This is a genomic window from Sphingobacterium sp. JB170, assembly GCF_900163865.1.
Classification (GTDB): Bacteria; Bacteroidota; Bacteroidia; order Sphingobacteriales; family Sphingobacteriaceae; genus Sphingobacterium.
Genome location: NZ_FUKU01000003.1, coordinates 1 through 57,671, shown reverse-complemented (window position 1 = coordinate 57,671; position 57,671 = coordinate 1). Strand labels below are relative to the sequence as shown.

Here is a 57,671-nt window from a genome sequence, read left to right as displayed (position 1 = left end):
GGTAAAGTGTGGCGTACCGGCGCAAATGAAGCCACGACGTTTCAAGTTGATCAGGATGTTACAATCGAAGGCAAAGCATTGCCTGCAGGAAAGTATAGTCTGTACAGTATACCTGGCGAGCAGCAAACGACGATAATATTCAATAAAACATGGGATCAATGGGGAACGAAATACGATGACGGCAGTGATGCCCTACGCGTGGAGGTAAATAATGGTTCACAAAGCGAATTCGAGGAACAGTTCAAGATCTCCGCGATGCCTAGCGGGCTTATCACTTTAAACTGGGGGGAGCATAGTATTCCTTTCACGGTGAAAAAGAAGTAAAACCCTCATAAGAATATAAAGGGTACCGCCTTGGATTGAAAAACCGAGAGCGGTACTTTTTAAAGTCTAGAATCACGATCAACGAAAACCGGACGTTACTAATCGACTCAGTCGGAGAACAACTGGCTTCGTTATTCTGTTTTATTCTTCAAATACTTTTCAAGAAACTGATCCTGCTCCCACAGCGTATGAAAAATATTCTCTTGCGATGCATAACCGTGAGATTCCAGGGGTAGTATCACCATGCGTACGGGGGCGCCCAGGTTTTTCAACGCTTGGAAATATCGCTCCGTTTGCAGTGTAAAGGTCCCCGGGTTATTATCTGCTCCACCATGGATTAGTAACAAAGGTGTTTTCATCTTATCGGCATTCATAAACGGAGACATACGGTTGTATAAATCGGGAGTATCCCAGTAATTTCGTTGCTCGCGCTGGAAGCCGAATGGTGTTAGGGTGCGATTATATGCGCCGGAGCGAGCTATACCAACTGCGAATAGATCTGAATAAGTTAATAAATTTGCGGTCATAAAAGCGCCGTAAGAGTGACCACCAACGCCCACACGTTTCCGATCGACGTATCCGAGTTTATCCACGGCATCAATCGCTGCTGCGCCATTTGCAACTAATTGTTCCACAAAAGTGTCATTGGGTTCAGATTCCCCCTCGCCAATAATTGGAAATGAAGCATCATCTAGTACTGCATAACCTTTTGTCACCCAATAAACGAAGGATCCATAATATGGAAATGTGAACTCATAAGGACTTGACATGTTCTGTCCTGCAGTAGCCTTATCTTTAAATTCAGTCGGATAGGCCCATATCAACATCGGCAATTTTTCGCCACTGTTCTTGTCATAGTTCGCAGGTAAATATAAAGTTCCGCTGAGATCAACACCGTCATTACGCTTATAATGTATTACCTCTTTACTTACCCCTTGCAGGGATTGGAACGGATTTGTTAAATGCGTAAGAGCGGTGGTTTCTCCCGAGGTCATATTTTTTGTGTAATAATTAGGGTAATCAGTTGGTGATTGCTGCAAAATTAACAACTCCCTCTTGTCGATATCGAGGATACGAATTATATCTTCCTTTTTATTTTGAATATTTGAGGTATAAAGCCGTTTCGTTTTTAATGTTTTTAAATCAAGCTCATCAACGAATGGGAACTGCCCATCCTTGGTAAACCCATCTGAAGTCCAATAGGTTTTACCATTCTTAACCACCATAACATAGGTTCCATACTTATTTTTATCCGTAAACACATCACCCGGATCGCTATAAACATCTTGCGAATTTCTATCCGAAATAACCTTGGCAGACTTTGATTTAGTATCTAACAAAAAGATCTTTTGATTGCGTGTATCATACCACGAGGAATAAACCAATGCGTGGCGGTCATCACCCCAAACAATTCCCGCGTAACGATCCTTCAGCTTCAGGAGTGATTCGGGCGCAGTATCAAAAGGAGCATTCCAAGAAAACACTTCATCTCGAAATGCTACTTCATTTGATGCATCCCCATCATCCAAAGCCTCTACATAGCTCAGAGAAGATCCTAAATCACTACGCCAGTTCATATAACGTTTGCCTTTGCGCGTGGAGGAAAAGCCTTTTGCTTGAACCTCGATCAATGGCGTCTGATTAACAACCTTCACTAATTCTCCGGACAAATCATATACGGCGGTTTCTTGCGGAAAATTTCTGTAGGGCACAATGTAGGAAAATGGCCGTTTTAACGTGGTTACCAGCAAATATTTACCATCTGGAGAAAACGATTTTTGCGTATAAATAGCCGGTTCTAGGAACTTAGACAGGTTCCCTTTTAAATCAATCGTCAACAGCTCGGCCTGGGTCAATGTTTCAAAATTGGTTTCATCTTGCGGGTTTTTAAGGAGGTCTTGATAAGTTCGCAGCTGAGACACTTTTCCTCCGCTGGTGGAAATTGTGGGCCCTAAAGGTATATCTTTACTGCTATCAATTAATGGTTTTCGATTTGAAGGAAGTTTTGAAATTAATAGCTTATCACTACCACGATACCACTTATATGGGCTTCCCATATTCGCGTTCAAGTTATCTTCTGAAAGCTTTTTAGCAGTGCGCTGTTCAAGCGTCAAAAGCCATAATTCGACACCTTTTTCCGTAGTGTTCGTAAAGGCTAAGTATTTCGAATCCGGAGAAAATGCAAGGTTCGCAAGCTTTGCATTCGTTGGTAATCCATCCACCTGTTGCTCTTGTTGAGCGCCCAAACTTCGAATCTTAATATTATCGATATAGGTAGCATTACTCTGCATATTCACTATAGGATTCATCCGCAATCCCCCTAAACGGATCTCCGGATTATTTAAATCTTCCAGGCTCTTATAGGTCGGTCTGTACAGTGTAATTACCCATTTTTCATCCGGAGAGATCAGAACACGCGGTGGTCGTTGGTAATCGGCTAGCTCTAAAATTTCAGATGACGGCTTTTGAAATGTCAACTGTTCTTGCGCACTTAATGCCGCAGACATGAGCAAGAATAAATAGCAATAAATAAATTTCATAATTCAGTAACTTTTCACTAAATTAAACATAATTTTGTAAAGATAAGTATCGCGCTTTCGCGCGATTTTACATAAATATTTAGCTTACAGCCAAAAGGAACAATAGTCAAAATTCAGTCAGTTTTTACCATTAAAAATATACAAATTTTTTTCTAAATCCGATACATAAATTTTGATATTTTTGGGCTTTTAAAGTTTTCAACATTCTACTTCTCAGCTATCATTCAGTGTTTTACAACTAAAAACTAGCTAGGGACGCTGTTTATTCAAATGGTTTCTTCAGCATGTGGAAAAGTATCGCTAACATGTCGAAACTAAATATTGGATATTTGTTATTCTGGAGACTCACATCGGGGACCAGTAATCGTGTATTAACTTCTAAGGGAATTGGGTTTCTCTGAACATATTAAAATTACAAACAACATGGCAAGAATCATTAAATTCGAAAAAAATGACTGTGCACCATGCGCACAGGTATCGGCTTATCTGGATCAAAAGGGATTAAGTTACGAAACAATCAACCCTTTCGACCAGCCTGATTTGGCGGCCAAATTTAAAATTCGTACTGTCCCAACCGTGTTGGTTCTGGAAAACGAAGAAATACAGCAACGCATCATCGGCTTTAAACCCGAAGAGCTTGCAACTATCGCACTCTAATAACGTATAATCTTAAATTAGGCGATCTATGGTTCATTTATATTACGATTCAAAAACTGGTAACGTACAACGCTTCATCAACAAAGTGGTGCAAATCACAGGATGGGAAGCGCATAAAATCGGACCAGGAATAGAGTTCTTGGAAGAAGGCCATTTAATTACTTACACGACAAAAATGGGAAGTGTGCCGGATATCACATCCACATTTATGGATATGCACGCCGATAAAATATTTTCGGTAACCTCTAGCGGCAATAGAAACTGGGGGAAAAACTTTGGCCTAGCTGCCAATGCGGTATCCGAGAACTACGACGTTCCATTGGCGATGAAATTCGAACTTTCGGGCACAATGGAGGATATCAATCAATTTATAGAAATTATTAAACACCAATACAATGATAGCAAACGAGGTAGTAAAAAATTGGATATTGCTTAACAATGAGATAATGATTAAGCAAGATGACGAGTACAGCTTGCACAAAGATAAAGATGCCGTACGCGCCTATTTCTTAGAATATGTCAACAAAAACACCGTATTTTTCTATACCCTTAAAGAGAAAGTCGATTATTTAGTAGAGAATAATTATTATATAAATTTCTACGAATGGTTCACATTTGAAGAAATGGAAGAAGTCTATAATTTCGTATACGAGAAGAAATTCCGTTTCCAATCATTTATGGCTGCTTTTAAATTTTTCCAAAGCTATGCGTTACGTGATGACTCTGGTGAAAAATTTTTAGAGCGTTATGAAGACCGTGTCGTTGCCGTATCATTGTTTCTTGCTCGTCAAGAGGGCGTAAAAAAAGCTATCCAATACGCTGAAATCATGATCAATCAAGAATATCAGCCTGCTACCCCGACTTTCTTGAACGCCGGAAAAAAACGTTCTGGTGAATTAGTTTCCTGTTTCTTAGATGAAATAGGAGATAATTTGAATGGTATTGGTTATGCAGTGGATTCCGCAATGAAGCTTTCTTCCATAGGGGGCGGCGTATCATTCAACATCTCAAAAATCCGCGGACGTGGGGAAGCAATCAAAGGTGTCGAAGGCCGCGCAGGAGGTGTTCTGCCGATAATGAAGATTCTTGAAGATACGTTCTCCTATGCCAACCAACTCGGGCAACGCCCCGGCGCAGGTGCTGTTTATCTAAATATTTTCCACTCCGATATTGAAGAGTTTTTAGATTGTAAGAAAATAAATTCGGATGAGAAAGTTCGAATTAAATCCCTTTCAATCGGTATTATCGTACCGGACAAATTTATGGAACTCGCGGAAAAAGATGAAGCGTGTTATCTTATCTATCCACATACCGTTATGCAAGAGTACGGCAAATATTTGGATGAATTGGATATGGATTTAATGTACGATGAGTTAATCACAAATCCGAACGTCAAAAAGAAAAAAATCAACGCCCGTCATCTATTGGTGCGTATCGCGCAAACGCAAAAAGAGTCTGGTTATCCATACATCTTTTTCAAAGAAAACACCAACAGAGTACATGCATTGAATCAGATCGGACAGGTCAAATTCTCGAATCTATGTACCGAAATTATGCAGGTATCTCAGGTTTCAGATATTGAGATCTACGGAAAAGAAGATAGTATCCGGTATGGTATTTCATGCAACCTTGGTTCGTTGAATATCGCAACGGTAATGGACAACAAGCGCATTAAAGAAACGATCAATACTGCAATGCGCGCCTTGACGGTTGTCACCGACGTAACAAACATCGAAATGGTTCCAACCATCGCAAAAGCAAATAGAGAACTGCATTCTGTTGGACTTGGTGCTATGAACCTGCACGGTTACCTAGCAAAAAGTTTCATCATGTACGAATCGGCAGAAGCTTTAGATTTCGCAAACACATTTTTCATGATGATGAACTACTATTCATTAGAAGCATCAATGGAAATTGCGAAAGAACGTGCCGCGACATTCACCGGTTTTGAAAAATCAGCATATGCCGATGGATCATATTTCGATCGTTACACCGAGCGCGAATATACGCCAACGACCGACAAAGTAAAAGAGTTATTTGCTGGAGTACACATTCCATCTAGCGCGGACTGGGAAAACCTAAAAGCACAGGTAAAAGAGCATGGTATTTATCACGCGTACCGTTTAGCGATCGCACCAAACCAATCGACGTCGTATATCATGAATGCGACAGCTTCGGTAATGCCGGTTGTGGATATAATCGAGGTTCGCGAGTATGGTGATAGTACAACGTATTACCCGATGCCATACCTTTCTAACGACAATTACTTTTACTTCAAGTCCGCATATGACATGGACCAATATAAAGTCTTGAAATTAATTTCCGTTATTCAAAGGCATATTGATCAAGGCGTTTCTACAATTTTGCACACGAATTCCAAAGACTCTACGAGAGATCTTGCAAAGTATTATATCTACGCACATAAACTAGGTTTAAAATCCTTATATTATACAAGGACACGTAAATCAACTGTAGAAGAGTGTATCTCTTGTTCAGCATAATATTAAAGCATTCAAGCAATCTGTAATAGCAGTTGCCAGCGCATCGATCTCTGCACCGCCTCAAAACGACGGGCAGAGATTTTTTCTTCAAACGTCAATTTTGACTTTTAATTTTTTTGTCATGAAACAATTTACAGCCGTAAACTGGAACACAGCAGACAACGATTACGTTCTGATGTTCTGGGAGCAGAATATTAGACAATTTTGGATTGATACCGAATATATACCATCTAAAGATATTGATAGTTGGAAAGGTCTTAGCTGGGATATGAAAGAGTGTTATAAGAAAGCCTTGGGTGGCCTTACCTTGCTAGATACGCTCCAAAGCCACACAGGCATGCCTAAAATTATCGACCATATAGAATCACTACAAAATAAAGCGGTGCTATCTTATATGTGTATGATGGAGGCGATTCACGCGAAATCATACTCCACAATCTTCACTACGGTCTCAACAACGAACGAGATCAATGATGTTTTTGGCTGGGTAAAAGAGAATAAATTCTTACAATATAAAGCTTCAACTATTGATAAGTATTACCGAGCGATCGATAAGGAAAATGTCACCGACGAAGAGCTTTTCATGGCATTAGCCGCGTCGGTATTGTTAGAATCGTTCCTCTTTTATTCTGGTTTCTTCTTACCACTTTGGTTATGTGGGCAGGGACAGATGGTTGCTTCGGCGGATATAATCAAAAAAATTATTGCCGATGAGTCTCTTCACGGTGTTTTCGTTGGTTTAATCGCCCAAGAAGTTTATGAACGAATTTCTAACAAAGCGGAGGTTAAAGCTCGTTTTATGAACCTATTAAACGATTTGTATGAGAATGAAATTAAATATACAGAGGAGCTTTACACCGTCGTGGGGCTAACCGCAGAGGTAAAAGAATATGTACGGTACAACGGAAACAAAGCCTTAATGAACTTAGGCTTCGACCCAATATTCGAAGTCAAACAAGTGAACCCAATCGTTTTAAATGGCTTAAATACGGAGACCACCCAGCACGACTTCTTCTCAAAAAAATCAACTAATTACGAAAAGGCTACTGAGATCGTTCACCTTATGGATGACGATTTTAAAATGAACACCTTAGTGGAAGTATAATATTCAATCAGAAGATTGTTTGCTATCAACGGAAGAAAATGCGCCTAGATATAAATTATACTTAGGCGCATTTTTTTGCGTCAACAACTTAACTGGTTTACAACAATCCTCGTGATTATACAATCGAGTAGGAAAGTAGAGATTATTTTCCCACTTGTCCTCCCACAGCAACCTTTACGTCTTGTTTCCGAAAAAAAAATCCACAAGTCTATAAGATCTCCCCAGATAAAGACGAGAACTCTCATCTCATGTGTCTGCTACATTTACCTTGATCCTTTTGTACAGTATAGGATTTCGATTTGTTTGGCAGCCTCATCCAGCAACTGAAGCCTTATATGTCGTTTCTGTCCGTTCGACCAAGAATTTCCCTAGCACTTCCGTGAGGTTCCACCTGTAATGGCGTGTCCGGGACTTACATCCCAGAATTATCGCCCATGCTGGGCGCACAAAAATAGGATATGCGGTACCAGCCCGCATATCCTATCAATCAAACTATTCAATTACTTAATGCTTAATAGCCTGGGTTCTGTACTAAACTCGGATTAATGGCTATTTGAGTTCGAGGAATTGGGAAAAGCTCCAAATTTGGATCGTTGGTAGCTTTATGATCCCACCACGAACCACTTGTAAATTTTCCAAACCGAATTAAATCCTCGCGACGTTTGCCCTCAAAGATAAACTCTCTTCCACGCTCCGCTAACAACTCGTCAAGTGTTAAGCTTGCAGTAGTATATTTAGCAGCTGGCCAGTCAGCTTCTGAGAACGCCCGTTGACGAGATTTATTTATTAACTCTACCGCCTCAGCGTTTGCTGTACCGCTATTTTTACGCATTATCGCTTCCGCTTTATTAAAATAAATTTCAGTCAATCGGTAGATGATATAATCATTCTCTTGATAATTGTCCTCGGATAATGTGCCAGTCTTATATTTATTAAATCTTGCCCCTGAGTTCTCTTCTCCTTCGGTCATTGACCCCTCAGAAGTGAGGTCACCTTCACTTTCACGTCGAATAGTATTCACATAAGCGAACGGTTTATTATTCCATTCCTCCGTTCCTAAGACCTGCTTGGTGGTTCCGTATTCATATTGCGGACCAAAAAGAAACCAATCTTCTTTACGAAGATCATTCTCTGTATAAGCATCAAAGGCAGACGGCACAACAACAAAGGCATTATTTCCTCCATACCCCACATTCAACACTTCTTTAATATTATCGTATCCCATAAAAAATCCACCCCAGTCGAATGTAAATCCAGCTTTTCTGCTAAATTGAAACTGAAATAAAGATTCTGGATTCGCGGAATTTGAATTAGAGAATAATTCATTAATATCTTTCGCCAGCTTTGGTGCACCTCCGATACCGCCAGCTTCACCCGAGATAATCTTATCACACGCGGCAATACATTCATCCCAGCGGGCGGTCCCGCTCCATTTTTCGGCATTTAAATACAATTCAGCTAACATTGCGTAGCCCGCTGCGCGCGAAACTTGGCCAATAGTATTGGCACTCGTTAATGGAAGTAGATCGACATTTTCGGTTAATTCCTGCTCAATAAATGCAAAAACTTCGGCTCGAGACTGTGTTTCTGGATTTAATGGTTCTGCTACCTTCGTTGCAATAGGAACATTTCCCCATTGATCTATGATCTTGATATAATGAAAAGCATGCAACACCTTGAGTTGGGCAACGATTACAGTTTTTTCGTCTTCTGTCAAATCCATCTCGGATACATCCAAAGATTCAATATCGGCAACCGCAGCGTTGACAAAGCCTAAACCTCCCCAAAGCAAATCCCAGTTCGATTTCATACGACTTTCATTATCTGTCCAAGTGTGATAATGCAATCGAATATGGTCCCCGCCGTCATACCCATGCTTGCCTTTTTGTGGCCAGGCTATCTGATCGGCGCTAGCTTCGCCATGATAGAAATAGCCGCTCTGACCTGTTGGCGCAAGCCAAGCCTGCATATGCGTAAAAGGCCTTAACGCAGCTTGCTGCACCTCCCGTTTGTTTTTATAAAAATTATCCTTATTCAATTCACTATACAAGTTTTCATCAAGATCTGTACAACCTGTCATCATCGTCGCCGCAACCGCCATACTAGATGCTACAGCAAATATATTTTTTGTTCTAAATTTCATTATTTCTATGCTTAAAATCCCACATTCAAACCGATAGACCAAGATTTGGTTCTTGGATAAAAACCTCTCCAATCGATCCCCGCATCAAAACCAGTATCTTTAATCTCAGGATCTAATCCCGAATAACCTGTTATTGTCGCAATATTTCGTCCTGTAACATATACGTATAAATTACGCACATAATCGTTGTTCATTTTAAAATTATACCCTAAGGTAACGTTGTCTAATTTCACAAAGTTTCCATTCTCGAGGTAATAATCAGAATATTGAGGATCATCGTCGAGCTGACCATGCGTAGTGAAAGCATCTTCCAATACGTTATTTGGTAACCATTTCTGATTAGCAAAATACATTTGCGGCGTATTTAAAATATCGAACTTGAATTTTCCCCTAAAAAATATAGACAAATCAAAACCTTTATATGTAAACCGGTTCCCTAGTGACAATTGATACTTCGGCACCCCATTTCCGATGTAGCTTAAATCGTCACTATTCATCTCATCTGCTAAGCCGGTGGTACCGTCAGCTTTATAGAAAAGCCACTTCCCTTCGTCCGTGAAACCCGCAAATCTCTTACCGTAGAACGCACCGAGTTCGCCGCCCTCTTCCAAACGGATCGCAGCACCGAGGTTTCCCGGTGAAGGGAGGCCTCCATACTCCTGATAATCAGACTTGAAGGTTTCATTTGAAAGTTTAGTCAGTTCATATTGTTGATAGCTTCCTGTAAAATCCACCGTCCATGAAAATTCTTCGCGCTGCATTGCAACGGCTGACAATTGCAGCTCTATCCCCTTGTTACTAATAGAACCTACGTTTGTGAGGATCCCGCCGCCTATGTACGATGGCATTTGGGCTGAATATTGAAAAAGTAAATCTTTAGTTTTTCTGTTATAAAGATCTAACGCACCTGTAATCTTATTGTTAAATAAGCCGAAGTCAACACCTAAGTTCCACTCCTCTTTTTGTTCCCAGCGTAAATCTGGATTCGGATTTTTGACAGGACCATACGTTTGATAATAAATGTTGTCCTGCGGGTACACTCCCCCCGTACCTAAAGTAATCAACGATTGATAATTTCCAATATCTTGGTTTCCTGTTACGCCAAAACCCAGACGAACTTTTAAGTCATTTACGACTTCTTTATTGGTGAAAAAATCCTCGTTTGTAATTGTCCATCCTGCGGAAATAGCCGGGAAATTACCCCATTTATTATTCTTACCAAAACGAGACGATCCTTCCCGACGTAATATCCCAGTCACGAAATATTTGTCGTCAAAATTATAGTTCACACGTCCGAAAAAGGCAACTAACGTATTATCCTCCTTAAACGACCCCAACTCTGGTCTTGGTAATTTATCATTCGTTAACGCTGTACCAGCTCCTAAATTCCAATCTAAAAAACCGTCAGTCGTGAACCCATTGTTACTCACATCGAAGGTTTCTCGCGTATGATACTGGTAACTATAGCCTAATAATCCCGTTATATGATGCTTTTCGTTAAACGTTTTATTATAATCAAGCATGGTTTCAAAGGTTTTTGTCCAATCCAAAAAGTTCCCTTTATACGCATATCCCATTCCTTGGTATTCTGAATTTTCACGTTGATCCCAATCTTGAGTCGAGCGATATCTTCTATCATTATAATTATCGCGGACATAGGAACCAAAACCTGTCCAACTTAACTCATCAAGGATCTTCACCTTCACGCGCGCATCAGCCGAAAATGTCTGTTGATCGCGTTCATCCTTCCGATGGGCAAAACGACTTAGCGGGTTATAATTGTTATACGATTGCGTTTGATAAAACGAACCGTCCTCATTGTATAAGGGAGCCGTGGGGTTACGCTGTACCGCTTGCTCGAAATCCGGCACATTACCATTACTATTTACATCATCATTATTAATATTGTCAGCCTTACCACCAAGCATGTTCGCTTTGTTAAAGTTTCCCGCCATATTCATATCGAATGTTAAGCGGTCCTGAAGGCCCGTCTGCGAGAAACTCATTCTCCCACCGACCTGCTTTCTCCCATTTTCAATAGCAATCCCCTGGGCATCTTCATAATTTAAAGACACGCGGTAATGTGAGTTTTCTCCTGAACCTGTTGCAGCAAAATTATGGAAATGTGAAAAATTGTTTTTGTCAATTAACTCGTCAAATAGATCTGTGGATGCGCCAAGATCCTCCGTTTCCGGAATATCCCCATTCGCAATATGATCGCGAAACTGTGAGGCAGATAGCATATTTGGCTTTTTCGCAACAAATTCACGCTGACCGTAAGTGAAATATTCAAACTGCGGTTTACTTCCTGCCTTACCTTTCTTTGTGGTAATCAAGATCACCCCGTTGTTACCACGCGTACCGTAAATTGCCGCTGCCGAGCCGTCTTTCAATACGTCCATTGATTCGATATCACCCTGTTTCACTAAATCTAAATTCCCGCCAGGTATCCCATCAATAACGATTAATGGGCTCAAAGAGCCCATTACCGAACTCATCCCGCGCAATTGAATCCCCGTTCCAGAGTTTGGATTACTACCATGTTGCCGCGTAATATTTAAGCCTGCTACCTTACCCTGAATAAGTTCCATAGGACTACGCATGCCCCCTTTATTGAAATCTTTCTCTTTCACAGAAACAACAGCTGAGGTAATTTCCTTTTTCTTTTGCGTACCATATCCCATGACAACAACTTCATCTAACGCTTCTCCAGATGAGATAAGCGAAAAATTGAGCGTTGACGAAGAAACCGGCAATTCGACACTTTCATAGCCTATAAAAGAAGCAACAAGAATTTGACCTGGGCTAGCGGGTATCGAATATTCACCATTCCGGCCCGTCTGTACAGCTTCTGTCGTTCCTTTAACGGTGATGGTTGCACCGGCAACGGCAGCTCCTGTTGCGCTGTCAGTTACTTTCCCTTTTACAACATCTTGTTGAGGCATAATAAGGTTAGAATCTGGCCTAGGCGGTACAATGCCCGTACTGGCGTGCCCATAGCTTACAGCTAATAAAGCGAACGAAAAAGCCCATAACCTGCTCGTGCCGCATTTAAATTTGTGTGAGTTCCACATAATAGTTGTCGTTTATTAATTTTTGTAGTTTAGCTAAAACGTTTTATGAAAAGGTTTATAAAATACGACGGAACCGCTCAAAAAACGGTGCATATCGTCTCCTCAATAAATATAGTTTAACACTAATTAACACAAAATATTTACAACGTCAAACTTTTTTAAAAAAATAAGAAGTCAATAAAACAATTTAGCATGGGTTAAATTGAAGGTTTTAGGTTATTGCTCGCAAGCAATGTGTATACTATTATACTATAAATAAAGAAAAAACAACGATGAATAAGCACCCAAAAAACCAAATAATAGATCTATTAATATCGGTACCTGCATCAATTTATATTGAATTAACAAGTTCAAAAAGACAACATTAGATACACAAACAACTAATTTACAGACCCCAATATTCACCTTAAAAAAACATTTATTGTCACTCAACACGAGTGAAGAATTTATACCAAACTAGCCGATATTCGTATCTGATTTTCGACGATAACATCTACTCTGCATTTCTAAAAAACAAAGTTCGGTCAATCAAAACAAGTATAGTCTTTTTACGGTTTCTTGGTTCTCTTCTGCCCCATACTTTTTGATTGGCGAGCAACATTCACTTCAACACTTTACATCTTTTATTACGTCGAGACAACGTAACCAAAAATAACGACCTAAATACTTATTAATTTAATATAAACTTAGCTTCTCATGTTTTTAAAATTCGGCGTTCGAACCGAACTAACTATTATCGTTTCTTCATCAGAAGCGGCTGGAGGTATAATATTACAGAAGCGCTACGCCTACTTATCTTGGGATTCCCTGCAATAATCACTAAGTTTGTTAAACAACATATATAACATGAAAATAATTGCAGTAGGCAGAAATTATATTAACCATGCCAAAGAATTGAATAACCCAGTTCCGACAGAACCTGTTATCTTCATGAAGCCCGATACCGCGATTTTGAAGGATAACAAGGATTTCTATTATCCGGAGTTTTCAGATGATGTCCATTATGAGGTAGAATTGGTCGTTCGTATATGCAACGAAGGGAAACACGTCGCCTCAAAATTCGCACACAAATATTACGACGCGATCGGCCTCGGAATAGACTTCACGGCACGCGACGTACAAACGAAACTTAAAGAGCGCGGACTTCCATGGGAACTTGCGAAATCATTCGACCATTCTGCGGTAATGAGCCCGCTCCTTGCTAAGACAGAATTCCCTAATCTAAACGAGTTGGAATTCTCATTGAAAAAAAATGGGGAGACCGTACAGGTAGGAAATACAAAAAACATGATCTTCGATATTCAAATGCTTATCGTATACATATCGAAATATATCACCCTACGCAAAGGAGACTTGATTTATACGGGAACACCCGAAGGAGTCGGCCCGGTTTCTATTGGCGATAAACTTGAAGGTTTCATTGCAGAAAAAGCAATGTTTAGCTGCCAAGTAAAATAACAATATTAATTAAAATAGGAAAACCAAGTATCACCCTATTTAAAACCCCATTCATGAAAAAACGTAGTGCTTTATTTCTATTCTTAAGTTTAACACTTGGATCGCTCTATGCGCAGAAAAACGATATAATTACCTCCAGAAATTATCCACAGGGCTATTTCAGGAATCCGCTCAATGTAGCGATGGACGCATCAGGGTCTTTTGGCGAATTACGTTCGACGCACTTTCATGCGGGCGACGACTACAGAACGCAGCAGCGAATAGGCCTCCCTTTACACGCTGCCGCTGAAGGATATGTATCCCGTGTGCGCGTGCAAATTGGTGGAGGCGGCAACTCGGTTTACATTAATCACCCTAATGGATATACAACCGTTTATCTACACATGGATAGTTTCAACGATGCCTTAACAAACATCATCCGCGCCGAACAATATAAACAACGACGGTTTGATGTAGACGTGACAGTGAAATCCGATCAAGTAAAGCTAACAAAAGGACAGCTAATTGGGAAAGCTGGAAATACAGGTGGTTCCGCCGGCCCTCACCTTCACTTTGAAATTCGAGACACAAAAACGCAGCATCCTTTAAACCCGCAGTTATTTGGTTTACGGTTCAAAGATAGCTATGCTCCAACAATTAACGGGTTAATGGTGTATGATTTGAACGACCCCATCTTTAACGAACATACCCCCCGAAAAGTTGTTCCCTTGAAAGCGCTTCCGGGCAACCGCTACTCAACTACGTCCTCGTCCCCAATTCCGGTAAAAGGAAAATTTGGTTTTGGTATTTCAAGCATCGATCGACACCGCGCCGGCGGGTTTAAAAATGGCGTATATTCAATCGAACTTTTCGTCGATGGAGAGCCTAAATCAACCATACTGTTCGAAGAGCTTGATTTTAACACTTCACGCGGCATACATTCCTATATTGACTATCCCTACTGGAAAAAAACGAAAGTAAAATATCAAAAAAGCTTTAAAGACCCGGGAAATGCCGTTGAGATCTTCAAACATCTAGGCGACCAATTGGGAGTAATCGATCTAGCCGAAAACAAAGTTTATCAAGTGAAATATGTCGTAAAAGACGTTCAAGGTAACTGTAGCGAACTGAACTTTACGATTAAAAACACCGTCACAAATGCGGCGCCGCAAACGCACCCTGCGGCGAAGGTATTCTCATTCAACACAGACAATAATTTTATCAAAGAAGATGTCGAGGTAAAGATTCCAAAAGGGTCTTTGTACGGTGACGTAGATTTCCAATACGCCAATGCAGCACAGCGTGCGAATGCTTACTCCCTGACTCATGCAATACATAACAATCTTACGCCAATATTTTCAGCCTATAACCTCCGTATAAAGCCGACGAATCTTCCAACACGCTTACAAGATAAAGCATTGATTGCTTCACTAGAAAATGGTTCCGAGGGGGGGCGTTTTGAAAACGGATGGGTAACGGTAAATACTCGAAATTTCGGACACTTTTATGTTGTTGTAGACACAATCGCACCGACAATTTCCCCACGTAACTTAAGCAACGGTAAGAATGTACGGGCCCAATCCAAGATAGATTTCACCATACGAGACAACTTCTCTGGCATTCAATCGTTCGATGGTTACATTGATGGCGAATGGGTACTCATGGAGTATGACTCAAAAAAACGCCACTTGTGGCATAAGTTTGAATCCACACTTAAAAAGGGCACACACAAATTTAAACTGGTCGTAAAAGACTGGAAAGATAATGAGAAAGTATACGAAGCATCCTTCATCCGCTAACTCGCAATACAACGATCATAAATAAACAGCACCAAATATGGTAGTACTAAATATTGGCGATAAAGCGCCAGAAATTGAGGCAAAAAATCAATCGGGAGAAACAATAAAACTTTCTGACTTTCAAGGTCATAAAGTGATCCTCTACTTTTACCCAAAAGATAATACCCCGGGATGTACCACAGAAGCATGTAATTTTAGAGACAACTACCAGTCACTTGGAAAAGAAGGTTTCAAAGTCCTTGGCGTCAGCGTGGATAGCGAACAGTCTCATCAAAAATTCATTAGTAAATTCGAACTTCCTTTCGACCTACTTGCCGATGACGATCACAAAATCGTTAATGATTATGGCGTATGGGTAGAGAAAAACATGTATGGTCGTAAATATATGGGCACCGCGCGCACTACTTTTGTTATCAACGAACAAGGCGTCATTGATCATATTATAAAAAAGGTTGACAACAAAAATGCATCGCAACAAATTAAAAATTTGTACCTAAAATAACTCGACTGCATTTTTCTATTATCTAAAGTCTAATATATATATTTGCCCTTATGAGCAAGCAAACAGACGATTTTTTCAAAAATATCATATCACACGCTAAAGAATACGGATTTGTATTCCCATCTAGTGAAATTTATGACGGGCTGAGCGCCGTCTACGACTATGGACAATTAGGTTCTGAATTAAAAAATAATTTGAAAACCTACTGGTGGAAGTCGATGGTTCAAATGAATGAAAACATAGTGGGTATCGATGCCGCTATTTTCATGCATCCAACGACATGGAAAGCTTCGGGCCACGTGGATGGTTTCAGCGATCCTATGATCGATAACAAGGATTCTAATAAGCGTTATCGTGCGGACCAATTGATTGAAGATAAAATTGAACGCTACCAAAAAGACGGCAAAACCGACAAGGCTGATCAACTACAAAAAGATCTCGACGCTGCCCTTAACGCGGACGATCTCGCTCGCCTGAAAACCATCATAGAGGAGCATAATATTGTTTGTCCTTTTTCAGGAACAAAAAACTGGACCGATGTTCGTCAGTTTAACCTCATGTTCGCGACGCAAATGGGAGCAATGGCAGACGGCGCGGAACAGGTGTATCTTCGCCCAGAAACGGCTCAGGGTATATTTGTAAATTTCTTAAACGTGCAAAAAACGGGTCGCATGAAAATTCCTTTTGGAATTGCGCAGATCGGTAAAGCATTCCGTAATGAAGTGATTGCTCGTCAATTTATTATGCGGATGCGCGAATTTGAACAAATGGAGATGCAATTTTTTGTACGCCCGGGCACCGAACTGGAATGGTTTAAAAAATGGAAGGAGACGCGATTGAAATGGCATTTAGCGCTCGGATCAGACGAAGCAAAATACCGATTTCATGACCACGTAAAGCTTGCTCATTACGCGAACGCGGCAGTGGATATCGAATATGAATTTCCGTTTGGTTTCAAAGAAGTAGAAGGTATACACTCGCGTACCGATTTCGATTTAAAACAACACCAAACATTTTCTAAAAAGAAACTCCAATATTTTGATCCGGAGATCAATCAGAATTACATACCTTACGTAATTGAAACATCCATCGGATTAGACAGGCTATTCTTAACCGTTCTAGCGAACTCTCTTGTAGAGGAAGACTTATCTACCGAAGAGAAGAAAGACTCTCGTGTCGTATTGAAGTTTCACCCAACAATTGCACCAGTTAAAGCCGCGATCTTACCGTTAACTAAAAAAGATGGACTCCCTGACAAAGCGCGTGAAATTATGTCGAGATTAAAATTTGACTTCAATTTACAATACGACGAAAAAGATGCAATAGGTAAACGTTACCGTCGTCAAGACGCGATAGGCACCCCTTTCTGTATTACGGTAGATTATCAAACCCTAGAAGATAATACAGTGACTATTCGTCACCGTGACAGTATGGAGCAAGAACGTGTCGCTGCAGCCGACCTAAGTAAAATCATTGGAGAGCTTACGAGCTGGAACAATGTGTTGGAGAACTTGAAATAATCTGCAGATCCGAAATACAATAAATCCGAAATACAATAAGAGGGTATCCATCCAATTAAATACAATTTAATTGGATGGATTTTTTTCAACCTTTCCCATAGGGTTTCTGTCAGTTATTTTGATTCGAAGTTGAACGTCTTGACGGCGCCTTCAAAATTCTTTTGCTCCTTCATCTGGGTACTTTTAACAGCCTCGAAGCATTTCTGAATTTCAAGATATTTTGTATCTTGAGCACTAAATTTTAATAAACTTTCGACTTATGAATACTTCCAACACCACAAATCATGTCGGTAAAAAAATCACCCGTATTCGCGAGCTTCGCGGCATGAAACAAGAAACGTTAGCTACCGAATTAGGTGTAAGTCAACAAACAATATCCAATATCGAGAAAACCGCTATCATCGAAAGCGATTTACTAGAACAGGTCGCTCGTATTTTGGGTGTTACTCCAGATGTCATTGAAAATTTCAGTGAGGACACCGTGTTCAACATAATTAACAATACATTTCAAGACAGTAGTTCGAATAACAATAATTACGTCTGCACAATCAACCCTCTCGATAAAATTATCGAATTGTACGAACGGTTACTCGATGCAGAAAAATCTAAAGTTGCATTTCTCGAAAAGACATTGGGTCAAAAGTAGTCCCCTGCGAAAAAAGTGACGTCCCTTTGTCGTAGGGAGGCCAAAACGAAATGACCAGATTGGTGAAGAAAGCCAAAATGTTATTCGTGTATATATTCTTCCACAAGGTCCACGTGTTGCTTACATCCCCACACTACTTGATGAATCTTTTGTACGCGCAATTTATTAACGAATAAACAAACCCACTCGAAAATTCCAGTTGGAATCCTAAATGATTTTTATCACCCGTTCCCCATTCACGAGCACGTTAACCTTCGAACCGGCCTCCCCATTCACCGTATAATCGACTACTTTACCTTCTTTCCAAACGATATCAACTGTATAATTTCCGCGCGCCTTTAGACCGCTTACCTTCCCCTCTTTCCATGCAGATGGCAGCGCAGGTAGTAAATGGATATATCCGTCATGCGATTGCAATAGCATCTCAGCGATCCCCGCCGATCCACCAAAGTTCCCATCAATTTGAAATGGCGGATGTGCACAGAATAAGTTTGGATAAGTTCCTGCACCAACTCCCTCATAAGTGATATCGTTTGCGAACGCCGGTTTCAAAAGCTGCCTTAATATCTCTAAAGCGTGATCGCCGTCATGTAAACGTGCCCAGAATAATATCTTCCAAGCACGTGACCATCCGGTGCCTTCGTCGCCGCGTACCCGCAATGTCTTTTTCGCAGCATCGGCCCATTCCGGCGTGGTTACTGGCGAGATGAAATGAGCTGGGTACAAACCATACAAATGAGAAACATGCCTATGTTTTGGTTCTGGTTCCTGATAGTCTTCAAGCCACTCCATCACACGTCCAGACTCACTAACCACAACAGGTGGCGGAACCTCTTTAAGTTGCGCTGAGAGCTCCTCGGTGAAAGAGTCCCCTAATGCTAATATTTCATTGGCCTTGATAACGGATTCATATAACTCGCGAACAATTTGGTTATCGATAGTAGGTCCCATCACTACGGCAGTAGTTTTTCCATTAGCCATTGTGAACGCATTCTCGGGCGATACGGATGGCGCTGTTACCCACCAGCCTGTCCTAGGGTCCTTCACCAGCGTCGCATGATAAAACTCCGCCGCACCTCGCAAGATCGGATACACTTCAGCCAGATACGACCTATCACCTGTAAAAAGATAATGCTCCCATAGGTGATTGCAAAGCCAGCCGGAAGCAGTGCTTGCTCCCCATGACGCCTGCTCTCCTGGTGCGGTATATCCCCAAACATTGGTCATCATATAGGCTACCCAGCCTGGCGCATTGTAGTATGCTTTCGCTGTCTTTTCTCCTTCCCTAGCAAGTCGCTTTATCATATTGATAAATGGAAGGTGATATTCAGATAAGTTACTTACTTCCACTCCCCAATGATTCATTTGAGCATTGATATTTAAATGATAATCACCATTCCAGGGTGTTTGAATCTGATGAGCCCATAGTCCCTGCAGATTCGGTGGAAGTGCCTTTTTATGATCAGGCGCAGAACTACTGATACTCAAGTAACGTCCAAATTGGTAATATAATGCTGCTAGATCGTTGTCTTTTTCGGGTTGCGCATAAAAATTTGCTATGCGCTCGTCCGTGGCAAACACGGCATTTTCAACGTCCCCATTTAGCTCAAGAGAAACCCGATCAAACTTTTCGCTAAAAGCCCCCTGATGTGCAGAAAGTAATGTTTTAAAAAGCTTATCCTCAACTTTAGCAAGCTCGTTGTCCACCTCGAGCTGGGGTGAACCACCGTAATAATCGGTTGAAGCCGCAAAAAACAGCAGTACTTGGTCCGCCCCTTTAACCAAAATCTGATTGTCATACACCATTTTTGTACCTCCTGTAGCGACAACCTTGACTTTTCCCGCAAATTGCAGTCCATTTCCCCCTGTACCATCCGGAAGTGTTCCCGTCCAACGGATAATGTCTTCATTTACTTGAATATCAGAAATATTCTCGTCTCGATAAAAATGAGTCGCAAATGTTATCGACTTTTTCTTACTCGCTGTAAGCCTTATTACTCCTACATTGGCATCAAACGAGGTGAAGTATTCGCGTAAATAAGACGTACCCTCCACGTCAAAGGCGGTTGTTGCGATAGCATGCTGGATATCTAAAGTGCGCTTATAGTTACTAACCGTACCTGGAAGGGTATGCAGAAAGTTTAGAAATCCAAAGTTCTGAAAACTGCCGTATTGAACGCTCGACCCGTTCCCGCTACCGGATCCGGGTCCTTCACAAACAAAATTTTCGTTGACCAACGCTTCTGCAAGGTCATTCTTTCCTGCAAGTAAGTGCTTTTGAATTTCGGCAACACTTTTATAGGCGTCGTAATTATTTGGATCTTGATGGCTTCCCGACCACATGGAAATCTCATTCAAAACAATCGATTCGTCCTGAACCTTTCCGTCGGGCATCATCCCAATTAAGCCATTCCCGAGAGGAAGCGTTTCTTCCCATCGTCCGGCAGGCTTATCATACCACATCGTTAGCTTTTGTGCCTTTAAGAGGCCAATCGGCAATAGCAGGGCTAAACTTATTACAATTTTTGCAAAATTCATTTTGAAAACAGTCTATTTATAAAAAACGAATGTGCCCGAAATATTCGCAGACTCCACGTTCTCAAGCGCCTTAAACTTAATATATTTTTGTTTGACACGCCTAAGGTCTATACGCTGTGCCACAGGATTTGCTCGAATATTAGAAAATTCACCACTTGTGACAGGAGTCCACGTTTTTGCATCCTCGCTAACGAATACCTCGTACTTTAAAACAGTACCTTTTGTTCCGCTCTGCGGGTTGGGAAGGTAACCTAATCCAGAAATTGGTGCATTGATCGCAAAAATAATTTCACGCGCTGCATGTTTCAATGAAACTTGTAAATGCCCATCCTCATCGATCGCTCTAGCGAGTTTTTTGGATCCCACAACCGCATATTGATCAGCTGTTAATTCGACCTTACCCTGTTCATCATTGTCGAATGAGAAAGGTGCATCAAACTCTTTAAACAATCCGAAATCACTTAATGCCGGTGCCACCGGAGCGTATAACGTAAGCTTCAACCTCGAGGCGGAGACGGGCTTATCTAGTTTTATCAATCGCGTCGAACCGATACTGGTTACCTTGGCAAGAGGAGCCCAATCTCCATCCTGGAGAACTTCAATATTTACACTATCGATACGCTGTCCCAATTTAATATTCTCCCGCAGACGAATAAGATCGAACTCTTGATTTTCCGGCAGGGTGATCTCCAGTTCAGGGTTATGGACATGATCATCGGAAGCAAAATATGAATAGCGATCATCATCCAATAAATTCGCGGTGCCAAAGATTTCTGAATTACCGCGCACATTAGAGGCTTTAATCTGCGCACCCTCAGCCAAATTTACGGCGAATGTCTCCTTTAGCTTACGGCCGAAAGCAGCTAGCGATTTGACGTCATTGTCGTGTAATTTTCCCTCTGGCATCGGTGCCAAGCCAAGATTCATATTCGCGCCACGTCCGACGGATTTGAGATATATCTCAAAAAGCTGGTTAGGTGTTTTGACTTCACTATTTTGATCCTCATGATAAAACCAGCCTGGTCGCTGCGGCACATCACATTCCGCTGGAATCCAATATTTACCATTTCGGGTACCCGATGGAGAAGTGGAATAATCCGAATCCCCCGGTACCGGAGTCCGGCCATCTATGCCTTGTGGCGTAAATGTTGCCCAGCTCGTTTCAGCGGCAAAACCCTTTTCGTTTCCTACCCAGCGCATATCAGGACCAACATCAGAGAAAATCATCGCCATCGGCTGCTTCTGACGGACGATAGGCCAAGTTTTATCTTTCCATTGATAATACGTCGTACGATTGATTGTTCGTTTTTCGTTTTTCCCTCCATAATAACCATCACCACCGTTCGCGCCGTCATGCCAAGAGGTGAACAAAGGGCCGTAACCGGTCATCAGTTCGGTTAATTGTTTTTGGTAGGCAGTGACGTATTCTGGACTTGCATACCGTGTATCGTTCCTGTCCCATGCGGAAAGGTATACTCCGAAAGCTAGTCCTGCATCTTTAGATGCAATCATGAATTCTTTTACCATATCCCCTTTCCCGTTTTCCCACGGCGAACTTGCGACACTGTAATCGGTGGTCGAAGTTGGCCACAGACAGAAACCATCGTGATGCTTAGCAACCGATATAAGTCCGTTAAATCCGGCCGTCTTAGCAGCTTGGGCAATTTGTTTAGCGTCAAACTTAGTAGGGTTAAAAATTTCTGGATCTGCATCACCGTACCCCCACTCTTTATTTTGAAACGTTGTAGGCGTATAGTGTATTAAACAATATGTTTCCATTTCATGCCAACGCAGCTGCCGTTCTGAAGGTAATACGCCGTAAGGTTCAGGAGCTTGCTGCGCCAATAAAAAACTTGGAAGCAGAAGTGCCCACAATAAGGATTTAGATTTGTTCATGTTCGCTTGTAAATAAAGAGTGAAAATAGCAAATAGGATTGACACTTCGATATAATCAAATTCTATATAATTAAAGTTATTAAATAGCAATTATTTATCTACCATCAACAGAATCAATATATACTATTGATTACCAGCTACTACACTTCCAGCATAACTGGTTCCGCGCGGATGCTCCGCACTGTACGACCAGAGCAAAGAGACTTGGGATATCGGCGCAAGGACTAACTGCTCATATGCCGAGACAATAACATTCCTTTTGTCCAATAATGAGGTAGCCCAGCCAACATGTTAATACACCTATTAGAAATTAAAATATTCGCTTGGTTAGCACAAAACAAAACGCCGAAGCTACGAGACTTCATTTAAATTTCGTACCTTAAAGTCGTTATTCAAAATTTAAAAAAATGGCAACAATTAAATTTAAAGGTTCTCCGGTTAATACGCTCGGCAGTCTCCCGTCAGTAGGTGATATTGCACCAAATTTCAAGTTAACATCGGGTGATTTATCTGAAAAATCCTTAAGCGATTTCAAAGGAAAAAAAGTAGTATTAAACATCTTTCCTAGTGTCGATACAGGAACATGCGCGGCATCGGTTCGTAAATTCAATGAGAAAGCTTCAGCTTTAGAAAACACCGTTGTTTTATGCATTTCACGTGATCTTCCATTTGCACAAGGACGCTTCTGCGCAGCCGAAGGGTTGGAAAATGTTATTATGCTTTCAGAATATAAAGACAGTAATTTCTCTGATGCTTACCATTTACGTTTCACCGACGGCCCACTAGCAGGTCTATTAAGTCGTTCGGTGGTTGTAATCGACGAGAACGGAAATGTGAGCTACACCGAGCAAGTCGAAGAGACAAGTGAGGAGCCAAATTACGATCAAGCAATCACAGCGTTATAAGAACGGTACATTAAAAAAAATGCTTTTAGAATTTATCGCTCTAAAAGCATTTTTTTTGCTCTATTTGGACAGATACTTATTTAGTTGTTTCGAGAGCTTGGATAATATCGTTGATAATATCGTCTTTATCTTCCAAACCAACCGAAAGACGTATTGTACCGGGGCGAATTCCAAGGTTTATTTTCTCCTCATCGGTTAGCTTGGAATGCGTGGTAGAGCCTGGATGTGTTGCGATCGACCGGGCATCACCTAAGTTCGATGTATATAATATCATTTGCAGCGCGTCAATAAAACGAAAAGCACGTTCCGCCCCACCCTTAACTTCAAATGTCACAATCCCACCACCGGCTTTCATTTGTTTGGTTGCCAACAAATACTGCGGATGAGAGGGTAAAAATGGATATTTTACATCGTCAATTTCATCATGCCCCTCTAATGCTTCGGCAAGCGCAAGCGCACTGCTACAGTGACGATCCATTCTTATACCGAGCGTATCCATGCTTTTAGAAAGTATCCATGCGTTAAACGGAGACATAGCGGGCCCCGTATGACGGATGAAAAAACGTAACTCATCGATTAGGCTCGATGCCCCCACTACGACTCCGCCGAGAACGCGCCCTTGTCCGTCCATATATTTAGTGGCCGAATGAACCGACAAATCAAACCCATATTTCAAAGGCTTCTGCAAGTACGGCGTTGCAAAACAATTGTCGATAACAAAAATTACGTTTGGATGTTTCGCTTTTAACCCGCCAACAAATTCTAAATCCGCAAGCTCCAATCCGGGATTCGACGGTGATTCCAAGAATACTATTTTTGTATTTTCTTGTATTGCGTCTTCCCACGCCTTATTATCAACGGCCTCCACATACGTGTGCGTCACCCCCCAACGTGGGAACACCTGCGTAAAAAGTTGATGTGTCGATCCGAAAATAGCTCGCGAGGAGACAATATGATCTCCGTGCCGCACCAAGGCAGCGAAACTAGCAAATACTGCAGCCATTCCTGAAGCAAATGCTAAGCCTGCTTCTGCCTGTTCACCGATGCATACTTTATTGATAAATTCTGTCGTATTCGGATTTGCGTAACGTGAATAAACCATCCCCTCTTCCTCGTCGGCAAAAATAGCACGCCCTTGCTCTGCGCTATCAAAGATAAAACTAGAGGTGAGATACAATGGAACGGAATGCTCTCTGGTAGCGGAACGATTAGCCTGTTCCCGAATGATTTTAGATTGATCTTTTTCCATGATGAGCAAATTTAATTTTTTTAGTCTACTAGTTTAGTATTTTGTTCAGTTTTTTTAACGAAAAAACGCGTAAAATATCACAAACACTCCCCCAATTTGAAAATTAAGACGCATCGCACATGTTAACGTGAAGCCTCATCAAATGCATGTTAACCAAGCAAACCTAACCAGCACCAAGACACCTGAGACTTGAATACAACGTTCGCCCGCTTAATCCGTTTGTTCTCATCAACTGAAAATAAAACAAGTCTTGATATATTTTAATTTAGATTTGCATTTATGCGAAATAAATGCTATGTTAGCATAACAAAAACAATTCCCGCTAACCATTAAGCGTATGAAAAGATTACTATTCGCAATATTCCTTGCAAGCCCATCAATGTTGTGGGCGCAAGGCTCTCAAGTGAACACACAAAGCCAAAAACAAGTCGGTATGGCTGGAGCTGGATCAGCACTTTTCATAGACGCTTCCTCCATTTTCTACAGCCCTGGTGCCTTAGCGAAAATGGACCATAACGAAGTGTCTGCGGGTGCGAGCGCGGTGATGTACCGATCGGCTTTCAGAGAGATCAACAGTACCACCACCCATCATTCAAAATTTCAAATCAGTCCTCCTTTTTCAATCTTTGCCACTTTCGGGCCTAAAGATTCTTGGTGGAAGGCGGGCCTTGGTATATACACACCCTTTGGTGGAGCAGTGGATTGGGGCGATCAATGGCCGGGCAAATATGAGTTAAATTCGTTACAATTGCGCGCGATATATTTTCAGCCAACATTGAGTTTCAAGCTCACCGAAAACTTTGGTATAGGTGGTGGCTTTGTGTACAACCTTGGGTTCGTCGACCTCACACGCTCCATCCCAATTTCCAATGCAAACGGAGAACCTGGAAAAGCAGAACTATCAGGTGTTGGTACGGGCACGGGATTCCACGTCGGCGTACATTATAATTTAGAAGATGATTTTGCAATATCGTTAAGCTATCGGTCAAAAGTAGTAACCAAGCTGAAGGATGGCGACACCGAATTCACTGTCCCAGCTGCGCTGTCCTCGTCGTTTCCAAACACGAAATTTGATGCGGAGCTTCCCTTACCGGGATCTTTCAACTTAGGAATTTCCTTCCCAGCGGGAGAAAAAGTTGATATCGCTGCCGATGCGACGATCATAGGCTATGAAATCTACGAAGAGCTCGTTTTCGATTACCACGACAATACTGCAGCCCTACAAGATACCCGTCAGACCAAGAAATATGAAAATGCATTTTCTGGTAAAGTTGGTGTTAATTACCAAACCACGAACAGGCTTGCGCTTCGTGCAGGAGCCGGTTATGTGTACAGTCCTGTACGTGGCCCATATGTTTCACCCGAAACACCGGATAATAACCGCGTGATGGGATCCATAGGATTTACCTACGATATTAATGAAAAATGGGATATATCTGGAGCCTACGTATTTCAACACTTGGCCGAGCGCACAGTTTCTAATGTAGACTCTGGGCTCACTGGGGCATATGCAACTAACATCCACGCCCCTGGTTTTTCTTTAACTTATAAATGGTAAAATATGAAAAGCGCATTCAAAAATATAGGGCTTTATGTAAGCCTATCCGCTATCTTAGTTGCATCCTCGTGTAAACCAGAGTTGTCCGATTTTGAACCTCAAGCAGGACAAGCAGATTTTACTAAATATATCGCTATTGGAAACTCGTTGACCGCCGGGTATGCTGACGGTGGCCTGTACCTCGAAGGACAAGAAGTCGCCTACCCGAATTTGTTAGCCGAACAGCTTTCCAGTGTTGGTGTTGGAGAATTCAGAAGTCCACTTTTTTCCCAGGACCAAAGAAACGGCTCCGGATACCTAAAGCTCACGGGATTGCAAGATGGGCAGCCTGTCCTCGAACCGGTAACAACCGAACTAGCAATAAGAGGTGTGAATCCAAAGAACGACCCTCTGTATACGAAATTTACGAGTGATATTGAAAATTTCGGTGTTCCGGGTATGCGAATGGATTTGGCATTTGCTCCGGGTCTTGGCACACAACTTGGGAATCCGTTTTTTGAACGGTTACTTGACGATGATGCGCCACAAACCTTAACCTACCAACAATACGTTTCGGAAAAAGAACATACGTTTTTTTCCTTCTGGCTTGGCAACAACGACATTCTGGGTTACGCAATGAACGGTGCGGTGGCTGTTGAGGACGATCCGACAACGACGCTCACGCAAACATCAACATTTACAGCACTACTCAATAACTTTATCGATGCTTTAACCGTGGGGGATACAAAAGGCGTGTTAGCGACAATCCCGGACGTCACGGCTATACCGTTCTTCACAACGGTGACGCGCAGCGCTCTACTAGCGGCCGCCTCAGCAAGTGCAGGCCAAGAAATTGAAAATATTTATATTACTGCGGGGTCAGGCGAACCTCGGGCGGCAACTGACGAAGACCTATTTGTCCTACCCTTTTCCTCTTCAGGCCTTTTAGGCAGTACAAGCGACCAAAACCCTGCTCCTTATGGCTTGCACCCGTTAAACCCGGTAGAAAGCAAGTATGTATTGGACGCTCAAGAAGTCAAAGAGGTTCAAGCGCGCGTCAAAGAGTTCAACGCCGCCATAAAGGACGTCGCAAAAGCGAAAAACTTAGCCCTTGCCGATGCGTTTACTTACCTAAACAAAATAAAAAGCCCTGGTATCCAATACAACGGAATAGGTGTCAATGCATCCTTCATAACTGGAAATGCTTTCTCACTTGACGGCATACATTTAACACCAATGGGGAACGCACTCCTTGCCAATCTATTTATCGATGCGATCAATTCGACTTACCGCAGTAAATTACCTAAGGTAAATGCGGCGCAGTATCGTGGTGTGAAGTTTCCCTAGATAGTATATTCCAAAACACCCTTAAGCTCAACTACAAAATGCAAGTTGAGCTTTTTTTATGCCTTTATTAGGGTCAATCCTCATTCCGGCACTTCTCCAGTTGCAGCATCAAGGATTACCTTTTTAAAAATAGATCGTGTATCTTTGGAATACGTTAAAAAAAAAATAAAGTCATGAAAATACAATTAGACCGTAAAAACCAAGCCGTTCATTTCGAAGCCTCAAGCGAATTATCGTCCGTCAAAGTAAATATCGATGGTTCCGAAGCCATCGGTGGCGAAGGGAGAGGGGTGCGCCCTATGGAACTTATACTCATGGCATTAGGTTCGTGTAGCGTATTTGACTTGCATTCAATTTTACAAAAACAGCGTCAAAAAATTAGTGATATACAGGTGGAAGTCGAAGGTAAAAGACGCGATACGGTACCTAATATTTTCACGGCTATCCACATCAGTTTCGTATTAACAGGAGAAATTGACGAAACAAAAGCACAAAAGGCGGCAGAATTAGCTGTGAAAAAATATTGTTCAGTACACGATATGCTTGCTGCTGGCGGAGTAGAGATCACTTACAGCTTAAAAATCAATTAGGCTGGCCTTTACGCCAGACTTTTTCAGCCCATCGTCCTACTGCCCAAAACGAGATAGCCAAAATCAGAAAGAAAATCGTTCTATTAATGTTATCCCACAGGTATTCGACGAATCGGGTATAAAGATTCAGAATGAAAAATACAAAGCCGATGTCTCGAGCGACATGGTCTTTTGTCTTCATCCCATATAGCGCAAGGGCAAGCGACAACAGCGTGCCTAACAAACCCCAATAAAAGATTTCGTACTGGCGCACTTGCGTCCAGTTGTCAAAACTGCTGTAATTCCCAAAAATAGACAAACACCACAAGGCGATCATGGTATACAGTAAGCCTATCACATAACTAACGCTTTGAAATGCGGCGATAGGCTTAATCCTGGATTGCCCCCAAATAGAGAACGCCGTTATGATTAAACCAAATAGCGTAAAACGTAGCGGAAAATTCATTCCCCAAAACTTGAACCCCCAGTTGCTGTGGTAGGACGTCTCGGTACCAAACCACACACCTAAAGCGACAAGCGCAAATACCCATATCAGCTTCGAGCGTAACTTGATAGCAAGCCAGATATAAATTAATATCGAAAGAAGAAAAGAGATAGTGTAATGACTTGTATTCTTATTAAGCACTTGACCTAAAAAACCAATACACGCCGCCGTAGCGAACGAACCAGCAAGCATCAGCGTTTCATTAGAAAACGTTTTATCGGGGTAGCGTTTCTTATTGCGAAAACCGAGCACGTAGAAACCTACAGCGACCACCGCAAAAACCAGACAAAAAACAATGTTCGGAGTTTCGTAGAACCGCTCTACAAATTTCACTAAAGCGTCGTCGGCAAACAAAGAAAACACGGAGAAGACGAGCGAAACCAGTGCTACCCAAAAAGCATAGCGTGCCAAGCTTTTCCATTCAAACGACCGTTGATCGATCGTACTTTTGAGCTCATCAACCTGCCCTTGGCCCAGTAAACCATTATCTACCCAATGATCCAAAGCCTGTTCCACGACTTCTTTCTCGTTTTTTGTTAAGTCTATTTTCTTCAAATTCCCATTTTATTTTCGACAAAATACAAATTATCCATTAAAGCTTCGTCGAACACCGTCCTAATCGCAAATTTTACAATTTTCAGTAACAGCGTACCAAGGTAGTCCGCCTAAAAATCTGTAACTTTGTATCTTGCAAAATTCAGAACACACACACATGGACTCCTTAAAGCCGCAGAACCATATCGATTTAGGCGAACAAAATAATATAGAAGTATTTGGAGCACGCGTCCACAATTTACGTAACATTGACGTCGCGTTCCCACGCAACGAATTAGTTGTCATAACAGGATTAAGTGGTAGCGGAAAATCTTCGCTAGCTTTCGACACGATTTACGCTGAAGGACAGCGCCGCTACATGGAAACCTTCTCGGCCTATAGTCGTCAATTTCTAGGAGGAATGGAACGCCCTGACGTGGATAAAATATCAGGTCTTAGCCCCGTTATTTCAATAGAACAGAAAACAACCAACAAAAATCCCCGTTCCACAGTCGGGACGATTACCGAAATATACGATTTTCTAAGGTTACTCTACGCGCGTGCCGCCCAGGCATACTCTTACCGAACGGGAGAGCCTATGCAACGGATGTCCGAGGAGCAAATTGTAGAGAAAATTATTGAGGAGTTCGATGGCGAGGCTATCTATATCCTTGCACCGGTAGTAAAAGGCCGGAAAGGACACTACAGAGAGCTTTTTGAACAAATTCGCAAGCAGGGTTATACCAAAGTACGTGTTGACGGCCAGATCATGGATTTAGCTCCTAAAATGCAAGTTGACCGTTACAAAATTCACGACATTGAAACGGTAGTCGATCGGCTATACACCTCAAACGATGAAGCTAAACGATTGTACACCTCGGTAATGCAAGCTATGAAAACCGCTAAAGGAATTATAAAAATAGCTAATAACGAGGGTCGCGAGCACTTTTTCAGTCGCTACCTCATGGATGCAGTATCCGGCATTTCTTACGATGAACCGCAACCAAACTCATTTTCATTCAACTCGCCCTATGGTGCTTGTCCGAAATGCGATGGCCTGGGATACATCTTTGAAATTGACAAAAGTTTTGTCATTCCAGACAAAAGCCTTAGTATCCAAAAAGGCGCAATATTACCGCTAGGGCCGTCGCGAGAATCATGGACCTTCCAGGTGGTAAAGGCCGTTGCTAAGAAACTTGATTTCTCAATAACTGCGCCCATTGACAAACTCTCAGATGCCCAAATCGACACACTTCTTTTCGGCAATCCAGACCCCATACACCTCACTATTTCTTACGGGAGCTACGGCGCCAGGGAATATAAAGTGCAATTTGAAGGCATTTTTAAAATGCTCGAGGAATTAAACGGAAGAGGCTCCGACGATTCGCCACAGTTAGATGATTTTCGTACCAAAATCACCTGTCCGGTATGTGAGGGTGCACGACTTAAAAAGGAATCGCTACACTTCAAAATCGACAATAAAAACATCTCGGAACTTGCGGGAATGGACATCAGTGCTCTTTACATGTGGTTTGAAGGTATTGAAAAACGACTCAATCAAAGACAAAACACGATTGCCGCTGAAATTCTTAAAGAAATTCGCACGCGACTGGGTTTTCTTTTAGATGTAGGCTTAAGTTACCTAACCTTAGACCGGGCCTCCAAAACGCTATCGGGAGGAGAAGCACAAAGGATACGCCTTGCGACGCAAATCGGATCACAGCTTGTTAACGTGCTCTACATCCTTGATGAGCCGAGCATTGGTTTACATCAGCGAGACAACGAGCGGTTGATAAACTCTTTGAAAAACCTTCGTGATATTGGTAACTCTGTTTTGGTAGTTGAGCACGATAAAGACATGATACTCAATGCAGACCATGTTATAGATATGGGGCCCGAAGCAGGTGTTAACGGCGGAAAAATTGTTGCACAAGGCACGCCGCTGGAAATTATACGCTCAAACTCATTAACCGCTCAATATTTAAATGGACAGCGCGAAGTATCTATCCCTAACCAGCGTAGATCTGGAAATGGAAACCTCCTCACGCTAAAAGGAGCAACCGGAAACAACCTAAAAAATGTCGATGTTGACTTTCCTTTAGGTACACTTATTCTCGTCACAGGTGTCTCTGGCTCCGGAAAATCCAGCCTTATTACTGGCACACTGTATCCCATCTTAAACAAACATTTCTTCCGCGCCAAAGCCACTCCGATGCCCTACAAATCAATAGACGGTCTTTCGCATGTCGATAAAGTCATTGAAATTGATCAAAGCCCCATCGGAAGAACACCGCGATCAAACCCTTCCACCTACACGGGGGTGTTCTCGGATATACGGACGCTTTTTGTTCAATTACCTGAAGCCAAAATTAGAGGATACAAACCCGGACGTTTCTCGTTCAACGTTAAAGGCGGCCGTTGCGAAACATGCCAAGGCGCAGGAATGAAAATTATTGAAATGAACTTTCTTCCCGACGTACAGGTCCCTTGTGAAACCTGTCACGGTAAACGCTACAACCGCGAAACCCTAGAAGTTCGGTACCGTGGAAAATCGATATCCGACGTACTAAATATGACTATCGACGAAGCGGTTGATTTTTTCGAAAACATCCCTTCGATCTATAGAAAAATTAAAACCTTACATGATGTAGGGCTCGGGTACATCACCCTTGGGCAGTCCTCCACAACGCTTTCGGGCGGAGAAGCCCAACGGGTGAAGCTTGCCACCGAACTCTCCAAGAAAGACACGGGAAACACATTTTATATTTTAGACGAGCCGACAACGGGGTTACATTTTGAGGATGTCAATGTTCTACTAGGAGTCATCGACCGCTTAGTAGAACGTGGGAACACCGTACTAATTATCGAACATAATTTAGATGTAATAAAAACCGCAGATTGGGTAATTGATATGGGACCCGAGGGAGGAAATGGTGGCGGCGAGCTGATGTTTGCCGGAACTCCGGAAGAGCTCCTTAAGGTTAAAAAAAGTGAAACTGCACGATTCTTAAAAATGGAGATGGAATAACCATCTCCATTTTTAAACATTATTTACCACGCCCTTTAGAATCATTACTCGCAAACAACTAAATCACTATAGATTCACCTCTCGTTTTTGTAACTTTGCTCTCGTATGTCAGATATTATTCAGTTGTTACCAGATGCGATCGCGAACCAAATTGCTGCGGGGGAGGTTGTCCAACGTCCAGCTTCTGCTGTAAAGGAACTAATCGAGAATGCGATCGACGCAGGGGCAGATAGAATTAAACTTATCGTCAAGGATGCAGGTAAGTCATTGATACAAGTTGTCGACAATGGATGCGGCATGAGTGTTGCTGACGCGCGGAGCTGTTTTGAGCGACACGCGACATCTAAAATACGTAAAGCTGAAGACCTTTTTGCGATTCGTACGATGGGTTTTCGCGGCGAAGCGATGGCCTCAATAGCTGCTATCGCACAAGTAGAACTGAAGACAAAACGCGTTGAGGATGAACTTGGAAACGTCGTGGAGATTGAGGGGTCAAAAATAATCAAACAATATCCCGAGGGGCTGGTAAACGGGACTAGCATAAGTATTAAAAATCTATTTTACAACATACCAGCTCGACGTGCATTTCTAAAAAGCAACGCCGTGGAGATGCGTCATATAATCGATGAGTTTCAACGTATCGCCTTATCACACCCCGAAATTTTTCTGACGTTACATAGTGATGGCAATGAACAGTTTCATCTTCCTGCCGAATCGCTAAAACAACGTATCATCCATATTTTTGGAAACAGCTATAATCAGCGCCTTGTTCCGATTGAAGAAGAAACCTCGATCATCAACTTAAATGGTTTTATCGGTAAGCCCGAATTCGCAAAAAAAACACGGGGAGAGCAATTCTTCTTCGTAAACAACCGCTTCATCAAAGACCCGTACCTCCATCATGCTGTTATGAATGCATACGAGGAGATTCTTCCCGCAGACACTTATCCGCTGTATGTGTTGTCAATTAATATTGATCCCTCGAAGATTGATATAAATGTACACCCGACCAAAACAGAGATAAAATATGTGGACGAGAAATCCATTTATGCGATCCTTCGCTCGGCCGTTAAACGATCCCTCGGCCGATACAACATCACGCCTACCTTGGATTTCGATCAAGAGACGAGTTTCAGTAGTTTTATTTCCACCAAACCTATTGAAGAAATTCAAGCACCGACAATAACATTCAATCCGAATTTCAACCCCTTCGAAGATCGAAAGACATCCTCACGATCCTCTGACTACGTTGCTGGATTGGAGAAAAAAACGGGGATGCCTAAAAACTGGGACACCTTATACGAAATATCGCAACAAGCCAATCCAGAACAACTCACGCTGATTTCCGATAATTCGCAAGAAGATGATAGCCGCGCGCCGGCAGTGCAAGAACGAAATAATAGCGTAGAATCAAAGAAGCAATTTTTTCAACTTCACCATCGATTTATCGTATCTCAAATACATTCGGGTTTTATGCTTATCGATCAGCAAGCAGCACACGAGCGAATTTTATTTTCACAGTATAAAGAACAGCTCGAGAATAACCAAGGAACAAGTCAACAGAGCCTATTTCCGCAAACTGTCGAGCTAAGCGCGTCGGATTTTGCGTTGATGGAAGAAATCTTGCCCGAAATTCAAACGCTGGGCTTCCAGCTGCGCGTTTTAGGAAAATCGACATTTGTCGTCGACGGTATTCCTGCTGATCTGGGAACGGGAATAAATGAAAAAACGATTCTCGAACAGCTATTGGAAGACTTTAAAAATAACAAAGATGCCTTACAACTGACTAAACGTGATAACTTAGCCCGAAGCCTAGCCAAAAATGCAGCTATCAAACCCGGGACACCGTTGACCGGTCAGGAGATGGCCGAATTATTCGATAAATTATTCGCAACCGAATCTCCGAGTATATCCATACACGGTAAACCCATCATAATCACAATAACTCTTCAGGAATTATTGGAACGATTTAATAAAAACGAACGTTAAACGAGCTATAAAAAATGAACAACCTATTTTCAAATTTAACACCAGTAGTAAAAAACTTACTCATCATAAACGTCTTGTGTTTTGTTGGCTCGGCGATCTTTGAACAATCTACACGCTTTTTTGGTGTCTACTATCCGGACTCTCCGTTTTTCCACGTGTGGCAGGTAATTACCTATATGTTTATGCATGGCGGACTCTCCCACATCTTTTTTAACATGTTTTCACTGGTCATGTTCGGACCAATCATCGAACATATGTTAGGCGCCAAACGCTTTTTAAATTTTTATCTTATCTGTGGTATCGGTGCGCTTATCCTACAGTATGGCGTGCAAGGATTCGAAGTACACCAAATTGCGGGAACCTTTAAAGCCTCTGAGTTACTCAACTTTGACATGATTAACAACCGGGTAACCTCTGATTTACAAGTAACACAGTCACAATTTTCAACTTTAGCGTCCATTTATGGAACACCACTGGTAGGTGCCTCGGGTGCTATATATGGCCTCCTACTCGCCTTTGCGTACCTATTCCCTAACATGCCGCTCTATTTATTTTTTATCCCCGTACCGATCAAAGCGAAAATTTTTATTCCTATATTAATTTTTATTGAAATATATTTGGGGTTCTCAAACGGAGGCGGTTCAATTGCCCATCTTGCTCATGTGGGAGGCGCCTTGTTTGCATTCATCTTACTAAAAATGTGGAAGATCAGAAGGGGTATGTAAGCAAAATGATTGGCAAAACGAACATTAAGTGCATTTCGAGTGTTACACTCAATACAACGTTTCCGTTTTAAAGTGGAGAAAAAAACAAAACGGACAGTATAATTGATGAATTTGTAAAAATAGAGAAGAACCAGCAACCGATGAAAGAGCCTGTTTTAAAAACTTTCTGGAGGGATACTTATAAAAGCGATTCACCGATTCCTTTTATCATTACCGCACAGGTCCTCGTATTTGTGCTGATCCATATTTTTGATCTGCTTCAAGAAATTGGGGTATTAGCAACACCGTTATATGAATATGCAGTTCAATATTTGAGCCTCCCGGTAACGTTCAGCGAATTCATAACGCAACCCTGGTCATTGTTTACCTTTCCTTTTTTATACACAGATCTATTTTCAATCCTTTTTGATTGTCTATGGTTATTTTGGATGGGAAACACCTTCATGGTATTTCTAAATAAACGGCAGTTTCTATTTGTATTTTCTAGCAGCTTGCTTTTAGGCGGCGTAGCTTACCTTCTACTGGGCCTTATACCTGCCTTATATGGCTTTTCGCAGTCCAGCTTTACCAATACGGGATCTTTTGCACTTGGCGCTGTTGTCGCCGCAACGGCGACTTTAGTACCGAAATCGGAAATTCGGTTATTTTTGTTCGGTAATGTATCGATGAAAACCATTGCCATCGTATATATCTGCATTGAGCTTATATTTACAGCAATTGCTGACAAACCCGCATCATTAGCCTTTATCCTGTCGGCTGTATGGGGAATTCTATATATTAAGAGTCTACAACAAGGAAACGATTTTAGTCTTTTTCTAAAATCGTTCAAAAGATCTAAGCTCAAGGTTGTTCACAACGTGAATTCCACCTATTCGCACCATAGCCACAGAAATGATTCAGATCTTCCAAACCAATCTGAAATAGACGAAATATTAGATAAAATTTCAGTTGGAGGTTACGAAAGCTTATCTTCACTGGAAAAGGAAATCTTATTCAAAGCGAGTAAGAGTGAAAACTAATGACATGCTAAAAAAACATCGTCTAAAAAAAAAGCTCGGCTTATTTAGTAAAACTATATTCCTAATAAATATAATCGCCGTACTTTTTTTACTCATGAGCTATTCGGCGACCATGATCAACCCACGGACATTTTGGCCATTTGCTTTTTTAGGCTTAGGGTATTTGCCTATTCTGATTATAAATTTATTTTTCGTCGTATATTGGCTGCTGCGAAGACCTAAAGTTGCTTTGTGGACAATTATCCCTATTCTTTTGGGTTGGAATTTGCTCGGTCAACACCTAGGCATGCGCGCAAAAAAAGAGGAAACAACGAAAACTGATAGTGCGTTGCGCGTCATGACTTTCAATGCCCATCTATTCAGCAAAGTAAAGGGTAAATCATCCAATGAAATCAAGACGCAAGTCGCTGACTTAGTAAAACGTGTGCAGCCCGATGTGCTTTCTATCCAAGAATATTTCAGCAAAATTAAGGGTACGAAGCAGTTCACTGACCAGCTACTAGGCGACGGTAATTTCCCGTATTTCTTCTTTGAACCTGCAATGCAGAGCGAGCATGAAGGCTATGGACAAATCGTATTCTCAAAATACCCTATCGTCTATTCCGGTGTAATCACCAAAAACGAATTTGGAATAAACCGCATCATATTTACCGATATTGTTAAAGGCAATGATACGGTTCGTGTTTACAATGTACACCTTCGCTCATTTGGGCTACAGTCGGAAGATAAAGCATTCATTCAAAACCCATCTACCATACCTAATGACGAACACACCACCAAACGAGTCGGACGAAAACTGAAAACAGCATTCGAAGCACGCGAAAAACAAGCAGCGGGATTACGCGAGCACATCGATTCGGCAAAATACCCGGTGATTGTCATGGGGGATTTCAACGACACCCCGATGTCTTATAGCGTCAACCTCATTGGAAAAGACCTTATAAATACGTTCAACGAAAAAGGACAGGGTTGGGGAGTAACACATTACGAGATGCTACCCATACTCCAAATTGACTACATTTTTTGCAGCAAAAGTTTCCAGGTGGAGCAGTATAAAATCGTAAAAGAGAAATTATCCGATCATTATCCGGTTTGGGCCGATATACACCTGAATCGATAACACGAACAGTGAACCTCGGTTAAGGACTGATCAATTCCTTATCCACATTGTCAATATATTCCAAGGATCGTTTAACGAAAGCATCGTCACGGTTCTTCACTTTGAAATACGCTTCTCGACCGAAATAATATCGTCCAACGAGGGCTTCAATATCCGATTCGATCAACTGCCGCAATTGCCTACTCTTTTGATCACTCAAAACGAAGCCTTCGGATCGAACAAATTCTACAAATGCGCGGTATTCATTATCGGGGAGATGGTATCCCTGTAAAAAGTTTTCAATCGAGTAAGCAGGCAATTTTTTTGTGAAACGAGAATATACAAATTGCTCGATAAAACTATACTGTATCAAATCTTGGTAAAATAAACTTAGTGCATTTGAATCTTGCGCCACATGTATATCAGGCAGAATACCTCCGCCACTGTAAACTTTTTTTCCGGCACCGGTCTCAAAGGTTTTCCCGTGAGCATACAAGGTATCGAGCGCCCACAGACCACTATACATACTGGTATAATCGAGCATATTGGACCAATTCGGCGAATATTTCTTTTGAATGCTCCTTCCAAGAGGCGTAAAATAACGCGCAATGCTAAGATTCACCGATGAACCGTCCGAAAAGTCAAATTGTTCCTGCACAATACCCTTTCCATAGGAACGTCTTCCGATTATCACCCCACGGTCCCAGTCCTGCACTGCTCCTGCAACGATTTCGCTCGCCGAGGCCGTATTTTCATTTATCAATATGGCAAGGGTCCCCTCCGTAAATTCGCCTGACTCATCTCCGTGATAATCGTGACGATCTTCGTGGGCTCCCTTTGTATAAACAATCAACCGACTATCATTGAAAAATTCACTTGCAATCTTGACGGCAATATGAAAATAGCCGCCACCATTATCACGTAAATCCATAATAAGTTTGGTCGCGCCCTGTTTCTTAAGTTCGACTACAGCACGTCTAAATTCGTCGGCTGTGTTGATTCCGAAGCGTCTGACCTTAAGATAACCTACTCCCGGACTAATTATATAAGCGACATCTATGGAGTTTACGGTAACCTGATCCCGAATAACCCGTATTGGCGTTTCGAGTTCCTGCCCATCCCTTGCTATATGAATGTCCAACGCCGTGCCTCGGCGTCCACGAATTAACTTCTCAACACGTTCACGTGAAACGTTTACGCCAGCTACAGCCGTATCTGCAATTTTCAAAAGCTTATCACCTACTCGAAATCCGGCCTTATCTGCCGCCGCCCCGTTAATCAACGACACGATTACTAAGGAATCATTTAGATTAAAATACTCCATACCTATACCTTCGAACGTACCCTCAAGTATTTCTGTTTGGCGCTGCGCTTCGTTGGGTATCAAATAACTGGAATAGGGGTCTAAATGTGAAATGATGTGATTTATTGCACCATTTTGAACAGAATCAATGTTCACACTGTCAACATAAGCTTCAGCAATTAAATCAATCAACTGTTGCATTTTCCAGCTATTGTTCGACAGCCCAATAGGCACAAGCGTATTACCGGGCTTACTTCCTTGCTCATTCACATAGTTCTGCCCTAGCAATATGCCGAGTAATAACACTGCCGCATACGTCGCAGCAACAAAAATATTTCGTTTAGTACCTTTTTGCATTTATAACCGTTGGTGCAAAATTAAAATGTTTTCGCGAATTTACCGTTGTTAAGTTAACAATGTATTTGTACAAATAACAGTCTAATGCATTAAAGTGTCTAAAATTTTGGTAATATTTGAGATATAATTAGATAAACGTGCACGAGATTGAACCATACTACAATTGGCGCGACGAATATATCGCTGCCGACGATGAAAACTCTCCGTTCTTTGGGACCATATATAGCGAGTTTGAATACGATAAACAAATTTATAATTTCCTGTTACACCCGCAATGGGACGACTTTGGGTCTCCAACCCTATATTTAAAAGTATTGTTTATCGATTACGAGAAAGGATTTACGACCATCGAGCTTATCGGTGAATGGAACGACGCTATTCATAATGACATCATGGTGCTCAAGCGAGAAGTAATAGACATCTTGATCGCCCAAGGAATCGATAAGTTCTTGTTAATTGGTGAGAATATTTTAAATTTCCATGGTTCGGATGACTCCTACTATGAAGAGTGGTTTGAAGACACCACCGAGGGATGGATCGTCGGGCTAAACTTCCGACCTCATGTTGTTCAGGAGTTCCAACTTTTAGGGATCGACTACTATATACACTTCGGCGGGCAGCTAAATGAGTTTCCTTGGCGGACGTTGAAACCCCAGCAACTTTACCATCATATCGAAAAGCAGATCAACAACAGATTAGGTAGCCATTAAAATGCGGATGAACGGTTCTTTCTGTTCGCCGTAGATGACGTGATTTTAGCACCGTATCTGCTATATTTTCATTACCTTTGTCGTTCGAATAAATACGTTAAATTATGTCATTCAGAATAGAAAAAGACACGATGGGCGAGGTTCAAGTTCCTGCAGACAAATATTGGGGAGCACAGACCGAGCGTTCGCGCAACAACTTTAAAATTGGTCCTGGCGCATCAATGCCAAAAGAAATTATTGAAGGTTTTGCTTATTTGAAAAAAGCAGCGGCTTATGCAAACCACGAATTAGGCGTACTTCCTATTGAAAAACGTGATGCTATTGCTGCTGTCTGCGATGAGATACTGGCAGGCAAATTAGATGATCAGTTCCCTTTAGTGATTTGGCAAACCGGCTCAGGAACACAATCAAATATGAATGTCAATGAGGTGGTTGCAAATCGTGCACAAGTCCTTGCTGGCAATGTTATTGGCGAAGGGGAACCAGTATTAAAAGCAAATGATGACGTAAACAAGTCACAATCCTCTAACGACACGTTCCCAACTGGAATGCACATTGCTGCCTATAAAGCAGTGATAGAAGTAACCATCCCAGGGGTAGAAAAACTACGGGACACATTACAACATAAATCTAAACAATTTATGAATGTTGTTAAAATTGGACGTACACACCTGATGGATGCAACACCGATTACGCTAGGACAGGAAATATCTGGTTATGTGGCGCAGCTAAATCACGGTTTAAGAGCCGTTAAAAACACCCTAACACACCTTTCCGAACTTGCTTTAGGTGGTACGGCCGTTGGAACAGGATTAAATACGCCGCAGGGCTATGACGTAACCGTCGCTAAACACATCGCTTCTTTCACAGGACTACCGTTCGTTACGGCTGAAAATAAATTTGAAGCCCTGGCCGCTCATGATGCAATCGTCGAGACCCACGGCGCTTTGAAACAACTTGCAGTATCGTTAAATAAAATTGCTAATGATATCCGTATGCTGGCTTCCGGCCCTCGTTCTGGAATTGGCGAGATTATAATCCCTGAAAATGAACCAGGTTCCTCAATTATGCCAGGCAAAGTAAACCCTACGCAGTGTGAGGCTTTAACAATGGTCGCCGCCCAAGTAATGGGTAATGACGTTGCAATCACGATCGGTGGTACACAGGGACATTACGAACTCAACGTTTTCAAACCGGTTATGGCTGCAAACTTCTTACAGTCTGCTCTACTGATTGGTGATGCCTGCGTGTCTTTCAACGATCACTGTGCAGAAGGGATCGAACCAAACAACAAACGCATTAAAGAACTCGTTGATAATTCGTTAATGTTAGTTACGGCATTAAATACAAAGATCGGTTACTACAAAGCTGCAGAAATTGCGCAAACAGCACATAAAAACAACTCTACGTTAAAAGAAACCGCCATCGCATTAGGTTATGTTACAGCTGGAGAGTTCGACGAGTGGGTTAAACCCGAGAACATGGTTGGTAGCTTAAAATAACACGGTGAAAATTTTTTCAAATACAAATATACTAACAAAGGCATGTCTATCATTATTGATAGGCATGCTTCTTCTTACTAACGCTTGTGTACGTCACTCAGAGATGCAAACTGAAGGATCATCTTTCTTACAAGGTATTTGGGTACAGGATAGCATCCCCCATCAAGAGCAAATGTTAGATTACACCCTGCATCAGTTTAAGTTCATTTGTGACTCAATGTACACCACAATGGACGTTCACGCCAAGATGCAACGTATTCCCGACTCGTGCTACAATGATGGCCATTGGACCGAATACGCCAAAGGGGTGTATGTTGTTCGAGGCGACAGTCTAATTGGCGAAGGAGTATATACCAAACCTAATGGCAAATACAAAGCTTCAGGTTGTTATAAAACAGGGACGTATCTGCCACGATATCGCATTGCGTTTCACAGTGCCGACTCCCTAGTTCTGGAAAGTCGGTTTGACCAACGCCCGATCGTTCTTCGCAAAACACAAAATATCTCTTGCGTACCGAAACGCCGCTGGGAGGATTAATTTATCCCCAGCTAGCTGAGAAATAACCATCTAGCTGGAAAAATAAAAGTGGGTTTGCACCGGGATCAAAAGCGCTTTTTAGTTAATCAACTTATTATCGTCGCTGGCCGACTTAAGCGTATGCTTTTTTAGCTCAGTTTCCGCCTGCAATAGTTCCTGCTCTACTACTTTTCGTTTTTCACGTCCTTCTCGTTGTATCTGCAACACCTGATCGATAGTAGCGACAATATCTTGGTTCGCCTTTTTGATCGTTTCAATGTCTACGATACCACGTTCGGTTTCTTTGGCAATATTAATTGTCGAGTCTTTCAACATTTGTGAATTACGTGTAAGTAGTTCATTGGTTGCATCGGTAATAGCCTTCTGCGCTTCGAGTGCTCGTTGTGAATGTGCAATACCGAGCGTGAGCACCATTTGATTCTTCCACAAGGGGATGGTATTAACGAGAGATGATTGTATCTTCTCCATTAAAGCAGAACTGTTATTTTGTATTAAACGAATCTGCGGAGCAGTTTGAAGAACTACCATACGCGTTAATTTCAAGTCGTGAACTTTACGTTCGAAACGAACAACGTGCTGCTCCATGTCCTTATAGGCTTGAACTTTATGCTGGTCGCCGGATTGCTCAGCTTCAGCTTTCAACTGCGGTAAGGTTGTCCCATGTGCTTCCTCGAGCTTTTGTTCACCAGCAGCAATATACAAAGAGAGCTCTTTAAAATAGTTCTGATTCTCCGTAAACAACTTATCGAAAATATTTACATCCTTGGCCAAATTCTTGTAATGCCCCTCCATTTTGAGTTCAATCTGGTGGATGTTGGTCTCAACAGACTGGTACTCGGTTTTCATCCGCTTCACTTTTTTCTTTACATTATCAAAAAAAGGGATCAGAGGCTTTTTGTTTAGCTTCTCATCAAAGGATTTTATATCTGACCGCAAATTAAGCAGGATATCTTCTGCCCCACCCATATCGCGGGTACGAACCTGTTTAAGAATTTCGTTGGAGAAGTTGCTAACTTTCGTTTGACTGCCCACACCGAACTGGATAACGTCCGTGGTGGACGTTAAATTGATTTTATCTTTATACTGTTGGATCGCATTTTTTTCCTCCGGTGTAAAATTTACATCAAGCGACTTATTTTTGTTCTCATTATTATCATCACTTACCGTTAAATCAAGGTTAGCCATATCTATTCTTTTAAAAGGTTTCTATTTTTTAGTGTTTGAATATACACATCCGTCTCTGCAGACACATCGAGTATCCCCATTTGAAACTGATTGGTTACCTCCTGTTCGATCGCTATCGCAGCCTTGGAAATAACATCTTCCAGTTTACGCATCGATTCCGCGGTAATGTTGTTGTATAGGTTCGAATTTTCAATTTCATCGTATTTCATGAGCACATTCACAACGGTGGCGTGCCGCACTAGAAATTTCTCGGCTTCCTGCTTATCATTTTTTTCAAGTAGTTGAAAGAGATGAATAATTTTATCTATATTTTGATGAATCAAGCGGTTGTTTATCTCTTTACGCCAGTGCAGCAGCCGCTCAATAAATAACTGCGGGGTGTCAAGGGTAGCTTGGGGTAGTGATTGAAGCCTGTTGCGTGAAGATGCCGTCGGTATCCAGGCTAGTGTACGAATTTCGCCAAGCTCCAATCGTTGTAATAACGGCTTGGCCCTGTTCAAAAGCAAGCCATTTCCTACAATATAGGAAGTTACCGATCCCGCCAGCGTAAGTAACATGCCCGTTGAGAAGGCCCCAAAATAGAATATAAATGAAGCGAACAAGCCAATTTCGACCAACAAAAGTGCAATTCCTGAAGCATACCAAGATCTAATTTTACCCTTTTTCGCCTGGGACAACATAACGAAGGGAAATAAATGGACAGGCAACGGAATAATCATAACAATCGATATGAATGTCCATGTCAGCTTCTGCAGCTCCCACCGTTTTGTCTTTTTTGTGGCAAATCCCATGATGCAATTTAATTATTTTTTACCATTACATTGTAGCGTTCTCAAAATGTTATTAAATCTAGGCCTCAAAATAACGATTTTCTGACACGTTAGTGCAAGATTTTAATAGCGCGCCGGTTAGAACGCATAAAATGCCTGTGACTGAAATAGGCAGCGGGGCGGCACATGTTGAAGTTGTTCTGTTTTCATTACCTTTAAAAATGCAATCTATGCCCATACCTTATATTTCAGCCCTACGCGTATTAGCCACGATACTCGTCATTCTAATTCATGCCTCCACGGGTTACTTAAATCATTTTGATGCGAAAGCCTTCAATTGGAATTATGCCAATACGTTAAATAGCTTTTCTCGTTTTAGTATTCCAATTTTTGTGATGATATCCGGGGCTTTGTTGCTCGGCAAAAAGGAAAATACACTGGATTTCTACAAGAAAAGACTGGCAAAAATTTGTATTCCCTTTGCCATATGGACACTGATATATTTGATTTATTATTTTTACCGTTACACTCCGTTCATTGTACTACCTTTTCCCCAGGTCGTCGAAACGAGTATCCAAAAGATATTGCACGGTGCTAGTGCGCATTTATGGTTTCTGTATATGATTGTGGGGTTATATCTGGCTATTCCCTTCCTGCGAATGATTGTCCATCAGGCAAGTCAAAACGAAATGGTCCTTTTACTCGCGCTGTGGGCAGCATCCCTACTGATCATGAACAACGAGTTTAACAGCTATTTACCCGCAGTGGACCTCACGGTTTTTTCAGGATATATTGGGTATCTATTTCTGGGGTATTTTTTGGCAAAAAAGGATTTTAATGTATCCTGGTGGCTATTACTAGTACTCGCTGTAGCCGTCGGGGTTTTGAACACTTGGGGAACGTTCCTCCTCAGCAGCCGCGCCGAGACATATACCCCAACATATTACAACTACTTAGGGGTGAACAATGCGCTATTATCAGCAGTGGTATTCCTGTTTTTCAAATCTGTAGTTAAAAAACCCTTGCCACATTGGATCCATCAAATTGACACCCATAGCTTTGGCATCTATTTGGTGCATATCATTGTTTTAAACTTTGTACACCCACTTATCACTCTTCCAGTCGTTTGGAAAATACCCGCAGCAACGATTTGCACGCTTTTTCTATGCCTTATTTTTTGTATGATCGTACGTAAAACTCCCGGAGGGAGATATCTTGTTGGGTAATCCCCGTAAAATCAAACGTTACCAGACCTTTCGGATTATGGGCACTGGCAACGCGTGTTTTTTGTAGAGGCTACTGTTTTTCGTATATGTACATATCGGCGAGCTCGCCATCGATCACATTACCATCCGCATCAAGCTGAATCAGTTTGTTCTCACCAACTTTCAATTGAACGTTTGTTTCGTCCGCTCTCAAATGGACGATTGAACCGTTATCATGCCACATAAACTTACCATTATCCTTATTTATCGTGTTACGTTCAAGATATTCATTACTGATGGCAAATGTTTCATCACTGTTAAGGGTGATGATACTCTTAATTCCCGGGCAATCTGCGCATGGAAGAGTCGTTTCATACGTACCCGCCCAATCGAGCGAGTTTTGGGAGGTATGCTCGGTATCCACCACGGGTTCCATGGTGTCTAAAGCAGGCGATTCTACACTGTCCGAAGTCGTGGGCTGTCCGCATGAAAATAAACATACAGATAGCGCAAATAATGGTAATAAAAATTTCATAATATTTAACGTTTGATAATCTCTTTTATGCGATCTAGTCCTCCCAGCGCACTTTCTCTGCAACCGGAGTACGCACAGGTTCGCGAGGTTCACCGTCATGGTGCCCCATATAGAACAATCCAATACATTTTTGGTTTGGTTCTAATTTCAGAAATCCTTCAAGATGGTTAATAAGTCCCGGTGTCGCCCAATACCCGCCAATACCTAACGAATATGCGGCTAACCATATATTCTGTACCGCACATGCAGTAGCTGCTAATTCCTCCCATTCAGGTAGATCACCCGAATAGTCGACAATGATCGCCAAAGCGACATTTGACATTGTCGCTTTTTTCGCCATGTTTTGCTCGGCAACCTCGGTATATTTTTCAACCGGTGTTATTTCCTTGTAAATGCGACTCAGCTCCTCACCTAAGCGTTGAAGACCTTGATCTTGAAATACAACAAAACGCCATGGCTGCGTACGTTTATGGGTAGGCGCCGCGTTGGCCGCTTCCAATATAACTTCAATATCTGCTTTACTAATTGGCTGATCCGTAAAGCTTATCTGATTAACCGTTCTTCTATATTGTATTGCTTTTAATACTTCGTTTGACATATTCTTATGTTATATAATGTATTGTTTATAATCGCTTTCTATGCTCTTTCTTCCCAAATGTTTACAATGTGCAAAACCGTCGATACGGCCTTCTCCATATCTTGACGACTTACCCATTCCATTTTCCCATGAAATGCATGCCCTCCGGTAAATACGTTGGGACAGGGAAGCCCCATAAATGAGAGGCGTGAACCGTCGGTCCCCCCACGAATGCTTCTACGTTCTGCGCGAAGTCCCACCCTGCGAATTGCCTCAAGACCGATTTCAATAATTTCAGGATGCTGATCGAGCACCTCTTTCATGTTCCGGTATTGCTCGGTAACTTCGAACTCATAGCTCGCACCAGCAAAATCTACGAGGGTACGCTCGACCACTTCACGCAAGGTTTGCTCATGTTGAATTAATTGTGCAGTCTTATGATCACGAACGATAAATTCAATTTGCGCAATATCGACGCCTCCCGATAGGTTCGTGGGATGAACAAACCCCTCCTTGCCGCTAGTCGTCTCCGGCGAGATCCTATCTTTTGGCAGATTATTAACAATCGCTGCGGCGACTTTTAGTGCACTTACCATTTTACCGCGTGCAAAACCCGGGTGAACCGAAACCCCTTGAATAGTCACTCGAACACCATCGGCAGAAAATGTTTCATCTTCAATTGTTCCAGCCTTCTCGCCGTCCATAGTATAAGCAAACTGTGCTCCGAGTTTTTTAATATCGATATGCTTTACGCCTTGCCCCACCTCTTCATCTGGAGTAAACAGAATTTTAATTTCGCCATGCTTGATCGCTGGGCTATTCATCAATATGTGCGCCGCTTCCATTATTTCTGCGACACCCGCCTTATCATCAGCCCCTAGAAGCGTTGTTCCGCTAGCAGTTACCACATCTGTACCGATCTGATCTCGTAAATCGGGATGATCTAGCGGGCGAATAACCACTTTCGGGTCATCCGGGAGAATAATATCTCCACCTTGATAATTTTCATGGACAATCGGTTTCACATCCTTCCCTGAACAGTCGGGAGACGTATCGACATGCGAACAAAAACAAATTACAGGGACATTCTTCTTTTCCGAATTCGAAGGAATGGTCGCATAAACATATCCGAATTCATCCAAATGTGCATCCTCTATACCCATTTCCAATAACTCCTGAACTAAAATGCGGCTCAAATCCTTTTGCTTGGACGTTGAAGGAAATGATATGGAATGGGGGTCCGACTCCGTATCCACCTTTACGTAACGCAGAAATCGTTGCAAAACGTTATATTCTTTAATATTAATAGTGTTATCCGACATATCTATAAATCATTTATCAATCAAAAATAGCAAGTTTGGCAACAATTATCATGCATAAGAGCAAAATAGACATTCCACTGGTCTATTTCACACAAAAGAGTGGAAGGATCACCTTTCACTCTTTTGTGTTACCATCTTCGAAAACTCGTCCGCAGTGCTAGATAAGCAATTTATTTTTTTTGCGCATCTGCCCAGCCAAACACCTTTGTTAACAGCTCGCTCGAACGTGCTCCGCCGAGGTTGTTGCGTATCTTCAGCTCCTGGTCAGCAACTTTAATGAATAGACCGTCAATCGCTTTTGAAGTCACATAGGCCGTAAGATCCGGTTCTACCTTACTTACCATCGGAAGTTTGTTATATGCCGTCGACAATTGTTCCCAATAGGTGGTAACATTATTACTACCCATCGCTGACTCGACAATTGGACTAAATTTACTCGTCAACTCATCGGTCGTACTGGTCTTAAAATAACTCGTCGCCGCATTTTGCTCTCCGCTCAATAAAATAGAATAGACATCGGATATCGACATCTTAGAAAGTGAATTTACGAATACACCTCCAGCCTCACCAACGGCAGTCTCGGCTGCTCTGTTCATACTCGAGATGAACTGATCACAGACACTTCCCATTCCGACCGCGCGCAGCGCCTTTTCGACTTTTTGCACTTCGGAAGGCATCAATATCTTTACCGCTGCGTCTCCTAAAAAGCCGTCCTGAACAGCCAATGATTTCACGCTCGCCTGCAGTCCATTACTCAAGGCTTGCTTCACCGCATTATTAGCTTCTGTTTCCGAAATTTCTGTCGTATCCACTGCAGCAGTTTGTTGCTTCTGCGCCGAGCGAGCATTTACCGTAGTGTCAAGCTTTCCTAATATCCCTTTCAATTTCGAACCGACTTGAGCCTGCGTATTCAGCACGCCGAATAACAATATCCCTAACAAACAAAAACCTATACTTTTCTTCTTCACGTTGTTTAATTTAATTTTGCTTCTGGCAGTGCAAATGTCATTCCATTATTACCACTCCAAGACACCAATTACCGGAAAATGATCAGAAGGGAATTTACCCAAATAAGTATCCGTCAGGATCCCATATTTATGGACCTTGAAAGGTTTGGTTACAAATATATGATCAATGCGTCCTTTTGGGCTAATCCTTTTACCCCAAGCGTTAAATGTCGAATTAGGTTCGTATACTATTTGGGCCAGATCATAAATATCATGAACGACACCGCTTTTGGCCAGTGTAGAATAAGCTTCGTTATTCTCGTCGATATTAAAGTCTCCAGTAAGGATCAGCGGCAAACCACTAGCAAACTCTGTTGCCTTAGCCAAGATAAGTTTTGCACTTTCGCTGCGGGCCTTCACGCCCACATGATCGAAATGGGTATTCATGAAAATAAACTGTTTGCCATTTTCTATATCCTCGAAAACACCCCAAGTACATATCCGCGGAAGTGCAGCATCCCACCCTTTATTAGGATGTTCCGTATCGGTTGGCGAGAGCCAGAACGTGCCATCTTTTATTGCTTTAAACCGCTTTGTATTAAAAAATATTGCCGAATGCTCTCCTTTCTGTGCACCGTCATCACGGCCTACGCCCACATACGAAAAGCCTGGTAAGGCACCTTTTACGTCGTCTAATTGCATGTGAAAGGCCTCTTGTACACCAAAAATCTCAAACTCATGGAACTTAATCAGGCCCGTAAGCGCACTTTTACGATCGTCCCAAAGGTTACCCGTATCGGCATCAGTTTTCATACGAATATTGAAAGTTGCGACCGTTAATTCTTGCGCGCGCGAACTTAGGAACCCAAGAACAAACACCGCAGCTACTACTAACTTTTTCATACTCGCAATTTATTTTTTTTCTTGAACAGTACGTAACAATTCCGGTTGGTCTGTCGTGATATAATCAACATTCTGCTCCAAGAAGTAAATCATATCCGCTTCCGAATTTACCGTCCATACATTAGTTTTCAATTTTAGATCTTTCGCTTCTTTAATCCACGTAGGGTGTTTCTTCAAGACCGAAAGATTATAATCAAATCCATCAAGCTTCGAATCCTTCAATTCCCGCGGAGTTTTATCTCCGTTGAGGTAATGGATCTTTGCTTTTTTATCAAGTTCCCGCAAGTGAACGCAGGCATCGTAACTAAAAGCAATATATTCCACCGCCTTTTTTGCTTTCAGCTTTTTAACAGCTGCTACGGTAAGATCTGCGGCTTTTAATGTCCGCTCGGTGCCGAGTTTATTGGTTTTCAATTCCAAGACCAACGTCACCTCATCTTGTTTGAGTCCTTCTTTCAAATATTCCTCTAGCGTTGGGATACTTTCGCCATTTGGATGCTTTTTTGTTAATAGTTCTTCATAGGTCGATGTCGCGATGTCAATGCCGTAGAAATCTATATCATGGTTAACGACAAGTACATCGTCTTTTGTTAGGTGCACATCGAATTCCGCCCCCCAAAGCTTTTGTTCAATCGCAGCATTCAAGGATGCTATTGAGTTCTGTGGAAAATTCGTATTCTTCCATGCACCACGATGAGCGATAATTTGTGTTTGTGCAAGAGATGCGAAACTTACAGCCGACAGCAGCGTAAGCATAACAAGTGTTTTGTTTTTCATTTTTTATTGCAGTTATAATTTTATTGCCAATTTTTCACAAATAACGCTCCTCTGCAGGGCAGACGATAATCGTTCAAAGGAAAAACACTAATATTTTGATACATTCTGGTTGATTCTACGTAACGAATATACCAAAAAGGAATTAAGTTAATATTAAATTACGCTTGGCCATTCCATTCTTTATAGAATTGTTGCAAATACCTCTCCATGAATTCGTGACGTTTTGCTGCAATATGTTTAGCTGTAGAAGTATTCATTCTATCGCGCAGAAGCAATAGTTTTTCATAAAAATGATTAATTGTCGGTGCAGACGACTTTTTATAATTTTCTTTATCCAGTTGCTCCATCGGAGGAATGGCTGGATTATAAATTTCACGATTTTTAAAACCGCCGTAATTAAACGCTCGTGCGATGCCGACCGCTCCAATTGCGTCTAAACGATCGGCGTCCTGAACAATTTCGAGTTCCTTCGAATGAAACGATACCTCACCAAGGGACGCTTTAAAGGACATATTCAATATAATCTTCTGAACATGCTCAATCACATCAGGATCAACATCTTGTCGCTGCAAAAATTGCCCCGCCACACGGGGACCAACGGATTCATCACCGTCGTAAAACTTACTATCAGCGATATCGTGCAATAAGGCTGTAAGCTCACAAACGAAATGATCAGCCTCTTCCGTTTCAAGAATAAGTTTGGTATTATTCCAAACACGCTCAATGTGCCACCAGTCGTGACCGGACTCGGCGCCGTCTAAACGCTCTCGAACAAACGCTGCTGTCTGGTCAATTATTTGTTTTTTACTACGGTCATTCTTTGGATCCGTCATATAATTCATACTGTAATAAACGGCAGTCGAGCTTACCGTTGAAAAATTCAAAACGACGCGAAGCACGCAAACCGATTTTTTTCGCAAGATCCGGATTTCCTGTAAAAATGTACCCGCGGTATCCTTTACAACCTTGTTTTAAAAAATCACCCATGCGCTTGTACGTCAATTCAAGTTGAGTATGTACCCCTAAACGTTCACCATATTCTGGGTTAAACATGATTACGCCGGGCGTTTCAGGAATTGTTGTACGCTCAAAATCACATGTTTCAAAAGTGATTAAATGTTCCACACCTGCAGTTTTCGCATTCTGCCTGGTAATTTCAACGGCATCTGCAGAAATATCTGAAGCGATAATTTCCGGAAGGTTTGTTTTATCGGCAATATCTTTCAAGACGCGTCGCTCTTCATAAAACGCTTCCTCATCGTATCCCAAAAAATGCATGAACGAATAATTCATACGCTGAAGCCCCGGTTTACGGTTTTGTGCCATCAGCGCTGCCTCAATCGCTAATGTACCAGATCCGCACATCGGATTTACAAACGGACTTTTTCCATCCCATTGGGTAGCGAAGATCGTCCCCGTAGCGAGCGCCTCAAGCATTGGGGCTTTCCCCGGGATCTTACGATAGCGATGCTTGGCTAGTGTCTCGCCTGATGTATCAAGAAAGATCTCTGCCCGGTCTTCCATCCAATGCAAATGGACAACAGCGCTATTTAGCTCTGGGCCTGTGTTTGGACGCATCCCTTTCTTCTCTTTAATACGGTCAACAATCGCATCTTTAACCTTTACGTTGGCAAAAAGTGGCGTTGTTATCGTTTCATTGTGCACGTTCGAGGTTACCGAGAAGTAACCATCAAAAGGCAAAAGTTCTTCCCACGGGATCGTCACCAAATTTTTATAAAGCTCGTTCGCATCTTCTGCTCTGAACGATTTTATTTCGTACAACACTTGACTTGCAACACGAAGGTTCAAATTTAGTTTAATACACTCGTTAACGGTAGCCTTTAGCTCGAGGCCAGTGTTAAACGAACGTACGATAGTAAAACCTAGATCTTTTACCTCTTGCTCCAAATAAGGAGATAAGCGTCTATTACAGGTAATGATAACCTTACGGGGGGTGTTGAAAACTTCCATCATATTTTTCCAAAGTTACTTATTCTGCTTAGCAAAAAATGCTTAATTTTACAGTTTAATTAGTTTTGATATGGAAATAAGAGGAAAAGTTCATGAGATAGGCGCTACGCAACAAGTTACTGAATCTTTCAAAAAGCGAGATTTAATAGTTGCATACGCTGAAAACCCACAATTTGTAGAGTACATCCGTTTTGAGGCCACTCAGGATCGCGTAAATATATTTGATAGCCTATCCGTAGGCGAAGAAGTTGAAGTTTCTTTCAATCTAAGAGGACGTCCTTGGACAAACAAAGAAGGTATAACAACGTATTTCAACTCGTTAGTTGCATGGCGTGTTACCAAACTTGCAGGAGCAGCACAAGCGGCACCTACTCCAGGTTATGCTGACATTCCTCCAGCAGACATCTCCTCTTCAGGCTCGGATGACGATGATTTACCTTTCTAAGACAGGTTTCAAGAAGATAAAATAATATCCCAACGGATAATAAAAAATGAAATGATGAGGGATGAGTCCTTCATCGGTAAAATCCCTACCGACTGGTCAGGGATTTTAACATTTTTTGGTGAGTATTGACGGAGAGTGATTTTGAATACCCAATTAGCCAGGAGAAGTAATCAAAACCAAGCTCGGCAAATCAAAGCGTCGAGAAGAGCTGCTACAGTCCTAAAATTTTCTGCCTAAGCCTAGTTACCCGCTCCAATATTTCTCCAGTAGTCGTCGCTTAACCCTACTCCGGAAATACAATTTCAATATCTCCCACACTGCCATTCCATTTTGGCCCGGCTTGAAGGATTTGAATTATTTCCCCTCGTATTTCAGACTCCGCGCTAACTTGCGGAAATATATCATAAGGGTTACCGAGCGCATCCACTTTAAAATGAACCTCTATCCGCCGAGTCTCGTTTAAGCCCGAATAATTTTTTGAAATGAAATCCCCCAGGGCATCCCAACCTTCCGACGGCACCGCATCGGACCCACTCATAGGAATAACAGTCGTATGCTGCAAAACATCGTCCATTAACAGCACCTCCGTTTCGTTTTTTACTGCCTTATTGGGGAAATATCGCAACATGAGCAGCGTACATACAGCAACAAACATCACCGCTGCTGTCAACGCTAAAGCTAAGCGCTGCCACGAGTAATAAAATCTATTTTTACGCTCAATGTTGGAGGCTATACGCTCTTCTAACCGCTGCTGTAGCAGGCTCAACGATTTAACATCTACACCATGTTGCAAATTATAGCCTTCAATCGCGTCACGTAAAAATGGATCCTCAAGAGCCTCGCGTTCTAAGGTGTACATGTCCTCCTTATTCATTAAGCCCTGGACGTAATTGTGAATCCTCGACAATTGGTAATTATTTTCCATTATTCCCTTTCTCCATACAGATTTTCAGATTACGCTTCCCATTTTGAATCGAACTTTTAACCTGATTTAAGTCCACGTTTAGCTTTTCACCAATATCTTTATAACACATTTGCTTTAAGTAGAATAAACGAACACAGGTTGCTTGCAGTTCGGGCAACCGCGATAAACAATGTTCCATTTTTTCAAAATCAGCTTCCTCCCATCGAACGTCATCAGCTGCTTTCAATATCGCTTCGCTTTCAATGGTGTGTTGTTCAATGTCTACATTTATTTTGCCCTTGCTTTTTCGTAGCTCCATCAAACAGTGGTTGCGCGCAAAAAAGTACAACCAACTCTTAAAATTATCGACATCGTGTATTTTCAATTTTTCAACGAGCTGTTCAAAAATTTGCATCACCGCATCTTGGCTCGCATCGCGATCCTTAAGATATTTAAAACAAACCCCATATAACAAGGACATATACGGCGAGAACAATCTCCCTAATACATTCACATCCATTGTGCGTTTATATTGTATCAAAAGCTCCCTTTCGTCCATGATCACCTTATTATATTAATGATGCTTTACTTGCTAATAATCCATAAAAAAGACATGCATTCAAAAGAATATCTGTCATTGGTTTTATAAACGTTACATTCAAACCGAAACTAGCCCGCTGTCTTTTTAGCGAAATAACAATACGGCAACAATGAGCGTTACAATAATATTAAAAGTCTGTGCGATTAAAAATGCATACAACGGTTTTTTGTTATTGTGAACAAATAAATCCTTAAAGTTCGTTTCTAACCCAATTGAGGTAAAAGCAAGCGCAAACCATAGTCCCTGTACACTTTTTAAACTGCCTTTAACTTCAGCCACGTGTTCGGGAGAAATCACAAAAGAGAACAAAAGAGAAGCACCGACAAAACCAAGAACAAATTTTGGAAAACGTTCCCAAATAATCTTCACCGTCGGTTTTTCCGCATTTTCTGCACTTTTAGAATTTGAATAGGTCCAATAAATACTGATAGCAAACGCCGCGATACCTAACAAAACATTCTGCGAAAATTTAACTATTGTACTGATCTTTAACGCCTCTTCACCTACTAACGACCCCGAAGCTACCACAGCGCCTGTTGTATCGATACTACCACCCAACCATGCACCGGTAACTGCTTGTGACAACCCCAGCCAATGCGCGATATAAGGCATAAAAATCATCATCGGAATAGCCGTAATAAGCACCAACGAAACGACATACGATAATTTCTTAGAATCCCCTTTTATCGCACCAGAAGTAGCAATCGCCGCTGATACCCCACATATCGACACTGCAGACGATAACATCATCGACATTTCGGAATCAATTTTCAATTTTTTACAAATCCAAAAAGCAAAATACCAAACTGACAAAACAACGATTACAGCCTGCAGTAAACCTAGACCTCCAGCTGTTAAAATATCACCAAAAATAACATTCGTGCCCAACAAGACGAGTCCGATTTTTACATAAAGCTCTGTAGATAAAGCCTCCCGAAACCAATCTGGCAGCTTAAAACAGTTACCAATGAGCAGCCCTATCCCCAAACTAAATATTACAGCCTCAAGGTTATAGTCATGTACTATCGTATTTCCAGCGATGATGATCGCCACGACGGTAATAATAAACACAACTGGAAAAACCGTTAATAGACTCTTTACGGATTTACCCAACAAAATTGCGCCAATGATCGCGATGATAAAAACTAAAACAAATTGAGCTCCGATTTTGAATAAATTCTCTCCAGAAAGTACATTATCCATTAATTGCGCACTACTATTCCATGAAAAACTAGGTTTAGGCACTGCTAACCCTAATAAGGCTAAAACGATAATAGCAAAACCCAAGATAACAACAACCCAGTCCTCTGACAGGGAGAAAGATTTAGAAGTTGACATAAAAATTTAAAAATTACGCGATTTATGAAGTTGATTGAATGATGGTGCAATATAAGGAAATTGAAATACAAATCCATCATCAACTGTATATTGGGTAGTTACGGGAACGGTTTGTAATAGCAAACTTGGATCAATACCTCTAATAAACGCTCCAATTCTTGCAAATATTTTTGGCAACGGTATGCCTAAAGGAACCCCTACTGCTTGTCGTAGGGCTGCCATGTATTCTTTATTTGTTACAGGATGGGGACTACATGCATGGTAAATACTTCGTGGACTTTCTAAAGAAATGATCCAGTTAATCAATCCGACCAAATCGTCTTGATGGATCCAGCTTACCAATTGCTTACCATTACCAACAGTCCCCGCGAGTCCCAGTCGAGCCAGTGGATATAATTCCTTTACCATCCCAAATTGAAACGACAAGACTGCACTAATACGCAATATCACTTTCTTGGTTCGGGGGGTGTTCGCGTTCAAAAAACAGGCTTCCCATTGCTTGGTCAACTGCGCTAAGAAATCATTTCCATACGCCATCCCGTTTTCGTCTTGAATCTCCTTAGCACCACCATAAATCGATATACCCGAAAAGTTAATCCATAAACGCGGGCCATCTTTAAGCTGCTCTAAAGCTTCTCCTAATACCGCGGTGGGTGTTAATCGAGAATCCTCGAGTACCTTTTTGTTTTTCGAGGTAAAACGTCTTGTGATCGTCTCGCCGCACATATTGATCAGCACGTCGGCTCCCTTAAGTACTCGTGTCCAATCTCCAATATGCGTACCATCCCACCGAATATATTCGAGCTCGGCGTTATTTCTAAATGAGCGCGTGAGTATCGCAACTTCAAACCCTTGACTCAAAAACGAATCTACAAGCAACCTTCCGATATTTCCGGTTCCTCCGGCTAATACTATCTTCATCTCGCTAGATTTTCACCTCCATATTATAATGATCCTTCAACACTGTATTTGCGGCATGAAAACCACTCATCCCGTGCACCCCACCTCCCGGCGGAGTCGACGAAGAACAGATATACACCGATCTATTCGACGTTCGATACGGTGTAAACCTCCAGGTTGGTCGTGTGTAAAGTTGAAGGATGTCCATCACACCCCCATTAATATCGCCTCCGACATAATTTGGATTATATGCCTCAAGCTGCTTTGTATTTATCGTTGAACGTGCAATAATTGTATCCTTAAAACCAGGTGCATATCGTTCTAATTGATTTTCAATAACATCCGTTCGATCGGAAATAGAGCCATGCGGCACATGACAGTAAGCCCAAGCAGTATGCTTACCTTCAGGCGCCCGCGATTTATCAAAAACACTTTGTTGGGTAAATAACACGAATGGCTTGGCGACCAACCTTCCGTTATTAGTAAGCTGCTCATTTCTCGCAATCTCTGAAAAGGTGTCTCCCAGATGGACCGTAGCAGCCTGTCCACACCGACCATCTTTAAACGGGACTGGATTCGACAACGCCCAGTCCACTTTAAATACGCCCATCCCTTGGCGGTACCGCTCGAGTTGTTTTCTAAAGTCAGGAGTCAAATCTAATCCTTCAATTTTTAGAATCTGCTGAGGTGTCAGATTCAGTACTAATATTTTATGTTTTGGAAGATCTGCGCGATCTGTCAACCAATAGTCTTCAGCAATTTCTCCTCCTATGGCGCAATAATGAGCCGATAGAGTGTTTGCAATAGCCTGCGATCCTCCAACGGGAATCGGCCACCCATATTTATGCCCGATGCCGGCCAGAACGATACCAATAGCACTCGTGGTATAATTCGATAATGGCTGAATTCCATGGCCCGCCATCCCGCCCCACAACGCCCGGACCTTCTCCGTTTTAAAGCGCTTAGCAATCCAAGTTGCCGGTTGTAATGCGTTCAATCCGAACTTCGCGAATAGCAGCGGGGCATTAGGAAAACGTAAAGGTCCCATAATATCCCGAGCTAACTTCTCCCAATTATTTATCACTGGCTCCACTAAACTCAAGTAAGTATCGCCGTCTGCTCCAAATTCTCTAACAGTCTGTTGAAGATCCCGATGTAACAGGGCTGTCTCGCCAGACAGCAAAGGGTGAGCTGCTTGATAAGGAGCATAAATAAACTTTAACCCATACTTATCTAATGGCAGTGAGGAAAAAAATGGAGAGGCCATGGCCATCGGATGAATGGCAGAACAAATATCATGTTTAAAGCCCGGTAGAGTCAATTCTTTTGTCCGCATACCACCGCCAATGGTATCTGTTCCTTCAATCAACAATGTTGACAGGCCTTGTTGCTGCAAGGTTATTGCAGCAGAAAACCCGTTGGGTCCTGAACCTATTACGATAACATCATATTCTTTCACACTCACTTGGTTTCAGTTAACTAGGCCCTCGATAGCAGCACAATTTAAGAAATAATTTGGTGACGAGGTCGTTTTAATACATTCCTAACCAATGCAAATCGAAAACGATCACCGCAAATATAAAAATACAACCCCAATAAACTATCAAATAAGTAGACTTTTTACTGCACGCTACAGATAATCGAGTAGGAAGATAGGGATTATTTCCCTATCTGTCCTCTCACACCACCCGGC

47 protein-coding genes (1 of these 47 running past the window's edge) are annotated in these 57,671 nt (G+C 41.9%); 24 read left to right on the top strand and 23 right to left on the bottom strand.

Annotated features, from left to right (window positions below; all coding sequences use genetic code 11):
• Positions 1 to 324, top strand: the 3' portion of a protein-coding gene (locus FM107_RS00345) for a DUF2911 domain-containing protein (RefSeq protein WP_086946544.1). The gene continues 192 nt to the left of window position 1, outside the view; the window shows 324 of its 516 coding nt (coding positions 193–516); its start codon lies beyond the left edge, outside the window; the stop codon is at positions 322 to 324.
• Positions 325 to 455: 131 nt separating this feature from the next.
• On the opposite strand, the gene FM107_RS00340 is transcribed toward FM107_RS00345, so the two are convergent.
• A complete protein-coding gene (locus FM107_RS00340; RefSeq protein WP_086946543.1) occupies positions 456 to 2,864 on the bottom strand; it encodes a S9 family peptidase in 2,409 nt (802 codons plus the stop codon).
• A 387-nt stretch (positions 2,865 to 3,251) separates the two neighbouring features.
• On the opposite strand from FM107_RS00340, the gene FM107_RS00335 reads away from it, so the two are divergent.
• From FM107_RS00335 to nrdF, 4 genes are all read left to right on the top strand, one after another.
• The gene (locus FM107_RS00335; RefSeq protein WP_256959249.1) at positions 3,252 to 3,521 is read left to right on the top strand and encodes a co-chaperone YbbN; all 270 of its coding nucleotides are present in this window, start codon (positions 3,252 to 3,254) and stop codon (positions 3,519 to 3,521) included.
• Between the two features lie 28 nt (positions 3,522 to 3,549).
• Positions 3,550 to 3,957 carry a class Ib ribonucleoside-diphosphate reductase assembly flavoprotein NrdI gene (gene nrdI, locus FM107_RS00330; RefSeq protein ID WP_086946541.1) on the top strand — a complete coding sequence of 136 codons (408 nt, stop codon included), beginning with the start codon at positions 3,550 to 3,552 and terminating at the stop codon, positions 3,955 to 3,957.
• A 10-nt stretch (positions 3,958 to 3,967) separates the two neighbouring features.
• Positions 3,968 to 6,022, top strand: coding sequence for a class 1b ribonucleoside-diphosphate reductase subunit alpha (gene nrdE, locus FM107_RS00325; RefSeq protein WP_256959247.1), 2,055 nt, complete (start codon positions 3,968 to 3,970; stop codon positions 6,020 to 6,022).
• 121 nt (positions 6,023 to 6,143) lie between these two features.
• Entirely contained in the window at positions 6,144 to 7,127 is a 984-nt protein-coding gene (gene nrdF / locus FM107_RS00320) for a class 1b ribonucleoside-diphosphate reductase subunit beta (RefSeq protein ID WP_086946539.1), read from the top strand.
• Between the two features lie 511 nt (positions 7,128 to 7,638).
• Here the strand turns inward: nrdF and FM107_RS00315 are convergent.
• Both FM107_RS00315 and FM107_RS00310 read right to left on the bottom strand, forming a co-directional pair.
• Entirely contained in the window at positions 7,639 to 9,270 is a 1,632-nt protein-coding gene (locus FM107_RS00315) for a RagB/SusD family nutrient uptake outer membrane protein (protein ID WP_086946538.1), read from the bottom strand.
• Between the two features lie 11 nt (positions 9,271 to 9,281).
• Complete coding sequence (locus FM107_RS00310) at positions 9,282 to 12,344, bottom strand: SusC/RagA family TonB-linked outer membrane protein (RefSeq protein ID WP_086946537.1); 3,063 nt, start codon at positions 12,342 to 12,344, stop codon at positions 9,282 to 9,284.
• An 846-nt stretch (positions 12,345 to 13,190) separates the two neighbouring features.
• Here FM107_RS00310 and FM107_RS00305 point away from each other — a divergent pair.
• The 5 genes from FM107_RS00305 (at position 13,191) to FM107_RS00285 (ending at position 18,248) form a co-directional block, all read left to right on the top strand.
• Positions 13,191 to 13,802 (top strand): fumarylacetoacetate hydrolase family protein, encoded by a 612-nt coding sequence (locus tag FM107_RS00305; RefSeq protein ID WP_086946536.1) that lies wholly within the window; start codon positions 13,191 to 13,193, stop codon positions 13,800 to 13,802.
• 53 nt (positions 13,803 to 13,855) lie between these two features.
• Positions 13,856 to 15,580, top strand: coding sequence for a M23 family metallopeptidase (locus FM107_RS00300; protein WP_086946535.1), 1,725 nt, complete (start codon positions 13,856 to 13,858; stop codon positions 15,578 to 15,580).
• A 37-nt stretch (positions 15,581 to 15,617) separates the two neighbouring features.
• Positions 15,618 to 16,082 (top strand): thioredoxin-dependent thiol peroxidase, encoded by a 465-nt coding sequence (gene bcp / locus FM107_RS00295; RefSeq protein WP_086946534.1) that lies wholly within the window; start codon positions 15,618 to 15,620, stop codon positions 16,080 to 16,082.
• Between the two features lie 50 nt (positions 16,083 to 16,132).
• Positions 16,133 to 17,602, top strand: coding sequence for a glycine--tRNA ligase (locus tag FM107_RS00290; RefSeq protein WP_086946533.1), 1,470 nt, complete (start codon positions 16,133 to 16,135; stop codon positions 17,600 to 17,602).
• A 259-nt stretch (positions 17,603 to 17,861) separates the two neighbouring features.
• Positions 17,862 to 18,248, top strand: a complete 387-nt coding sequence (locus tag FM107_RS00285; RefSeq protein WP_086946532.1) for a helix-turn-helix domain-containing protein — start codon at positions 17,862 to 17,864, stop codon at positions 18,246 to 18,248.
• Positions 18,249 to 18,455: 207 nt separating this feature from the next.
• On the opposite strand, the gene FM107_RS00280 is transcribed toward FM107_RS00285, so the two are convergent.
• A complete protein-coding gene (locus FM107_RS00280; protein ID WP_086946531.1) occupies positions 18,456 to 20,786 on the bottom strand; it encodes a glycoside hydrolase N-terminal domain-containing protein in 2,331 nt (776 codons plus the stop codon).
• A 12-nt stretch (positions 20,787 to 20,798) separates the two neighbouring features.
• A complete protein-coding gene (locus FM107_RS00275) occupies positions 20,799 to 22,682 on the bottom strand; it encodes an alpha-L-fucosidase (RefSeq protein ID WP_086946530.1) in 1,884 nt (627 codons plus the stop codon).
• A 407-nt stretch (positions 22,683 to 23,089) separates the two neighbouring features.
• Between FM107_RS00275 and tpx the strand changes: the two genes are divergently transcribed.
• The gene (gene tpx, locus FM107_RS00270) at positions 23,090 to 23,587 is read left to right on the top strand and encodes a thiol peroxidase (protein WP_086946529.1); all 498 of its coding nucleotides are present in this window, start codon (positions 23,090 to 23,092) and stop codon (positions 23,585 to 23,587) included.
• A gap of 76 nt (positions 23,588 to 23,663) precedes the next feature.
• On the opposite strand, the gene FM107_RS00265 is transcribed toward tpx, so the two are convergent.
• Positions 23,664 to 24,836: a PLP-dependent aspartate aminotransferase family protein gene (locus FM107_RS00265; protein ID WP_086946528.1), complete on the bottom strand. Its 1,173-nt coding sequence runs from the start codon at positions 24,834 to 24,836 to the stop codon at positions 23,664 to 23,666.
• Positions 24,837 to 25,173: 337 nt separating this feature from the next.
• Here FM107_RS00265 and FM107_RS00260 point away from each other — a divergent pair, with 337 nt between their 5' ends.
• From FM107_RS00260 to FM107_RS00250, 3 genes are all read left to right on the top strand, one after another.
• On the top strand, positions 25,174 to 26,394 hold the full coding sequence (locus FM107_RS00260; RefSeq protein WP_086946527.1) for an OmpP1/FadL family transporter: 1,221 nt from the start codon (positions 25,174 to 25,176) through the stop codon (positions 26,392 to 26,394).
• A gap of 3 nt (positions 26,395 to 26,397) precedes the next feature.
• Complete coding sequence (locus tag FM107_RS00255; protein ID WP_086946526.1) at positions 26,398 to 27,720, top strand: SGNH/GDSL hydrolase family protein; 1,323 nt, start codon at positions 26,398 to 26,400, stop codon at positions 27,718 to 27,720.
• Between the two features lie 173 nt (positions 27,721 to 27,893).
• The gene (locus FM107_RS00250) at positions 27,894 to 28,310 is read left to right on the top strand and encodes an OsmC family protein (RefSeq protein WP_086946525.1); all 417 of its coding nucleotides are present in this window, start codon (positions 27,894 to 27,896) and stop codon (positions 28,308 to 28,310) included.
• On the opposite strand, the gene FM107_RS00245 is transcribed toward FM107_RS00250, so the two are convergent.
• The gene (locus FM107_RS00245; protein ID WP_086946524.1) at positions 28,303 to 29,349 is read right to left on the bottom strand and encodes a DUF2157 domain-containing protein; all 1,047 of its coding nucleotides are present in this window, start codon (positions 29,347 to 29,349) and stop codon (positions 28,303 to 28,305) included. The two genes, FM107_RS00250 and FM107_RS00245, sit on opposite strands and share 8 nt — an antisense overlap.
• 157 nt (positions 29,350 to 29,506) lie before the next feature.
• Here FM107_RS00245 and uvrA point away from each other — a divergent pair, with 157 nt between their 5' ends.
• The 5 genes from uvrA (at position 29,507) to FM107_RS00220 (ending at position 37,209) form a co-directional block, all read left to right on the top strand.
• Positions 29,507 to 32,356, top strand: a complete 2,850-nt coding sequence (uvrA, locus tag FM107_RS00240) for an excinuclease ABC subunit UvrA (RefSeq protein ID WP_086946523.1) — start codon at positions 29,507 to 29,509, stop codon at positions 32,354 to 32,356.
• 105 nt (positions 32,357 to 32,461) lie between these two features.
• The gene (gene mutL / locus FM107_RS00235) at positions 32,462 to 34,345 is read left to right on the top strand and encodes a DNA mismatch repair endonuclease MutL (RefSeq protein ID WP_086946522.1); all 1,884 of its coding nucleotides are present in this window, start codon (positions 32,462 to 32,464) and stop codon (positions 34,343 to 34,345) included.
• A 14-nt stretch (positions 34,346 to 34,359) separates the two neighbouring features.
• Entirely contained in the window at positions 34,360 to 35,070 is a 711-nt protein-coding gene (locus FM107_RS00230; RefSeq protein ID WP_086946521.1) for a rhomboid family intramembrane serine protease, read from the top strand.
• A 140-nt stretch (positions 35,071 to 35,210) separates the two neighbouring features.
• Positions 35,211 to 36,089, top strand: a complete 879-nt coding sequence (locus FM107_RS00225) for a rhomboid family intramembrane serine protease (RefSeq protein ID WP_086946520.1) — start codon at positions 35,211 to 35,213, stop codon at positions 36,087 to 36,089.
• Positions 36,090 to 36,093: 4 nt separating this feature from the next.
• Complete coding sequence (locus FM107_RS00220; protein ID WP_086946519.1) at positions 36,094 to 37,209, top strand: endonuclease/exonuclease/phosphatase family protein; 1,116 nt, start codon at positions 36,094 to 36,096, stop codon at positions 37,207 to 37,209.
• 19 nt (positions 37,210 to 37,228) lie between these two features.
• On the opposite strand, the gene FM107_RS00215 is transcribed toward FM107_RS00220, so the two are convergent.
• The gene (locus tag FM107_RS00215; protein ID WP_086946518.1) at positions 37,229 to 38,848 is read right to left on the bottom strand and encodes a S41 family peptidase; all 1,620 of its coding nucleotides are present in this window, start codon (positions 38,846 to 38,848) and stop codon (positions 37,229 to 37,231) included.
• Positions 38,849 to 38,985: 137 nt separating this feature from the next.
• Here FM107_RS00215 and FM107_RS00210 point away from each other — a divergent pair, with 137 nt between their 5' ends.
• From FM107_RS00210 to FM107_RS00200, 3 genes are all read left to right on the top strand, one after another.
• On the top strand, positions 38,986 to 39,558 hold the full coding sequence (locus tag FM107_RS00210; RefSeq protein WP_086946517.1) for a hypothetical protein: 573 nt from the start codon (positions 38,986 to 38,988) through the stop codon (positions 39,556 to 39,558).
• 104 nt (positions 39,559 to 39,662) lie between these two features.
• The gene (gene fumC / locus FM107_RS00205; protein WP_086946516.1) at positions 39,663 to 41,060 is read left to right on the top strand and encodes a class II fumarate hydratase; all 1,398 of its coding nucleotides are present in this window, start codon (positions 39,663 to 39,665) and stop codon (positions 41,058 to 41,060) included.
• Between the two features lie 103 nt (positions 41,061 to 41,163).
• Complete coding sequence (locus FM107_RS00200; protein ID WP_256959244.1) at positions 41,164 to 41,598, top strand: fumarate hydratase; 435 nt, start codon at positions 41,164 to 41,166, stop codon at positions 41,596 to 41,598.
• 78 nt (positions 41,599 to 41,676) lie between these two features.
• On the opposite strand, the gene FM107_RS00195 is transcribed toward FM107_RS00200, so the two are convergent.
• Together FM107_RS00195 and FM107_RS00190 are read right to left on the bottom strand one after the other, a co-directional pair.
• Positions 41,677 to 42,783, bottom strand: a complete 1,107-nt coding sequence (locus tag FM107_RS00195) for a toxic anion resistance protein (RefSeq protein ID WP_086946514.1) — start codon at positions 42,781 to 42,783, stop codon at positions 41,677 to 41,679.
• Between the two features lie 2 nt (positions 42,784 to 42,785).
• Complete coding sequence (locus FM107_RS00190) at positions 42,786 to 43,574, bottom strand: hypothetical protein (protein WP_086946513.1); 789 nt, start codon at positions 43,572 to 43,574, stop codon at positions 42,786 to 42,788.
• Positions 43,575 to 43,705: 131 nt separating this feature from the next.
• Between FM107_RS00190 and FM107_RS00185 the strand changes: the two genes are divergently transcribed.
• Complete coding sequence (locus tag FM107_RS00185; RefSeq protein ID WP_086946512.1) at positions 43,706 to 44,779, top strand: acyltransferase; 1,074 nt, start codon at positions 43,706 to 43,708, stop codon at positions 44,777 to 44,779.
• Positions 44,780 to 44,849: 70 nt separating this feature from the next.
• On the opposite strand, the gene FM107_RS00180 is transcribed toward FM107_RS00185, so the two are convergent.
• The 8 genes from FM107_RS00180 to FM107_RS00145 form a co-directional block, all read right to left on the bottom strand.
• A complete protein-coding gene (locus FM107_RS00180; protein WP_086946511.1) occupies positions 44,850 to 45,293 on the bottom strand; it encodes a copper resistance protein NlpE in 444 nt (147 codons plus the stop codon).
• Positions 45,294 to 45,327: 34 nt separating this feature from the next.
• A complete protein-coding gene (locus FM107_RS00175) occupies positions 45,328 to 45,891 on the bottom strand; it encodes a nitroreductase (protein WP_086946510.1) in 564 nt (187 codons plus the stop codon).
• Between the two features lie 38 nt (positions 45,892 to 45,929).
• A complete protein-coding gene (gene pepT, locus FM107_RS00170) occupies positions 45,930 to 47,192 on the bottom strand; it encodes a peptidase T (RefSeq protein WP_086946509.1) in 1,263 nt (420 codons plus the stop codon).
• 170 nt (positions 47,193 to 47,362) lie between these two features.
• Entirely contained in the window at positions 47,363 to 48,160 is a 798-nt protein-coding gene (locus FM107_RS00165; RefSeq protein ID WP_086946508.1) for a DUF4197 domain-containing protein, read from the bottom strand.
• Positions 48,161 to 48,208: 48 nt separating this feature from the next.
• Entirely contained in the window at positions 48,209 to 49,042 is an 834-nt protein-coding gene (locus FM107_RS00160; RefSeq protein ID WP_086946507.1) for an endonuclease/exonuclease/phosphatase family protein, read from the bottom strand.
• A gap of 9 nt (positions 49,043 to 49,051) precedes the next feature.
• Positions 49,052 to 49,819: a glycerophosphodiester phosphodiesterase family protein gene (locus tag FM107_RS00155; RefSeq protein ID WP_086946506.1), complete on the bottom strand. Its 768-nt coding sequence runs from the start codon at positions 49,817 to 49,819 to the stop codon at positions 49,052 to 49,054.
• Between the two features lie 158 nt (positions 49,820 to 49,977).
• Entirely contained in the window at positions 49,978 to 50,652 is a 675-nt protein-coding gene (locus FM107_RS00150) for an HD domain-containing protein (protein ID WP_086946585.1), read from the bottom strand.
• Entirely contained in the window at positions 50,633 to 51,790 is a 1,158-nt protein-coding gene (locus FM107_RS00145; RefSeq protein ID WP_086946584.1) for a class I SAM-dependent RNA methyltransferase, read from the bottom strand. The genes FM107_RS00150 and FM107_RS00145 overlap by 20 nt, the downstream gene beginning before the upstream one ends.
• A 70-nt stretch (positions 51,791 to 51,860) precedes the next feature.
• Here FM107_RS00145 and FM107_RS00140 point away from each other — a divergent pair, with 70 nt between their 5' ends.
• Positions 51,861 to 52,235, top strand: coding sequence for a DUF3127 domain-containing protein (locus FM107_RS00140; RefSeq protein WP_086946505.1), 375 nt, complete (start codon positions 51,861 to 51,863; stop codon positions 52,233 to 52,235).
• 283 nt (positions 52,236 to 52,518) lie between these two features.
• On the opposite strand, the gene FM107_RS00135 is transcribed toward FM107_RS00140, so the two are convergent.
• The 5 genes from FM107_RS00135 to FM107_RS00115 form a co-directional block, all read right to left on the bottom strand.
• On the bottom strand, positions 52,519 to 53,160 hold the full coding sequence (locus FM107_RS00135) for a hypothetical protein (protein ID WP_218778879.1): 642 nt from the start codon (positions 53,158 to 53,160) through the stop codon (positions 52,519 to 52,521).
• The gene (locus FM107_RS00130) at positions 53,150 to 53,698 is read right to left on the bottom strand and encodes an RNA polymerase sigma factor (RefSeq protein WP_086946503.1); all 549 of its coding nucleotides are present in this window, start codon (positions 53,696 to 53,698) and stop codon (positions 53,150 to 53,152) included. Before FM107_RS00130 ends, FM107_RS00135 begins: the two co-directional genes overlap by 11 nt.
• A 126-nt stretch (positions 53,699 to 53,824) precedes the next feature.
• A complete protein-coding gene (locus FM107_RS00125) occupies positions 53,825 to 55,078 on the bottom strand; it encodes a YeiH family protein (RefSeq protein WP_086946502.1) in 1,254 nt (417 codons plus the stop codon).
• A gap of 6 nt (positions 55,079 to 55,084) precedes the next feature.
• Entirely contained in the window at positions 55,085 to 55,999 is a 915-nt protein-coding gene (locus tag FM107_RS00120; RefSeq protein WP_086946501.1) for a TIGR01777 family oxidoreductase, read from the bottom strand.
• Between the two features lie 4 nt (positions 56,000 to 56,003).
• On the bottom strand, positions 56,004 to 57,443 hold the full coding sequence (locus FM107_RS00115) for an NAD(P)/FAD-dependent oxidoreductase (protein WP_086946500.1): 1,440 nt from the start codon (positions 57,441 to 57,443) through the stop codon (positions 56,004 to 56,006).
• Positions 57,444 to 57,671: the final 228 nt, after the last annotated feature.

What these genes read in the sequence shown, in the direction of transcription:
- FM107_RS00260 (WP_086946527.1), top strand. Translation starts at nt 25,174, where the DNA reads ATGAAAAGATTACTATTCGCAATATTCCTTGCAAGCCCATCAATGTTG.
- FM107_RS00185 (WP_086946512.1), top strand. Translation starts at nt 43,706, where the DNA reads ATGCCTGTGACTGAAATAGGCAGCGGGGCGGCACATGTTGAAGTTGTT.
- FM107_RS00175 (WP_086946510.1), bottom strand. Translation starts at nt 45,891, where the DNA reads ATGTCAAACGAAGTATTAAAAGCAATACAATATAGAAGAACGGTTAAT.
- uvrA (WP_086946523.1), top strand. Translation starts at nt 29,507, where the DNA reads ATGGACTCCTTAAAGCCGCAGAACCATATCGATTTAGGCGAACAAAAT.
- FM107_RS00315 (WP_086946538.1), bottom strand. Translation starts at nt 9,270, where the DNA reads ATGAAATTTAGAACAAAAAATATATTTGCTGTAGCATCTAGTATGGCG.
- FM107_RS00285 (WP_086946532.1), top strand. Translation starts at nt 17,862, where the DNA reads ATGAATACTTCCAACACCACAAATCATGTCGGTAAAAAAATCACCCGT.
- FM107_RS00130 (WP_086946503.1), bottom strand. Translation starts at nt 53,698, where the DNA reads ATGGACGAAAGGGAGCTTTTGATACAATATAAACGCACAATGGATGTG.
- mutL (WP_086946522.1), top strand. Translation starts at nt 32,462, where the DNA reads ATGTCAGATATTATTCAGTTGTTACCAGATGCGATCGCGAACCAAATT.
- FM107_RS00265 (WP_086946528.1), bottom strand. Translation starts at nt 24,836, where the DNA reads ATGGAAAAAGATCAATCTAAAATCATTCGGGAACAGGCTAATCGTTCC.
- FM107_RS00155 (WP_086946506.1), bottom strand. Translation starts at nt 49,819, where the DNA reads ATGAAAAACAAAACACTTGTTATGCTTACGCTGCTGTCGGCTGTAAGT.
- FM107_RS00310 (WP_086946537.1), bottom strand. Translation starts at nt 12,344, where the DNA reads ATGTGGAACTCACACAAATTTAAATGCGGCACGAGCAGGTTATGGGCT.
- FM107_RS00125 (WP_086946502.1), bottom strand. Translation starts at nt 55,078, where the DNA reads ATGTCAACTTCTAAATCTTTCTCCCTGTCAGAGGACTGGGTTGTTGTT.
- FM107_RS00230 (WP_086946521.1), top strand. Translation starts at nt 34,360, where the DNA reads ATGAACAACCTATTTTCAAATTTAACACCAGTAGTAAAAAACTTACTC.
- FM107_RS00250 (WP_086946525.1), top strand. Translation starts at nt 27,894, where the DNA reads ATGAAAATACAATTAGACCGTAAAAACCAAGCCGTTCATTTCGAAGCC.
- FM107_RS00220 (WP_086946519.1), top strand. Translation starts at nt 36,094, where the DNA reads ATGCTAAAAAAACATCGTCTAAAAAAAAAGCTCGGCTTATTTAGTAAA.
- FM107_RS00255 (WP_086946526.1), top strand. Translation starts at nt 26,398, where the DNA reads ATGAAAAGCGCATTCAAAAATATAGGGCTTTATGTAAGCCTATCCGCT.
- tpx (WP_086946529.1), top strand. Translation starts at nt 23,090, where the DNA reads ATGGCAACAATTAAATTTAAAGGTTCTCCGGTTAATACGCTCGGCAGT.
- FM107_RS00180 (WP_086946511.1), bottom strand. Translation starts at nt 45,293, where the DNA reads ATGAAATTTTTATTACCATTATTTGCGCTATCTGTATGTTTATTTTCA.
- FM107_RS00340 (WP_086946543.1), bottom strand. Translation starts at nt 2,864, where the DNA reads ATGAAATTTATTTATTGCTATTTATTCTTGCTCATGTCTGCGGCATTA.
- FM107_RS00120 (WP_086946501.1), bottom strand. Translation starts at nt 55,999, where the DNA reads ATGAAGATAGTATTAGCCGGAGGAACCGGAAATATCGGAAGGTTGCTT.
- nrdE (WP_256959247.1), top strand. Translation starts at nt 3,968, where the DNA reads ATGATTAAGCAAGATGACGAGTACAGCTTGCACAAAGATAAAGATGCC.
- FM107_RS00225 (WP_086946520.1), top strand. Translation starts at nt 35,211, where the DNA reads ATGAAAGAGCCTGTTTTAAAAACTTTCTGGAGGGATACTTATAAAAGC.
- FM107_RS00160 (WP_086946507.1), bottom strand. Translation starts at nt 49,042, where the DNA reads ATGAAAAAGTTAGTAGTAGCTGCGGTGTTTGTTCTTGGGTTCCTAAGT.
- FM107_RS00135 (WP_218778879.1), bottom strand. Translation starts at nt 53,160, where the DNA reads ATGGAAAATAATTACCAATTGTCGAGGATTCACAATTACGTCCAGGGC.
- FM107_RS00290 (WP_086946533.1), top strand. Translation starts at nt 16,133, where the DNA reads ATGAGCAAGCAAACAGACGATTTTTTCAAAAATATCATATCACACGCT.
- FM107_RS00145 (WP_086946584.1), bottom strand. Translation starts at nt 51,790, where the DNA reads ATGGAAGTTTTCAACACCCCCCGTAAGGTTATCATTACCTGTAATAGA.
- FM107_RS00140 (WP_086946505.1), top strand. Translation starts at nt 51,861, where the DNA reads ATGGAAATAAGAGGAAAAGTTCATGAGATAGGCGCTACGCAACAAGTT.
- FM107_RS00195 (WP_086946514.1), bottom strand. Translation starts at nt 42,783, where the DNA reads ATGGCTAACCTTGATTTAACGGTAAGTGATGATAATAATGAGAACAAA.
- FM107_RS00190 (WP_086946513.1), bottom strand. Translation starts at nt 43,574, where the DNA reads ATGGGATTTGCCACAAAAAAGACAAAACGGTGGGAGCTGCAGAAGCTG.
- fumC (WP_086946516.1), top strand. Translation starts at nt 39,663, where the DNA reads ATGTCATTCAGAATAGAAAAAGACACGATGGGCGAGGTTCAAGTTCCT.
- bcp (WP_086946534.1), top strand. Translation starts at nt 15,618, where the DNA reads ATGGTAGTACTAAATATTGGCGATAAAGCGCCAGAAATTGAGGCAAAA.
- nrdI (WP_086946541.1), top strand. Translation starts at nt 3,550, where the DNA reads ATGGTTCATTTATATTACGATTCAAAAACTGGTAACGTACAACGCTTC.
- FM107_RS00280 (WP_086946531.1), bottom strand. Translation starts at nt 20,786, where the DNA reads ATGAATTTTGCAAAAATTGTAATAAGTTTAGCCCTGCTATTGCCGATT.
- FM107_RS00305 (WP_086946536.1), top strand. Translation starts at nt 13,191, where the DNA reads ATGAAAATAATTGCAGTAGGCAGAAATTATATTAACCATGCCAAAGAA.
- FM107_RS00275 (WP_086946530.1), bottom strand. Translation starts at nt 22,682, where the DNA reads ATGAACAAATCTAAATCCTTATTGTGGGCACTTCTGCTTCCAAGTTTT.
- FM107_RS00200 (WP_256959244.1), top strand. Translation starts at nt 41,164, where the DNA reads ATGCAAACTGAAGGATCATCTTTCTTACAAGGTATTTGGGTACAGGAT.
- FM107_RS00215 (WP_086946518.1), bottom strand. Translation starts at nt 38,848, where the DNA reads ATGCAAAAAGGTACTAAACGAAATATTTTTGTTGCTGCGACGTATGCG.
- FM107_RS00300 (WP_086946535.1), top strand. Translation starts at nt 13,856, where the DNA reads ATGAAAAAACGTAGTGCTTTATTTCTATTCTTAAGTTTAACACTTGGA.
- FM107_RS00150 (WP_086946585.1), bottom strand. Translation starts at nt 50,652, where the DNA reads ATGACGGATCCAAAGAATGACCGTAGTAAAAAACAAATAATTGACCAG.
- nrdF (WP_086946539.1), top strand. Translation starts at nt 6,144, where the DNA reads ATGAAACAATTTACAGCCGTAAACTGGAACACAGCAGACAACGATTAC.
- pepT (WP_086946509.1), bottom strand. Translation starts at nt 47,192, where the DNA reads ATGTCGGATAACACTATTAATATTAAAGAATATAACGTTTTGCAACGA.